General features: G+C 60.9%; 53 protein-coding genes and 2 tRNA genes (2 of these 55 only partly in view). 13 read left to right on the top strand and 42 right to left on the bottom strand.

The window, feature by feature from the left end:
• From lpdA to sdhC, 7 genes are all read right to left on the bottom strand, one after another.
• Positions 1-132, bottom strand: the beginning of a protein-coding gene (gene lpdA, locus KG088_RS12640; RefSeq protein WP_213825892.1) for a dihydrolipoyl dehydrogenase. Its footprint begins 1308 nt before the window's first position; 132 of the gene's 1440 nt are visible here — the first part of the coding sequence; it begins with the start codon at positions 130-132; the stop codon falls past the left edge of the window.
• Between the two features lie 48 nt (positions 133-180).
• Positions 181-1776 (bottom strand): 2-oxoglutarate dehydrogenase complex dihydrolipoyllysine-residue succinyltransferase, encoded by a 1596-nt coding sequence (gene odhB / locus KG088_RS12645; protein WP_213825893.1) that lies wholly within the window; start codon positions 1774-1776, stop codon positions 181-183.
• 39 nt (positions 1777-1815) lie between these two features.
• Positions 1816-4650, bottom strand: a complete 2835-nt coding sequence (locus KG088_RS12650) for a 2-oxoglutarate dehydrogenase E1 component (protein WP_213825894.1) — start codon at positions 4648-4650, stop codon at positions 1816-1818.
• 220 nt (positions 4651-4870) lie between these two features.
• Positions 4871-5581 carry a succinate dehydrogenase iron-sulfur subunit gene (locus tag KG088_RS12655; protein ID WP_213825895.1) on the bottom strand — a complete coding sequence of 237 codons (711 nt, stop codon included), beginning with the start codon at positions 5579-5581 and terminating at the stop codon, positions 4871-4873.
• 26 nt (positions 5582-5607) lie between these two features.
• On the bottom strand, positions 5608-7380 hold the full coding sequence (gene sdhA, locus KG088_RS12660) for a succinate dehydrogenase flavoprotein subunit (protein ID WP_213825896.1): 1773 nt from the start codon (positions 7378-7380) through the stop codon (positions 5608-5610).
• A gap of 3 nt (positions 7381-7383) precedes the next feature.
• A complete protein-coding gene (sdhD, locus tag KG088_RS12665; protein WP_213825897.1) occupies positions 7384-7731 on the bottom strand; it encodes a succinate dehydrogenase, hydrophobic membrane anchor protein in 348 nt (115 codons plus the stop codon).
• Positions 7725-8102, bottom strand: coding sequence for a succinate dehydrogenase, cytochrome b556 subunit (gene sdhC / locus KG088_RS12670; protein WP_213825898.1), 378 nt, complete (start codon positions 8100-8102; stop codon positions 7725-7727). Before sdhC ends, sdhD begins: the two co-directional genes overlap by 7 nt.
• A 435-nt stretch (positions 8103-8537) precedes the next feature.
• On the opposite strand from sdhC, the gene gltA reads away from it, so the two are divergent.
• The gene (gltA, locus tag KG088_RS12675) at positions 8538-9824 is read left to right on the top strand and encodes a citrate synthase (protein ID WP_213825899.1); all 1287 of its coding nucleotides are present in this window, start codon (positions 8538-8540) and stop codon (positions 9822-9824) included.
• A 124-nt stretch (positions 9825-9948) separates the two neighbouring features.
• A complete protein-coding gene (locus KG088_RS12680) occupies positions 9949-10839 on the top strand; it encodes an NAD(P)-dependent oxidoreductase (protein WP_213825900.1) in 891 nt (296 codons plus the stop codon).
• 511 nt (positions 10840-11350) lie between these two features.
• On the opposite strand, the gene KG088_RS12685 is transcribed toward KG088_RS12680, so the two are convergent.
• The 3 genes from KG088_RS12685 to gltX all read right to left on the bottom strand — a co-directional run bounded on the left by KG088_RS12685 (position 11351) and on the right by gltX (position 13090).
• A tRNA-Glu gene (locus KG088_RS12685) sits at positions 11351-11426 on the bottom strand.
• A gap of 23 nt (positions 11427-11449) precedes the next feature.
• Positions 11450-11525, bottom strand: a tRNA-Ala gene (locus KG088_RS12690).
• A gap of 83 nt (positions 11526-11608) precedes the next feature.
• Complete coding sequence (gltX, locus tag KG088_RS12695) at positions 11609-13090, bottom strand: glutamate--tRNA ligase (RefSeq protein WP_213825901.1); 1482 nt, start codon at positions 13088-13090, stop codon at positions 11609-11611.
• A 142-nt stretch (positions 13091-13232) separates the two neighbouring features.
• Between gltX and KG088_RS12700 the strand changes: the two genes are divergently transcribed.
• Both KG088_RS12700 and KG088_RS12705 read left to right on the top strand, forming a co-directional pair.
• Entirely contained in the window at positions 13233-13973 is a 741-nt protein-coding gene (locus KG088_RS12700; RefSeq protein ID WP_213825902.1) for an SDR family NAD(P)-dependent oxidoreductase, read from the top strand.
• Positions 13974-14117: 144 nt separating this feature from the next.
• A complete protein-coding gene (locus KG088_RS12705) occupies positions 14118-14708 on the top strand; it encodes a helix-turn-helix domain-containing protein (RefSeq protein ID WP_213825903.1) in 591 nt (196 codons plus the stop codon).
• Between the two features lie 7 nt (positions 14709-14715).
• Here KG088_RS12705 and KG088_RS12710 read toward each other — a convergent pair whose 3' ends face one another.
• Both KG088_RS12710 and KG088_RS12715 read right to left on the bottom strand, forming a co-directional pair.
• A complete protein-coding gene (locus tag KG088_RS12710; protein WP_213825904.1) occupies positions 14716-15306 on the bottom strand; it encodes a hypothetical protein in 591 nt (196 codons plus the stop codon).
• 77 nt (positions 15307-15383) lie between these two features.
• Positions 15384-15704: a TraR/DksA family transcriptional regulator gene (locus KG088_RS12715; protein ID WP_213825905.1), complete on the bottom strand. Its 321-nt coding sequence runs from the start codon at positions 15702-15704 to the stop codon at positions 15384-15386.
• A 293-nt stretch (positions 15705-15997) separates the two neighbouring features.
• Between KG088_RS12715 and dusA the strand changes: the two genes are divergently transcribed.
• Positions 15998-16999, top strand: coding sequence for a tRNA dihydrouridine(20/20a) synthase DusA (gene dusA, locus KG088_RS12720; RefSeq protein WP_213825906.1), 1002 nt, complete (start codon positions 15998-16000; stop codon positions 16997-16999).
• A gap of 13 nt (positions 17000-17012) precedes the next feature.
• Here dusA and KG088_RS12725 read toward each other — a convergent pair whose 3' ends face one another.
• Positions 17013-18044, bottom strand: coding sequence for a succinylglutamate desuccinylase/aspartoacylase family protein (locus tag KG088_RS12725; protein WP_213825907.1), 1032 nt, complete (start codon positions 18042-18044; stop codon positions 17013-17015).
• Between the two features lie 155 nt (positions 18045-18199).
• Between KG088_RS12725 and KG088_RS12730 the strand changes: the two genes are divergently transcribed.
• Positions 18200-18823: a TetR family transcriptional regulator gene (locus KG088_RS12730; RefSeq protein ID WP_213825908.1), complete on the top strand. Its 624-nt coding sequence runs from the start codon at positions 18200-18202 to the stop codon at positions 18821-18823.
• Here KG088_RS12730 and KG088_RS12735 read toward each other — a convergent pair.
• The 4 genes from KG088_RS12735 to KG088_RS12750 all read right to left on the bottom strand — a co-directional run bounded on the left by KG088_RS12735 (position 18815) and on the right by KG088_RS12750 (position 25601).
• Positions 18815-19513, bottom strand: a complete 699-nt coding sequence (locus KG088_RS12735) for a hypothetical protein (protein WP_213825909.1) — start codon at positions 19511-19513, stop codon at positions 18815-18817. The genes KG088_RS12730 and KG088_RS12735 overlap by 9 nt on opposite strands.
• A gap of 91 nt (positions 19514-19604) precedes the next feature.
• Positions 19605-22772, bottom strand: a complete 3168-nt coding sequence (locus KG088_RS12740; protein WP_213825910.1) for an efflux RND transporter permease subunit — start codon at positions 22770-22772, stop codon at positions 19605-19607.
• On the bottom strand, positions 22769-24058 hold the full coding sequence (locus KG088_RS12745; RefSeq protein ID WP_213825911.1) for an efflux RND transporter periplasmic adaptor subunit: 1290 nt from the start codon (positions 24056-24058) through the stop codon (positions 22769-22771). Before KG088_RS12745 ends, KG088_RS12740 begins: the two co-directional genes overlap by 4 nt.
• An 88-nt stretch (positions 24059-24146) precedes the next feature.
• Positions 24147-25601, bottom strand: a complete 1455-nt coding sequence (locus KG088_RS12750; protein ID WP_213825912.1) for a TolC family outer membrane protein — start codon at positions 25599-25601, stop codon at positions 24147-24149.
• Positions 25602-25765: 164 nt separating this feature from the next.
• On the opposite strand from KG088_RS12750, the gene KG088_RS12755 reads away from it, so the two are divergent.
• Together KG088_RS12755 and cynS are read left to right on the top strand one after the other, a co-directional pair.
• The gene (locus tag KG088_RS12755; protein ID WP_213825913.1) at positions 25766-26689 is read left to right on the top strand and encodes an alpha/beta fold hydrolase; all 924 of its coding nucleotides are present in this window, start codon (positions 25766-25768) and stop codon (positions 26687-26689) included.
• Positions 26690-27076: 387 nt separating this feature from the next.
• Positions 27077-27517 (top strand): cyanase, encoded by a 441-nt coding sequence (cynS, locus tag KG088_RS12760; RefSeq protein ID WP_213825914.1) that lies wholly within the window; start codon positions 27077-27079, stop codon positions 27515-27517.
• A 25-nt stretch (positions 27518-27542) separates the two neighbouring features.
• Here cynS and KG088_RS12765 read toward each other — a convergent pair whose 3' ends face one another.
• Complete coding sequence (locus tag KG088_RS12765) at positions 27543-28388, bottom strand: fructosamine kinase family protein (protein WP_213825915.1); 846 nt, start codon at positions 28386-28388, stop codon at positions 27543-27545.
• Positions 28389-28684: 296 nt separating this feature from the next.
• Between KG088_RS12765 and KG088_RS12770 the strand changes: the two genes are divergently transcribed.
• Positions 28685-28996, top strand: coding sequence for a Nif3-like dinuclear metal center hexameric protein (locus KG088_RS12770; RefSeq protein WP_213825916.1), 312 nt, complete (start codon positions 28685-28687; stop codon positions 28994-28996).
• 20 nt (positions 28997-29016) lie between these two features.
• On the opposite strand, the gene tal is transcribed toward KG088_RS12770, so the two are convergent.
• The 15 genes from tal to KG088_RS12845 form a co-directional block, all read right to left on the bottom strand.
• Positions 29017-29970, bottom strand: a complete 954-nt coding sequence (gene tal, locus KG088_RS12775) for a transaldolase (protein WP_213825917.1) — start codon at positions 29968-29970, stop codon at positions 29017-29019.
• A gap of 20 nt (positions 29971-29990) precedes the next feature.
• Entirely contained in the window at positions 29991-31493 is a 1503-nt protein-coding gene (xylB, locus tag KG088_RS12780; RefSeq protein ID WP_213826007.1) for a xylulokinase, read from the bottom strand.
• On the bottom strand, positions 31493-32980 hold the full coding sequence (locus KG088_RS12785; RefSeq protein WP_213825918.1) for a mannitol dehydrogenase family protein: 1488 nt from the start codon (positions 32978-32980) through the stop codon (positions 31493-31495). The genes xylB and KG088_RS12785 overlap by 1 nt, the downstream gene beginning before the upstream one ends.
• A gap of 50 nt (positions 32981-33030) precedes the next feature.
• Complete coding sequence (locus KG088_RS12790; protein WP_213825919.1) at positions 33031-33666, bottom strand: nucleoside/nucleotide kinase family protein; 636 nt, start codon at positions 33664-33666, stop codon at positions 33031-33033.
• Positions 33667-33715: 49 nt separating this feature from the next.
• Entirely contained in the window at positions 33716-34465 is a 750-nt protein-coding gene (locus tag KG088_RS12795; protein WP_213825920.1) for a GolD/DthD family dehydrogenase, read from the bottom strand.
• 10 nt (positions 34466-34475) lie between these two features.
• Complete coding sequence (locus KG088_RS12800) at positions 34476-35756, bottom strand: D-tagatose-bisphosphate aldolase, class II, non-catalytic subunit (RefSeq protein ID WP_213825921.1); 1281 nt, start codon at positions 35754-35756, stop codon at positions 34476-34478.
• The gene (locus KG088_RS12805; protein ID WP_213825922.1) at positions 35753-36706 is read right to left on the bottom strand and encodes a sugar kinase; all 954 of its coding nucleotides are present in this window, start codon (positions 36704-36706) and stop codon (positions 35753-35755) included. The genes KG088_RS12800 and KG088_RS12805 overlap by 4 nt, the downstream gene beginning before the upstream one ends.
• A gap of 3 nt (positions 36707-36709) precedes the next feature.
• On the bottom strand, positions 36710-37501 hold the full coding sequence (locus KG088_RS12810) for an L-iditol 2-dehydrogenase (protein ID WP_213825923.1): 792 nt from the start codon (positions 37499-37501) through the stop codon (positions 36710-36712).
• A 31-nt stretch (positions 37502-37532) separates the two neighbouring features.
• Positions 37533-38219, bottom strand: a complete 687-nt coding sequence (locus tag KG088_RS12815; RefSeq protein WP_213825924.1) for an HAD family hydrolase — start codon at positions 38217-38219, stop codon at positions 37533-37535.
• A gap of 11 nt (positions 38220-38230) precedes the next feature.
• Positions 38231-39376 carry an ABC transporter ATP-binding protein gene (locus KG088_RS12820; protein WP_213825925.1) on the bottom strand — a complete coding sequence of 382 codons (1146 nt, stop codon included), beginning with the start codon at positions 39374-39376 and terminating at the stop codon, positions 38231-38233.
• Between the two features lie 11 nt (positions 39377-39387).
• The gene (locus tag KG088_RS12825) at positions 39388-40272 is read right to left on the bottom strand and encodes a carbohydrate ABC transporter permease (RefSeq protein WP_250148246.1); all 885 of its coding nucleotides are present in this window, start codon (positions 40270-40272) and stop codon (positions 39388-39390) included.
• 18 nt (positions 40273-40290) lie between these two features.
• Positions 40291-41181: a carbohydrate ABC transporter permease gene (locus KG088_RS12830; protein WP_213825926.1), complete on the bottom strand. Its 891-nt coding sequence runs from the start codon at positions 41179-41181 to the stop codon at positions 40291-40293.
• A gap of 74 nt (positions 41182-41255) precedes the next feature.
• Positions 41256-42575, bottom strand: a complete 1320-nt coding sequence (locus tag KG088_RS12835; RefSeq protein ID WP_213825927.1) for an ABC transporter substrate-binding protein — start codon at positions 42573-42575, stop codon at positions 41256-41258.
• A 229-nt stretch (positions 42576-42804) separates the two neighbouring features.
• The gene (locus KG088_RS12840; RefSeq protein ID WP_213825928.1) at positions 42805-43755 is read right to left on the bottom strand and encodes a sugar-binding transcriptional regulator; all 951 of its coding nucleotides are present in this window, start codon (positions 43753-43755) and stop codon (positions 42805-42807) included.
• Positions 43756-43838: 83 nt separating this feature from the next.
• Positions 43839-44396, bottom strand: a complete 558-nt coding sequence (locus KG088_RS12845) for an NUDIX hydrolase (protein ID WP_213825929.1) — start codon at positions 44394-44396, stop codon at positions 43839-43841.
• A gap of 95 nt (positions 44397-44491) precedes the next feature.
• Here KG088_RS12845 and KG088_RS12850 point away from each other — a divergent pair, with 95 nt between their 5' ends.
• Together KG088_RS12850 and KG088_RS12855 are read left to right on the top strand one after the other, a co-directional pair.
• Positions 44492-45127: a CoA pyrophosphatase gene (locus KG088_RS12850; RefSeq protein WP_213825930.1), complete on the top strand. Its 636-nt coding sequence runs from the start codon at positions 44492-44494 to the stop codon at positions 45125-45127.
• A complete protein-coding gene (locus tag KG088_RS12855) occupies positions 45124-45792 on the top strand; it encodes a 2OG-Fe(II) oxygenase (protein WP_213825931.1) in 669 nt (222 codons plus the stop codon). The genes KG088_RS12850 and KG088_RS12855 overlap by 4 nt, the downstream gene beginning before the upstream one ends.
• 26 nt (positions 45793-45818) lie before the next feature.
• Here the strand turns inward: KG088_RS12855 and KG088_RS12860 are convergent, their stop codons facing one another.
• The 5 genes from KG088_RS12860 to KG088_RS12880 all read right to left on the bottom strand — a co-directional run bounded on the left by KG088_RS12860 (position 45819) and on the right by KG088_RS12880 (position 50877).
• Positions 45819-46814: a L,D-transpeptidase family protein gene (locus tag KG088_RS12860; RefSeq protein WP_250148247.1), complete on the bottom strand. Its 996-nt coding sequence runs from the start codon at positions 46812-46814 to the stop codon at positions 45819-45821.
• A gap of 188 nt (positions 46815-47002) precedes the next feature.
• Entirely contained in the window at positions 47003-47965 is a 963-nt protein-coding gene (locus KG088_RS12865) for an arsenic resistance protein (RefSeq protein ID WP_213825933.1), read from the bottom strand.
• Positions 47965-48816, bottom strand: a complete 852-nt coding sequence (locus KG088_RS12870) for an MOSC domain-containing protein (protein WP_213825934.1) — start codon at positions 48814-48816, stop codon at positions 47965-47967. Before KG088_RS12870 ends, KG088_RS12865 begins: the two co-directional genes overlap by 1 nt.
• Before the next feature lie 34 nt (positions 48817-48850).
• On the bottom strand, positions 48851-49162 hold the full coding sequence (locus KG088_RS12875; RefSeq protein WP_213825935.1) for a hypothetical protein: 312 nt from the start codon (positions 49160-49162) through the stop codon (positions 48851-48853).
• 635 nt (positions 49163-49797) lie between these two features.
• Complete coding sequence (locus tag KG088_RS12880) at positions 49798-50877, bottom strand: NAD(P)-dependent alcohol dehydrogenase (RefSeq protein WP_213825936.1); 1080 nt, start codon at positions 50875-50877, stop codon at positions 49798-49800.
• A gap of 142 nt (positions 50878-51019) precedes the next feature.
• On the opposite strand from KG088_RS12880, the gene KG088_RS12885 reads away from it, so the two are divergent.
• Together KG088_RS12885 and KG088_RS12890 are read left to right on the top strand one after the other, a co-directional pair.
• Entirely contained in the window at positions 51020-51901 is an 882-nt protein-coding gene (locus KG088_RS12885) for a DMT family transporter (protein ID WP_213825937.1), read from the top strand.
• A gap of 35 nt (positions 51902-51936) precedes the next feature.
• On the top strand, positions 51937-52686 hold the full coding sequence (locus KG088_RS12890) for a Mut7-C RNAse domain-containing protein (RefSeq protein WP_213825938.1): 750 nt from the start codon (positions 51937-51939) through the stop codon (positions 52684-52686).
• A 55-nt stretch (positions 52687-52741) separates the two neighbouring features.
• Here the strand turns inward: KG088_RS12890 and KG088_RS12895 are convergent, their stop codons facing one another.
• The 4 genes from KG088_RS12895 to KG088_RS12910 all read right to left on the bottom strand — a co-directional run.
• Positions 52742-53515, bottom strand: a complete 774-nt coding sequence (locus tag KG088_RS12895) for an enoyl-CoA hydratase-related protein (RefSeq protein WP_213825939.1) — start codon at positions 53513-53515, stop codon at positions 52742-52744.
• Positions 53516-53688: 173 nt separating this feature from the next.
• Positions 53689-54537, bottom strand: a complete 849-nt coding sequence (locus KG088_RS12900) for a 3-hydroxybutyryl-CoA dehydrogenase (RefSeq protein ID WP_213825940.1) — start codon at positions 54535-54537, stop codon at positions 53689-53691.
• Positions 54538-54603: 66 nt separating this feature from the next.
• Positions 54604-56412, bottom strand: coding sequence for an acyl-CoA dehydrogenase (locus KG088_RS12905; RefSeq protein ID WP_213825941.1), 1809 nt, complete (start codon positions 56410-56412; stop codon positions 54604-54606).
• A gap of 80 nt (positions 56413-56492) precedes the next feature.
• Positions 56493-56944, bottom strand: the 3' portion of a protein-coding gene (locus KG088_RS12910) for an MFS transporter (RefSeq protein WP_213825942.1). It continues 937 nt past the right edge of the window; only the last 452 of its 1389 coding nucleotides appear in the window; its start codon lies off the right edge, out of view; its stop codon occupies positions 56493-56495.

Raw genomic sequence — 56944 nt, forward strand, 5'->3', positions numbered from 1 at the left:
CACCACTTTGCCCTCCTTGCCGATCCACTTCTCGACGCAAGCGGTCTTGAGACCCAACTGGGCGGCTCGGATAGCTGCAACGTAGCCGCCGGGGCCTGCACCGATGACGATCACATCAAACTTGTCGGCCATGAGGATTTCCTTTGATCGGTTCGCGTTGAATTCCGTGGGGTGAAGCGCTTAGACGTCCAGCAGCAGGCGCGCCGGATCCTCGAGCAATTCCTTGATAGTCACCAGGAACTGCACGGCGTCCTTGCCATCGATCATGCGGTGGTCGTATGAAACGGCGAGATACATCATCGGACGAATCTCCACCTTGCCGTTCACCGCCATGGGACGTTCCTGAATCTTGTGCATACCCAGAATGGCGGTCTGCGGCGGATTGATGATCGGCGTGGACATCAACGAGCCGAAGATACCGCCATTGGTGATGGTAAAGGTGCCGCCCTGCATCTCGTCGATGCCGAGCTTGCCGTCACGGGCGCGCTTGCCGAAATCAACAATGCCCTTTTCGACGTCGGCGATCTTCATGCTGTCGGTATCGCGCAGTACCGGGACCACCAGGCCACGGTCGGTGGAAACCGCCACCCCGATATCCTGATAGCCATGGTAGACGATGTCGGTACCGTCGATGGAGGCGTTGACGTCGGGGAAGCGCTTGAGCGCCTCGGACGCCGCCTTGACGAAGAACCCCATGAAACCCAGTTTAGTGTCGTGAGTCTTGAGGAAGGTGTCCTTGTACTGGGCACGCAGGTCCATCACCGCACCCATGTCGACCTCGTTATAGGTGGTCAGCATGGCGGCGGTCTGCTGGGCCTGCACCAGGCGCTTGGCGATGGTCTGACGCAGCCGGCTCATCGGCACCCGCTTTTCGGGACGCTCGCCTTCGACAGCCGGTGTTGCCGCGGCCTGCTTGACCGCATCGCCTGGCTTGGCGCCACCGGCAGGTTTAGACGCCTTCTTGGCAGTACCCTCCTTGATGGCCTTCTGCACGTCCTCCTTGAGGATACGACCACCCTTGCCAGTGCCTTCGATCTTGCTCACGTCGAGATCATTCTCGGCCACCATCCTACGGGCGGCCGGGGCGAGGGTCTTGTCGCCGACCCGCTCGTCGCTGGCACCATCGTCAGCCGATGCTGGGGCCTTATCCCCGCCGGCATCACCTGCCGGCTCGGCCTCGCCGCCAGCACCCTCGGTGAAGGTTGCCAGCACCTGCTCGGAGGTGACCTGACTGCCTTCCTCAGCCTTGATCTCGGACAGAGAGCCATCAGCGGGTGCGACGACTTCCAGCACCACCTTGTCTGTCTCGATCTCGGCCAGAACTTCATCGCGCTTGACCGCGTCACCAACCTGCCTCTGCCAGCTGGCCACGGTGCCTTCCTGAATCGACTCGGGAAAACTAGGTGCCTTGACCTCATGCTGCTTTCCGCCACTGGCCGAGGCTGGTGCCGGCTTGTCCTGGGTAGGCGTAGACTCGTCAGTCTTTTTCTTGCTGGACTTGGCGTCGGACTTCTTGGCGTCGTCTCCCCCCTGGGCGTCCGCGTCACCGAGCCGACCCAGCACCTGCTCGGATTCTACGCTCTCGCCCTCCTCTGCAAGTACCTCGGCGAGAGTGCCAGCTTCCGGCGCCACCACCTCGAGCACCACCTTGTCGGTCTCGATCTCGACGATCAGCTCGTCTCGCTCGACGCTGTCGCCAGGCTTTTTATGCCAGGCGGCAACGGTGCCTTCGGCAACGGATTCCGGGAAGGAGGGTGCCTTGATGTCGGTAGCCATGTCGTTTCCTTGTGTATTCTCTCGTTCCGGTGAAGCGCCTCAGAGATTGAAGGCATCTTCCACCAGCTGGCGCTGCTGTTCAGTATGCACGGACATGTAGCCCGCTGCGGGTGCCGCCGAAGCGGGGCGGCCGGCGAACTTCAGGTCGCGCCCCAGTCCTTCACGCAGTTCGTCGATGACCGCCCTCATGTGATGCTGGCTGGAATACCAGGCGCCCTGATTCTGCGGTTCTTCCTGGCACCATATGACGGTGTCGACATTGGTAAAGTCCCTGATGGCCTCGAAGAGCGTTTCCTTGGGAAACGGATAAAGCTGTTCGATGCGCAGGATCGCCACATCGTCCCGGCCATTCTCCTCGCGCCAGTTCGCCAGGTCATAATAGACCTTGCCGGCACACAGGATGATGCGTTCGACCTTGGCGGCATCCCGCTCACCCTGATCGGGAAGCACCATGTCGAACTTGCCGTGAGCTAGGTCTTCCAGTGACGAGGTGGCATCCTTATGGCGCAGCAGGCTCTTGGGGGACATCACGATGAGGGGTTTTCTCAGCGGGCGGATGACCTGGCGACGCAGCAGATGGAAAATCTGTGCGGGCGTGGTCGGTACGCAAACCTGCATATTCTGTTCAGCAGACATCTGCAGGAACCGCTCCAGGCGCGCGGAAGAATGCTCAGGGCCTTGTCCTTCGTAGCCATGCGGCAACAGCATCGTCAGTCCGCACAGGCGACCCCACTTCGTCTCGCCGGAAGAAATGAACTGGTCCACCACCACCTGGGCGCCGTTGAAGAAATCCCCGAACTGGGCCTCCCAGATGATCAATGCATTGGGCATGGTGGTGGCATAGCCGTATTCGAACGCCAATACCGCCTCTTCCGAGAGAAAGGAGTCATGGATGGTAAAGCGTGGCTGTCCGTCGGCCATGTACTGGAGCGGCACGTACGCATCGCCATTCTTCTGGTTGTGAATCACCGCATGGCGATGCGAAAAGGTACCGCGGCCAACATCCTGTCCAGTAAGCCGAATGGGATGTCCCTGGTCGAGCAGCGTCGCGTAGGCCAGGGTCTCGGCAAAACCCCAGTTGAGGGATAGGCCCCCGGCCTGCATCTTGCGGCGATCTTCGTAGATCTTGGCGACTTGACGCTGAACCTCGATACCATCGGGAACGTCACACATCTTCGCTGCCAGCAACTGCAGGCGCTTCATGTCGAAGCTGGTATCGGCGTCGCCCACCCATTCATGACCCAGGTACGGCGTCCAATCGACGAACAGCGAGGTGTTGGGCTGCTGTACCAGCGCATTGGCGACGTGGTTGCCGGCCGTGAGATCGTCACGGTATTTCTCGATCAGGCCTTTGGCTGCCTCTTCGGAGAGCACACCCTGCTCTACCAGGCGCTTTGCATACAGCGTGCGGGCGGAAGGATGATCCTTGATCTTGCGATACATCATCGGCTGAGTGCCGGACGGCTCGTCCGCCTCATTGTGGCCACGACGGCGGTAGCAGACCAGATCGATAACCACATCACGCTTGAACTGATGCCGATAATCGAGCGCCACCTGGGTCGTGTGCAACACGGCGTCGGGATCGTCGCCGTTGACGTGGAAGATCGGCGCTTGAACCATCTTGGCGATGTCGGTGCAGTATTCGGTCGAACGCGTATCCTTCGGGTGCGAGGTGGTGAAACCGATCTGATTATTGATGATGATATGCACCGTGCCGCCCGTCTGGTAGGCACGGGTCTGGGACATCTGAAAGGTTTCCATCACCACGCCCTGACCGGCGAACGAGGCATCGCCGTGGACGTTGATCGGCAATACCTTGTCACCCGCGGGATCGTCGCGCCGGTCCTGGCGGGCACGCACCGAGCCCACCACGACCGGCGCCACAATCTCCAAGTGAGAAGGATTGAACGACATCGCCAGATGGACTTCGCCGCCAGGGCTCATGACGTTGGAACTGAAGCCTTGATGGTACTTGACGTCACCAGATCCCCGCTCGATGACTTTCTTGCCATCGAATTCGTCGATCAACTCGGATGGGTTCTTGCCTAGGATGTTGACCAGCAGGTTGAGACGACCGCGGTGGGCCATACCGATGACAACTTCCTTCGTTCCGTAGCCGCCACTGCGCTGAATCAGTTCGTCCATCATCGGAATGAAGCTTTCTCCACCCTCGAGACCGAACCGCTTGGTACCCGGATACTTGGACGCGAGGTAAGTTTCCAGACCTTCGGCCGCGGTCAGGCGTTCGAGCACATGCGTACGCACATCATCGCTGAACTTTGGCGCGGAACGTACCGATTCGAAACGTTGCTGCAGCCAACGCTTCTCCTCGGTATCGACGATGTGCATGATCTCGCAGCCGATCGAGCGACAGTAGGTATGCTCGAGGGCTTCGATGATCTCCTTAAGTGGCGCCTTATCCAGGCCCATGAAGAAGGAGCCGGTCTGGAATTCATTATCCAGGTCGGCTTTTGAAAGCTGATGAAAGGAAAGATCGAGGTCGGGTACGGGGGTCGGGCTTCGCAGGCCGAGTGGGTCGATGTCGGCCTTCTGGTGTCCGCGAAAGCGATACGCATTGATCAGCTGGAGAACCTTGACCTGCTTCTTGTTCTCTCCACTGTCGACGGAGGCTGTTGCCTGGGCAGTGCGCCGCTGGCGCCCCAACTGATAGAACTCGTCGCGGATCGGGGCAAGCGGAACGTCGCGGGAAGGGCTGCCCTCGGGGCGTGGCAACTGATCGAAATAATGTCGCCACTCATCGGGGACAGTGTCGGGGTCTTCGAGGTACTGATCAAAGAGCGCTTCTACATAGTGAGCGTTGCCACCACTTACGTGAGAGGTACGCCACATCAACTCCATTATGCCTTGTTCCATGTCTCGGTCACCCTGCACTGATGGGGTGGTATCGCCGTCACCACCATTCGGCAGCGGCGACATCAGTGATGCCCTACCGGTGGGCGGACACCTTAAATCCTATGGTCGAAAGCCGGTGCCTTGGGCACCGGCTCTCTTTCGCTATTCTGCCGGGTCATTGCTGCGACGCAATGTCGCAGCACGATGCCGATCACCATGATAACAAGCTGCGCGCTGCTATTTAAGTGGCATCGGCCAGCAACATCTCGCGAATCTTGCCGATGGCGCGTGTCGGATTGAGCCCCTTGGGACATACCGCCACGCAGTTCATGATGCCACGACAGCGAAACACGGAGAACGGATCTTCAAGCGCTGCCAGGCGCTCGGCGGTGGCAGTGTCGCGTGAGTCCGCCAGGAAACGATAAGACTGAAGGAGCCCAGCCGGACCCACGAACTTTTCCGGGTTCCACCAGAACGACGGGCATGCCGTAGAGCAACAGGCACATAGAATGCATTCATAGAGGCCATCCAGCTTGTCGCGATCTTCCGGCGACTGCAGTCGCTCTATTGCTGGCTCGGGGTCGCTGTTCAGCAGATAAGGTTGAATGCGTTCGTACTGCTTGTAGAACAGCCCCATGTCGACCACCAGATCGCGAATCACCGGCAGGCCCGGCAGCGGACGCAGCACCAGCTTGTTGCCCTTGACCACCTCGGAGAGCGGCGTAATGCATCCCAGGCCGTTCTTGCCGTTCATGTTCATGCCGTCGGAACCGCAGACGCCTTCGCGGCAACTGCGACGAAACGCCAGGCCGCTATCCTGCTCCTTCATCAGATGCAGGACATCGAGCACCATGAGGTCACGCCCGTGGGTGTCGACTTGGAATTCCTGCATGTAGGGCGCAGAGTCGGTTTCCGGATTGTAGCGGTAAATGGATACCTGAAGTGTGGACATCGTGACTCCTTCTCGTCTCTACGGCGTTAGTAGGTGCGGATTTTCGGCTCGAAGGTATCGACCGTCTTGGGCGCGAAGTTGACATCACGCTTGCCAACCCGTTTCTCGAGTGGGAAGTAGAGAGAATGCTTGAGCCAGTTGACGTCGTCACGATCCGGATAATCGTAGCGGGAATGCGCGCCACGGCTCTCCTTGCGATCGAGTGCCGCAATGGCAGTGGCTTCGGCGACTTCCATCAGGTTGTCGAGTTCCAGCGCCTCGACCCGTGCGGTGTTGAAGGCATTGGACTTGTCCGGGAGGTAGGCATTACCAATGCGAGCACGTAGCTCTTCCAGCTGCCTGACGCCCTTCTGCATATTTTCTTCCTCACGGAAGACACCGAAGGAGTTCTGCATGATGGCCTGCAGTTCGCGCTTGAGCGCGGGCACCGACTCGCCATCGCCGGACTCGTTCCAGCGGCTCATGCGCTTCATCGCAGTGGCGATATCGGATTCGCTGGCGTCGAGATAGTCGACGCCCTCGTTGAGCGCGCCCTCAATGAACATGCCGGCGGCACGCCCGAAGACCACCAGGTCGAGCAGCGAGTTGCCGCCCAGACGGTTGGCACCATGCACCGATACGCAGGCTGCTTCCCCGCAGGCGAAGAGACCATTGACGATCCGGTCCTTGCCATCGCCGTCCTGCATGATCGCCTGACCATGCACGTTGGTAGGGATACCGCCCATCATGTAGTGACAGGTCGGGACGACCGGGATCGGCTCGCTGGCAGGATCAACATGCGCGAAGGTCTTGGACAGCTCGACGATGCCCGGAAGGCGCTTGCCCAGCACGTCATCGCCCAAGTGATCGAGCTTGAGGAAGACGTGATCGCCATGTTCCCCGCAGCCACGACCTTCGAGGATCTCCATGACCATGGAGCGCGCTACCACATCGCGGCCGGCGAGATCCTTGGCATTGGGCGCATAGCGCTCCATGAAGCGCTCGCCGTCCTTGTTGATCAGATAACCGCCCTCTCCACGACAACCTTCGGTCACCAGTGTGCCGGCGCCATAGATGCCGGTCGGGTGGAACTGCCACATCTCCATGTCCTGCATGGGGAAGCCAGCACGCAACGCCATACCGATTCCATCGCCGGTATTGATCAGGGCATTGGTGGTGGAGGCATAGATACGCCCGGCCCCGCCGGTCGCCAACACCGTGGCCTTGGACTTCACGTGCACCACTTCACCGGTCTCGATGTCCATGGCGATGCAGCCGACCACGTCACCGTTGGCGTTCTTCACCAGATCAACGGCGTACCACTCGTTGAGGAAGGTCGTGTTATTTTTCAGGTTGTTCTGATAGAGCGTATGCAGCAGGGCATGGCCGGTTCGGTCGGCAGCCGCGCAGGTCCGCGCCGCCTGGCCACCCTCGCCGAAATTCTTGGACTGCCCACCGAAGGGACGCTGGTAGATCCGGCCGTTGTCGAAGCGGGAGAACGGCAGCCCCATGTGCTCGAGCTCGAAGACCGCCTTGGGCCCTTCGGAACACATGTACTCGGCCGCATCCTGGTCGGCGATATAGTCGCCGCCCTTGACGGTGTCGTACATGTGCCAGCGCCAATCATCGTCTGGGTCGGACGAGGCAATGGCACAGGTGATACCCCCCTGGGCAGACACGGTGTGCGAGCGGGTCGGGAAAACCTTTGACAACACGGCGGTCTTCTTGCCGGACTTGGCGAGTTCGAGAGCGGCACGCATGCCGGCGCCTCCACCACCGATGATGATGGCATCGAAGGATAGGCTACGCAGATTGGACATGAATCAGGCTCCCCAGAGAACTTGGATGCCCCAGACCAGGAACACGAAGATGGCCAGGATAATGAAAGTCTGGACGCCAACACGAATGGCCGTCCCCTTGAGATAGTCGGTGGTCACGGTCCACAATCCGATCCAGGCGTGAGCCGCCAACGACACGAAGGCCAGCAGCGAGAAAATGCGCATCCATGTCTGGGCAAAGAGTCCGTGCCAGGTCATGTAGTCTAGATTGGGATTCAGCAGCAGGTAGGCAACAATGAAAAACGTGTAGAGCGCCAGAACGATGGCCGAGGCACGTTGAATTAGCCAGTCGGACAGGCCGCTGCGTCCGAAGCTTGTGATATTGGTTACCATACCCAGACTCCCGCCAGAATGATCAGTACGGCACTTACGATCACGGTGATCTGTGCCTTCTTTACGCCGCCTTCAAGCGTCACCCCGATATTGACATCCATCAATAGATGCTTGATCCCTGCCACGAGATGGAATGACAAGGCCGAGAGCAGCCCCCAGGCAACCAATTTGGCGAGAATATTGTGAGCCAAGGCATCACTCACTGCCTCGAAGCCCGCTGGCGAAGACAGGGACTTGTCGAGTGCCCAGAAGGCAAAGATGAGACCGACGAAAAGAATGACACCGGTGATTCGGTGAGCAATCGAGGTCAGGGCGGGAAGGGGAAACTGTATCGTGGAGAGATCGAGGTTTACGGGTCGTTTGCTATTCACGGCTCTATACACACTCTCTTGACCCGCTCCTGGTCTATTTGGAGATCGCCCGAGCGGGTGGTGGTTTCGGGAAGGGGATCGGCCTACCGACTGCTGCGAGGCCGCCATTTCCTGCCAGTCACGCGGTAAAAGATTATAGGGACATGACCGCCTCCTGACAAATGAGCTGCAGAAAAACTAGACCTTCGTGTAGTGGCAAGGAGCGGCCTGAGGCGGCTTGCCATCGACGATGCGCCCTCAAACCGCACCCCCATGGTGCATAGCACCATTTTCTCATCAAAACCTTTACACAAAAAAATACCATGTACAATAGACGGCTGGCGATGGGCTAATTGACAATCGCTGGGACGCTTCTATAGTGGGCAAATCTTTTCCCGGCTTGTGTAGCAATGAAACTATTCCTCGCCCCATCTTAAACTCGACAGGAGGCCACTCATGGCTGACAGGAAAGCGACGCTGACGGTAGACGGTCTGGATAAGCCGATCGAGCTGCCGGTCTACTCCGGCGCCCTGGGCCCCGACGTCATTGACGTACGCAGCTTGGGGGCAGAAGGCCTCTTCACCTACGACCCAGGCTTCATGGCCACCTCCTCTTGCCAATCCGCCATCACCTATATTGACGGTGGCAAGGGCGTGCTGTTGCACCGCGGCTACCCCATCGACCAGCTCGCCAAGGAATCCAACTTCGTCGAGCTGTGCTACCTGCTGATGTTCGGCGAGCTACCAGACGATGCCCAGTATGCAGATTTCGAGAGCCGCATCAGCAACCACACCATGGTCCACGACCAGATCAACAACTTCTTCAAGGGCTTCCGCCGCGACGCTCATCCGATGTCGATCCTTTGCGGCGTGGTCGGTGGCCTGGCGGCTTTCTACCATGACCACCTGGACATTACCGTGCAGGAGGATCGCGAGATCAGCGCGATCCGCCTGATCGCCAAGATGCCCACCATCGCGGCGATGTCCTACAAGTACAACATCGGCCAGCCGTTCAACTACCCGCGCAACAATCTGAACTATGCGGAGAATTTTCTCTACATGATGTTCAGCAACCCCTGCGAGGAGTACAAGATCAATCCGGTCTACGCCAAGGCCATGGACCGCATCTTCATGCTTCACGCCGACCACGAGCAGAACGCCTCCACCTCCACGGTGCGACTGGCCGGCTCTACCGGCGCCAATCCTTTCGCCTGCATCAGTGCCGGCATCGCGGCGCTGTGGGGTCCGGCTCATGGCGGCGCCAACGAAGCGGTGCTGAACATGCTCGACGAGATCGGCGACGATTCGGAAGAGAACATCCAGCGCTACATCGACAAGGCCAAGGACAAGGACGACAACTTCAAGCTGATGGGCTTCGGCCACCGCGTCTATCGAAATTTCGACCCGCGCGCCAAGGTGATGAAAGAAACCTGCGACGAAGTACTGGCCGAGCTGGGCATGGCCGATGATCCGCAGCTCAAGATCGCCAAGCGCCTAGAGCAGATCGCCCTGGAGGACAACTACTTCATCGAGCGCAAACTCTACCCGAACGTGGACTTCTACTCCGGCATCATCCTCAAGGCCATGGGTATCCCGAAGAACATGTTTACGGTGATCTTCGCGGTATCGCGTACCATCGGCTGGATTTCCCACTGGCATGAAATGATAAGCGACAGCTACAAGATTGGTCGCCCACGCCAGCTGTACATCGGGCATGATCAGCGCGACTATCCTACCCGTTAAGATGGCAGTGCATGCCAGGCCCGAGGGGCCGTTATGAAAGGCCGCCCACGGGCGGCCTTTTGGTCTCTGTCATGAAAACCAAACGACGATATCCCTTATCACCCTGCAATTCAGGAGCATTACGATGAGCCACACGATCTCGACAGTAGCCTTTATCGGCCTTGGCGTCATGGGGTATCCGATAGCCGGTCACCTTGCCAGGCAAGGGCTGAACGTACGCGTCTATAACCGCACGGCTGCCAAGGCGCAGGCATGGAGCCAGGAGCATGGCGGCAGCCATCATCCCACCCCCCGCGAGGCCGCCGAGAGTGCCAATCTGGTGTTGGTCTGCGTGGGCAACGACGACGATGTCCGCGAGGTCACCACTGGACCGGAAGGCGCACTGGCCGGCATGGCAGCAGGCAGCCTACTGGTCGACCATACCACCGCGTCTGCTGAACTCGCCGAGTCACTTGACGTGGCGTGTCGTGAACGAGACATCGGGTTTGTCGACGCCCCCGTGTCCGGCGGCCAGCAGGGTGCCGAGAACGGCGCTCTGACCATCATGTGTGGTGGTAGCGACCCCGACTTCGCCCGCGTGAAGCCGCTGCTCAGCCATTATGGCAAGGCCGTAACATTGATGGGCGCTGCCGGTAGCGGTCAACTGACCAAGATGGTCAACCAGATTTGCATCGCCGGACTGGTGCAGGGATTGGCCGAAGGCCTGCATTTTGCCGAGCAGGCGGGACTCGATCAGAAGCGAGTGATCGAGGTGATTTCAAAGGGTGCGGCCGGCTCATGGCAAATGGAAAATCGCCACCAGACCATGATCGGCGACGAGTATGAACATGGTTTTGCCGTCAACTGGATGCGCAAGGATCTGGGCATTTGCCTGGACCAGGCCCGCCAACTTCAGGCCAGGCTGCCGGTTACCGCATTGGTTGACCAGTTCTATGCCGACGTGCAAGCCATGGAAGGCGGTCGCTGGGACACCTCCTCATTGCTGCGCCGCCTGCGTGCTTTCGGAAAGGCGTGATGACTTCTTGCATCGCCGCTTGCCGTGACGACCTCGGGTGTCGCCAACACAGCCTGGCTAATGATTTCATTGCTCACATTTTTGACTTATTCGCAAGAACGAATTTAGTCATTACGCAGAAGGATATGACTCATTATCAAGGACATCAGGCGTTTTCCACACATTCTGTGGATAACCCTGTTCACAACCACTCGAAAACGTCCTTGAATCGCCATGAACAGCGGGGAGCGCTTAGATTGGTCAAAATTTGATCTAATGTAAGCGACTGATTTAACTTAACTTTTTTCAAAACCCAGCAACCGCGCAGAGTTGCGCACGAAAGGTCCGTAGCGCAGATAAGAAAGCGGGACACGTGGACAAGTCAGAGGATGTCAAGCCAAAAATGGCCAAAAACCAGACAGAAAATGCAAATCAACCGCTAGCGATACGAGACGTTAACAAAGCATACAAACGCGAAAAAAAGCGCCAGATCGGCGCCATTGCGGAGGCTAGCGATAGATTGAAGCGAGAATGGCGTCCCATAGGGGGTTCGAACCCCTGTTACCGCCGTGAAAGGGCGGTGTCCTGGACCACTAGACGAATGGGACGCTGTCGCAGCGGAAACTTGGATTGGTGGAGCCTAGCGGGATCGAACCGCTGACCTCAACACTGCCAGTGTTGCGCTCTCCCAGCTGAGCTAAGGCCCCAAAAATCATGCGTTTCCTGAAGACGAGGCGCATGTTACCGACGACCCCCGACTTCGTCAACAGGAAAGCACCCTTTTCCTATCCTATTTGAGTTCTCGAAACTCTTTCTCGAAGCGCTTGGCCTGCTTCTTGGAGATGCCTCCCAGCACCTCAATGGCGTGACGTAGACGCGCACGAGTCATGTCAGAACCCAGGATGGCCATGGCGTCCATTACCGAGGTACTTGAAGAGGAACCGGTAATTGCGACGAAGACCGGTGCCAGGAATGCCTTCATCTTGAGGTCGAAGTGAGCCGCCAGCAACTTGACCTCCGCCAGTAGCACCTCCTTGTGCCAGGTCGGCAGGGTTTCGAAGCGCCACACCAGAAACTGCAGCAATTTAAGCAATGTGTCGTGATCCAACTGGATATCCGCAAAGCTGTCTTCGTCGATGCCCGGCAGTCCGACAAAGAAGTGCCCGGCCAGCGGCAGCACGTCTGACAGCGTTTCGACTCGGGGGCGTACCTCGGGAAGAATCTTGTTCACGTAGGCTTCATTGAAGGCCCACTCGATCAAGGCCTTTAGCAAGCCGCGGTCATCGAGATCCTCGCGAATATACACACCGTTGAGCCAGGTAAGCTTTTCCAGATCGAATACCGGACCACCAAGCGATACCCGCTGAATGTCGAAATCGGCCATCATCTCGTCGAGACTGAATTTCTCACGCTCATCGGGCATCGACCACCCCATGCGCCCCAAGTAGTTGGTCACCGCCTGGGGCAAGTAACCCATACGCCGATAGTAGTTGATGGACGTGGGATTCTTGCGCTTCGAGAGCTTCGACTTGTCGGGATTGCGAAGCAACGGCATATGGCAAAGCATCGGCATCTGCCAGCCAAAATAGTCGTAGAGCAATTGGTGCTTCGGTGCAGAGTTGATCCATTCCTCTCCGCGCAGTACGTGGGTGATACCCATGAGGTGATCGTCGATTACGTTCGCCAAGTGATAGGTCGGCATGCCATCCGATTTGAGCAATATCTGGGCGTCAACCTGACCCCATTCCATTTCGATCGGACCGCGTAACATGTCATCGATGACGCAAGTCCCGTCGCTTGGCACTTTCATGCGTACCACGCAAGGCCAGCCCTGCCTCTCGCGGCGTGCGGCTTCATCGGCAGACAATGCCAGGTCAGCAGGCTTGAGTGCCTGATGCACGCCGGCCGATTTGCGCGCCTCGCGCAGTTCATCGAGCTCTTCTGCGGTCCGATAACACTTGAAAGCATTCCCCGAGTCGATCAACTGCTGGGCATATTCAGCATATATCTCGCCCCGCTCGCTTTGGCGATAAGGGCCGTGAGGACCGCCCACATCAGGCCCTTCGTCCCACTCCAGGCCTAGCCAACGCAGCGAATCGAAGATCATCTGCTCGGACTCGTGGGTCGAACGCACGCGGTCAGTATCCTCGATTCGCAGGATGAACTGACCGCCAAACTGGCGAGCGAAGCACAGATTGAACAAGGCAATATAGGCAGTCCCCACATGGGGATCGCCGGTAGGTGACGGCGCGATTCGCGTGCGTACTGTCATGTCGTCCTAGTCCTGTCAGCAAAAAGAGTTTGGCGACGATTATACGCCCCTGAGGGAGGCCAAGCAGCCGTACCGGCAGGGAATCATTCTGCAAGCCCGTGGTCGATGCTTCCTGAAGGTAAAAATTTCCACAAGGAATCTCATGCTGAATCAGCTTCCCGATGGTTTTTCCGCCCTGGTCATTGGTGCATCAGGCGGTATTGGCCGAGCCGTGACTGATGCCGTACTGGCGAGCGAGCGGCCTGGCAGCGTCGTGGGTGTCAGCCGTCAGAAAACGTCACACCCCGATCCCCGCTTCGAGTCGCTGGTGCTTGACGTTGGTCAAACCGATGGGCTAGCAGCACTCGAAAGCCACCTCGAAGGTCGACCCTTGCATTTTGTATTCAACGCTATCGGTATACTCCACGACGTCGATTCCGGCATTGCCCCTGAAAAGAAACTCGCCGACCTCGACGCCGAGGCCATGACAAGACTGTTCCACATCAACGCGATTACCCCTGCCTTGCTTCTCAAGGCACTAGAAGGCAACTTCAAGGGTCGGCATACAGCCCTTTTCGCCAGTCTTTCCGCGCGAGTCGGGTCCATCGGCGACAACCATCTCGGAGGCTGGTACGCCTATCGCGCCAGCAAGGCTGCTCACAACATGCTGATGAAGACCGCCGCTGTGGAACTGCGCCGCCTCAATCCAGAGATGACGGTGGTCTGTTTGCACCCGGGCACCACCGATACTGCTCTATCACTGCCCTTCCAGGAGCGGGTCCCGGAGGGAAAGCTGTTCACGCCTAGCTTCGTTGCTGAACGACTACTGGCAGTACTGGATAAACTCCCCAAGCAGGAGAGCGGCCTCTTTCTAGATTGGGCAGGGAAACCAGTGCCGTGGTGAAGAAGACAAAAGTGTCCCCCAGAAAATCCAAAAGAAGGGGGGCCATGGGAGTGTCTCGAGAAACTACGTTTATGCGCGATATTGCACCGTTAGTGCTAATCGCTGATCATCATCAACCGCATTAATTATTGACAGGATGAAGCAATGGATTCGTTAGGCCCTCGTATCAAGGCGCTACGATTAGAGGCTAAGCTCAACAAGGCGGCTCTGGCACGGAGGGTTGGCGTATCCGATGTCACTATCTCTTATTGGGAGTCAGGCGCCATCAAACAGATTGGTCACGAGCGTCTGGTTGCGCTGGCAAAGGCATTGGAATGCCCCCTGTCAAGTCTGATAGAAGGTAGTCAGAAGCACGTTGCGGCTCCGCTATACTTGCACCGGCGTCCGCCAGCCCCTTGGCAGGACCCGACCGCCAAACCGATCGAGCTGCCATTCGAACTCGTACCGGCGCAGCAATGGGAGGGAAGCTGTTACCTGATGACTCCGGCGCCGGGAGAGAGCTTCGAATTTTTGCGAGAAGGCGATCTTGTCGCCATCGCCCCTACCGAGGAGTTTCGTCGCGCTGGCCTCTATCTGATAGAAATGGGCGGCAGCCACCTGGTTCGTCAGGTCAGCCAGAATAATAGCGGGGAACTCCAATTCGAAGGTGAGCATGATGCTGAGGTCACCGCCTTTTCGCAGGATTGTCGCCTGCTGGGTAAGCTAGTAGCTCGCTGGCAAGCGCACCCATTATGATCCGGGGTCACTCCTCCATCTCAACCACGTTCACCTGATCATGGGTTCGTCTCGGCTCGTCGCCCACCATGAAACGCTGCGCATGGCCTGCCACCTTGCCCAGACCATGTCGCGAGGTACGGACCAACGGCCCACTCAAATGCTGGCCCTGCTCGCCAATTTGTTCACGCACCGCCTTGGGTTGCACGGCAGACTCGGTTAGCTGCACGCTGATAAGATAACCTCCATCGGCCAGGCCACTGCCCGGGCCAAAGGGTCCGGCAGAAAAACTCCCTTCGCCCATATCGGTGCGGGAGCGCCAGCGCACTCCGCTGCGTTCGCGTTCCACGATGACCTCGAGCTGGGCACCGGGGGGAAGATTGCTCTCGCCCTCCACCATCAGACGGCGATCCTCGAGAAGCAGTGCCGTGAAGTCGATCTCCACTGGGGTCTGCATTGGCTCTAGCGGGGGATTTTCAGGCACTGTCTCGCTGCGGCTGGATACTTGCGATGCCTCGTCCGACTCGAGTGTGCTGGTCTCGCCATCATCACCTCCGCTGCAGGCGGTAACCAGGGTGACCAGCAGCAGGATACCCACTCGTCGATACCAGGCGGTCATACGGACCCTCGCGTCGGATAGATGAAGTGCTACAGCCTATCATCGCTCGCGGCACGGCGTCTTACGCTGGCCAAGGCTCAGCCTTCAGCACATTCTCGGCAGAGTGTTGTATAGGGCAAGGCATCCAGACGTGCCGGCGCTATCGGCTCCTCGCACACCGCGCAGATATCGCCCTCACCCGCGTCGATACGCTCAAGCGCATGCAACACTTGGCGCAACTCGTCTTCCGCCTCTTTTTCCAGCGAATCGACCACATCGTCGTTCTGGGTTTCGACGGCCTGCTCCTCCATATCCTTGTCCAGAGGGCCATCCTTGCGTTGCTTATGTGCCCGGTAACGATCGAGCCTTTCCATCAAGTCAAATCGCATGTTGTCCAGTAGCAACTTTCTTTCCTGCATGACACCTCCTCGTTTAACTCCTCATATTGTAGACAAGGCAGTCACAGTTGGCTTATTCCTGTTGGCTCATGAAAAACGTTTTTTTACCCATAAAAGTCCATGCTCCCTAACCATGAAGGCGTAGCTTATCAGTCGGGCTTTTGAATCGTCCCCATGGCTAGCACTCATGCGTGGCGCCAGTCAGCTACGAATCAGCCGTGCCAGGCCGCTGCGTGAATCCACCTCAGTGGCGATGGGCAGCGATAGCCTCCGGCTGCTAGAATGCTGGCCTTTCGCATAACCCTGTGATGCCCATGCTTGAGCTCGACCGCACCTTTTCCGTGGCGCCGATGATGGACTGGACGACACGCGACTACCGCGTATTCGCCAGGACCCTGACCCGTCGTGCGTTGCTGTACACCGAAATGGTCACGACAGGAGCCATCCTGCATGGACGCCCTCGCGAGCGTTTTCTGGGGTATAGCGATGAGGAGCACCCCTTGGCATTGCAGCTCGGCGGCAGTGACGCTGGCGAGCTTGCCGAGTGCGCCGCCATCGCCGAAGAGTGGGGCTACGACGAGATCAACCTCAACGTGGGCTGCCCTAGTGACCGTGTGCAGAACAATCTGATCGGCGCCTGTCTGATGGCTCATCCTGGCAAGGTTGCCGCCGCAGTTAGCGCCATGCGTGAGGCGGTCTCGATTCCGGTGACCGTAAAATGTCGCATCGGTATCGACGACCAGGACGAAGACAGGGATCTGGAACGCTTCATCGCCACAGTGGCGGATGCCGGCTGCCAGGTCTTTATCCTGCATGCCCGCAAGGCCTGGCTCGAAGGATTGTCACCCAAGCAGAATCGTGACGTACCCCCGCTCAATCGCGAACGCGTTCATCGCTTGAAAGCGAGCCGACCCGAGCTGCACATCGGCATCAACGGCGGCATCAGCTCCTTGGGAGCATGCCGCGAACAGCTCGATCACGTTGACAGCGTGATGATCGGCCGAGAGGCTTACCAGAACCCATGGCTACTGGCCGGGGTGGATGAGGCATTCTTCGGCATACCCGGGCCGGCAAGCAATCGACACGCCGCAGCTGCCGCTTTTCGCCCCTACATCGCGCGCCGCCTCGAGCAAGGGGCCAAGCTCAACCACGTCACGCGTCACCTGATGGGCCTGTTTCAGGGCCAGCCGGGCGGGCGCCGCTTTCGCCGGCACCTCTCGGAGAATGCCCATCTCAACGGAGCCGGTCTCGCGGTTTTCGATGATGCCCTGGCATTGGTCCCGCAGCATGAGCACGAACCCGAGCCGGTCGGCTAAGTCGGATTCGTCATCAGTAGAGCGAACCAGACGGTGGCTCAAGGCTCGACTGGAAGCTCTCCACCGCATTCTCCGCCTCCTCGATGGCATCGAAGCGAGCGATGTGAAACAACGCTTCCCCTTCGTTGGCCAATGGCAATCGGCTCATGCCAATGACGATACCATCGGCCATGGATCTGACTTCCCCCTCGGCATTGCCGAACGGATCGGCCACACGGCCCAGCAGCTCATGCTTGGCGACACGAGCCCCAAGGCGCACCTGAGGCCGCATGATGCCGTCGATAGGGGCACGAGCCCAGCTTGAGCCATTGGCGATCTCCGCCGGCGACGGGGGGCGGCGACGCTGCTCCCCCGAAAGCATGCCAAGCCGGCGCATCACCCGCAGGACACCGCGCACGCCCGGCGTAATCGCCCACTCATCGAAGCGCAATGCCTCGCCGGCCTCGTAAGTGAGGACGGGAATGCCACGGTTCTGTGCGTAGTGGCGTAAGCTGCCCTCACGAAGCTCGGCATTGAGAATCACCGGCGCGCCAAAGGCGTTGGCCATGCGCTCGGTTTCGCCACCAGGGCTCAGCTGGGCGCGTATCTGCGGCAGGTTGGTGCGGTGTATCGCCCCCGTATGCAGGTCGATGATATGACTGGCCTGATCGACGATCTGCTCGCGAAACAACGCCGCCACACGACCACCCAGGGACCCCGACTCGCTGCCGGGAAAGCAGCGATTGAGATCGCGTCTGTCGGGCAGATAACGACTGTGCTGTACGAAGCCGAATACATTGACGATCGGTGAGGCGATAAGCGTGCCGCGCAGACCCTGCAATTGGCGTGAGCGAAGCAGACGACGCACGATCTCGACACTATTGATTTCATCACCATGGATGCCCCCGCAAACCAGCAGCAGCGGCCCGGCCTGACGACCGTGAACCACCTCAACGGGTATATGGAGCGGTGCATGCGTATAAAGGCGTGCGACGGGTACATCGATCTGGATGCGGCTACCGGGCGCCACTCGGACACCGGCGAGTTCAAACGAGGATCGAGCCATGCAGGAGCTTCCTGTAACAAAACGGCGTTTTCAATTCGTTTTTATACGCGTAATACCCCTGTATGACGACCCTAACAACCATACATTCATGAATGTAAATTGCCGACTGTTAAGGTAGAATTGCCTAAACCCCCCTATCTGGAGGCTGTGCCTGGATGGCCAGACGCACCAAGGCCGAAGCCGCTGCGACCCGTGAAGCCTTGCTCGATGCAGCCGAAGACGTCTTCTTCGACAAGGGCGTGGCACGAACCTCGCTGGAACAGATCGCCCGCCACGCCGGTATGACGCGTGGTGCGATTTATTGGCATTTTCGTAACAAGGCGGATCTTTTTCACGCGCTGCTCGAGCGAGTTCGCATGCCCTTCCAGGAGCTCATCGATGAGATAGAGGACCCAGTAGTGCTGGACTCTCCCCTGGACGCCATCCGCCTGGCCTGCCTGCACGGTTTCACTCGGCTGGAACAGCCTCGTTACCGGCGTGTCCACTCGATCCTCATTCATCGTTGCGAGTTCTTCAGCGATATCGACCCCATCGCCATGCAGAACGAGCTGACGCAAGAGTGTCGTGAATCGCTGTTCGAGCGCTTTTCCAAGGCACACGAGATGGGTTTGATGCAAACGAGCATATCGCCGGCTATTGCCACTGAACTGCTCCAGGCAACGCTCGGAGGACTTTTCCACGACTGGCTGCGTAACCCCGACCAGTTCTCGATTCGAGAGCGCGGTGAAATGCTGATCAATAGCCTGCTGCTGCTGATGCGCCACCAGGAATCAATGTGACGCCGCCGGCCCACCATTGAGCGAATGGGGCCCCTGATGCTTCTGGACCAGGCGAAGTCGACTGAGCCGTGTGCGGGCATCCAGATAATCCGCCTCCGCCACGCTTCGATAGGCGCGCTCTCCCGGTAGATACTTGACCAGCACACGCCGCTCCCCCTCAACCGGCATCGCGCCTTGCTTGCCGTGCAGGCGGACCTCGCAGCCCACATCGTCGGCCAGTACTGCCGAGGCAAACCCTTGAGAATCCGCCTCACAGGTAACGACCACCCTTTCACCCAGCAGGCAACGCCGAGACAACTGCGGGCGTCGATGAAAGCGACCGTGCAAGCTGTGGCAGAGTGCTGCAGACAAGGGTGAGGCCAGCGCAAACGCGCCCCATAGCACCACGATGCCCACGGGTATCCGAAACAACCCAAGCGGTAACCAGCGGAGTATCAGCAACTCCAAGGCGAGGGTAATGCTCCCCGCCACCAGAAACAGCACCGTCAGCGCAAAAGATGCTGGCACCCCGGCAAATCCCAGCGTCACCAGAGTGCTTGCCATGTGGTCATGCTTGAGACTGTCATGCTCGAAGAGCTCCACCGAGGCCAGATGCAAGGCCACCAGCAACCAGTAGACCAGCGCCAAGGCGAGCAGCGCGGTAAACACGACGAGCGGGAAACTCAGGGAAATCTGACGGATAATGTCCATGGCGGGCTCCTCCTGTCGGCTAGGGCCCTAAGGACAAGGGCCGACAATTGGTTTATTTCATTCAGCCTAGACCACCCGGCGTTGCAGAGCATTATCCCGGTGTACGGGCCTTTTCATGGCGTCCCATCTTGCGCCACAACCAATCGGAAACGTGCGCGATCATGGCATAGAAGGTCGGGATGAACAGACTGCCCAGCACTGCCACCGATGCCATGCCAACCGCCACCGTAGTGCCGATATGGTGACTGCTAGTGGCGCTCGCCCCGGTAGCCAGAGCCAAGGGTAGAGTACCGAAGATGAACGCCAGCGAGGTCATGACGATGGGCCGGAAGCGCAGCTCCGCGGCGGTAATGGCCGCCTCGCGGATCGACTTGCCCTGCTCCTTGCGCTGCAGCTCGGCGAATTCGACGATCAGGATGGCGTTCTTGGCCGCCAGCCCCACCACCACGAGCATGCCAATCTGCACGTAGACGCTGGTATCCAGGCCGCGCATGACGATGCCGCTGATGCCACCCAGAAAAGCGAAGGGGGTGGCAGTAAGCACCGCCAAGGGCAATGACCAGCTCTCGTACTGCGCCGCCAGGATAAGAAAGACCATGATCAACCCGAAGACGATGGCCAGGGTCGCCGTGCTGCCCATCTGGCTCTCCTGATAGGCAGTGCCGGTCCAGCCCATTCCCCAGCCGTCTCCCAGGGTGTCCTGGACAACGCTATCCATGGCCTCGATGGCCTGGCCGGAACTGTAGCCTGGCGCCGGATTGCCCTGGAACTGAGCCCCCAGATAGACACCGAAACGCGAGACGACCGAGGGCTTGGCCTGGCGCTCGAGCTCGACGAATTCGGAGAGCGGAATGCGTCCCCCATCGCCACCGCGCACATGGATATTGCGCAAGTCATCCGGTGTCTTGCGATACTCGTCCTCATTCTGCAGGTAGACCTGGAAATTACGGTTCTGGTAGCTGAAGTAATTGACGAAACCCGCGCCCAGGGTGTTCGACAGGGTGCCGTTCAATGCTTCCAGGGAAACGCCATAGCTCAAGGCCTTCTGCTGATCGATCTCGGCCCGATAGCCCGGTACATTGACATTGAACGTGGTAAATACCCCGGCCAGGGCCGGATGCTCACCTGCCGCCTGCATGATTTGCAGCGAGGCCTCATAGAGCTCCTGTGACGATGCCCCCTCGAACGACTGTAGATAGCCGGTAAAGCCACCAGTTGTTGAGAGCCCGATGATGGGTGGCACATTAAAGGCCATCGCTGACCCCCCCTCAATCTCGGCGCCCAACTGCGAGATGCGCCCCACCAGTTCGTCGGCGGTCAGGTCGCGCTCCGCCCAGGTCTCCATATTGACGAACATGATGCCCCGTGCGGTGTTGACCGCACTCGAGAGGATGTCGTACCCGGCGATGGCCGATGAATAGCGCACCCCGTCGATATCTTCCACGGCATCGCTGAGCTTGCTCATGTACTTGCTGGTTCGGTCCAGCGAGGCGGCGTCCGGCAACGATACGCTCACCAGCACGATGCCCTGATCGGTCGAGGGAACCAGGGTCGAGGGGGTGGACTGGTAAAGCCACCACGACCCCGCCCCCACCATTACGGTCAGCAATAGTGCCAACGCCCAGAACCGCACCAGCAGCTTCACGACCCACATGTAAGCGGCCGTGATCCCGCCAAAGAGTCGGTCGAACAGGCGCAGCGGTGTATTGATCGCCCGCCGAAATTTCGTTTCACTGCCGCTTGCCGGTTTGTGCTTGATGAAAATTGCCGACAGCGCCGGCGTGAAGGTCAGGGCCATCAGCGCCGAGAAGGCCACAGAGATCGCCACAGTCAAGGCGAACTGCTGATAGATCTGACCGGTAAAGCCCCCAAGGAAGGCGACGGGCACGAATACTGCAGCCATGATCAGCGACGTGGCGATGACCGGCCCGCCGACCTCCTTCATGGCGCGAATCGTCGCCTGGAGTACCGTGATCTCCTCGTCCTCGCTGAGGACGCGTTCGACGTTTTCCACCACCAGAATGGCGTCGTCCACCACGATGCCGATCGACAGCACCAGCGCAAACAGCGTCAACAGGTTGATCGAGAAACCGAACACGAAGAACCCGGCGAAGGTCGCCAGTACTGACACGGGCACCACCGACATGGCGATGACCGTGAAGCGCCAGTTCTGCAGGAAGATGAACAGGATGACGCCAACGATCAGGAAGGCCTCGATGAATACCTTGACCACGGTCTCCACCGAGGCATTGATGAATAGCGTGGTGTCGTAAGGCACGACGTATTCAAGCCCCGGCGGAAAGCGACCTTCCAGATCATCCATCGTGGCCTCGACCGCCGCCGCGGTCTCGAGGGCATTGGCCCCGGGCTGCTGGTTGATGATGATCGGCGTCATCGTGGCGCCGTTCAAACGCGCTTCGACCCCGTAATAGGATGCCCCCAGCTCGATACGCGCCACGTCACTAAGCCTTAGCGACGAGCCGTCGGGATTGGTACGCAGGTAGATGTCACGGAAGTCGTCGACATCGTTGAGCCGCCCCCCCGCGGTGATGGTATAGGTATAGCTGCGCGGCTCACTCTGCGGCGTTGCCGCCAGGCTGCCCGCCGGTACCTCGGTGTTCTGTTGGCGTATGGCGCTGGCGACCTCGGCGGGCGTCAGGTCGAACTCGGACAGCTTGCCGGGATCCATCCAGATACGCATGGCGAATTCGCCACCACCCAGCACCTCGGCGTTACCCACCCCAGGTACCTGACGCAATTCATCGAGGATATTGAGGGTGGCATAGTTTTGCATGAAGACGTTGTTATAGTCACCATCCGGTGCGATCAACGCCACCAGCATCAGGATGGAACTCGAACTCAACTCCACCGTGACGCCCTGGTCCTGGACCTCCTGTGGCAGCTGTGACAGTGCCCCCTGCACGCGATTATTGACATTGATGGTGTTGATATCACCATTGGTGCCGATGCCGAAGGCCACGCTAAGGCTGACGCTGCCATTATCGGCACTGGTCGAGGTCATGTAGAGCATGTCCTCGACGCCATTGATCGACTCGGCCAGGGGGGCGGCGACGGCCTGAGCGACCGTCTCGGCATCGGCACCCGGATACTGGGCACTCACCGATACCGTGGGCGGTACCACGCTGGGATACTGCTCGATCGGCAGCACGCGCATGCTCATCACACCGACCAGCGTCAGGATGATGGCCAGTACCGTGGCGAATATCGGCCGCTTGATGAAGAAGTTGGAAAAGTTCATTCGTCCTCTTCCCCTTCCTCACTCCCTGATGCTTCATCGCCAGGCGCTCCATCCTGCATGGCGGCCTGGGCCTCTGCCTGCTCTTCCGCCTGCTCTTCCGCTTGCTCCTGTTCAGCCTGTTCGACGATTTCCCCGGCATCACCCTGGAACTCACGCGGATCGATGGGCGTACCGGGCTCGATACCAGCCGGATCCCCTACGATGACGCGATCTCCAGTTTCCAGACCCTCACGGATGATCTGCCACGGCCCGGCCAATTCCCCTAGGCTGACGGTGCGTGAACGTGCCTTGTTGTCTTCATCAAGCACAAACACCTGGGGGCCCATCAACGCCTGGGTCACGGCAAGTTCCGGTACGGCGAGCACATCGAAGCGCTTCAGCCCTTCTAGACTCACCCGCACAAACTGGCCAGGAAGGACAGAGGCTTGTGGATTTGGGAAGGTAGCCGAGGCCTGAACGGTACTGGTGGCCTCATCGACACGCGAGCCAAGAAAGGTAAGCTTGCCTTCCAGCTGCGCTTGCTCGCTGTCACTCAGCGATGGCACATCAAGAGTGGCGCGGATATCCTCTACCGAATCGCCATCGCCGACCTGGCGGCGCAGCTCGAACGCGTCACGCTGGGGCAACTGAAAGCGCACTTCCAGCGGATCCAGCGGCGTGATGGTGGCAAGCTCGGTACCCGAGCTCACCAGGTTCCCCACATTGATCCGGCTAAGGCCAATCATTCCCGACACCGGTGCCTTGACCTCGGCATATCCCAGATCGATGTTGGCGCTCGCCAAGGCCGCCTCGGCTTGTGCGACACGGGCTTGAGCGACACGCAGCTCGGCCTGCGCCTCGTCAACCTGCTGCTGGCTCACCGAGTTCTGGCTCAGCAAGCGCTGGAAACGCTGAGCATCGCGTTGCGCGCGCGACATCTCGGCGCGAGCGCTTTGCAAGTCCGCCTCGCGCTCGTTGACCAGCGCTTGGTAGAGATCCGGCTCGATGTTATAAAGCGTTTGTCCCTCTTCCACCAGCTCGCCGGGGTCGAACAAACGCGCTTCGAGAAAGCCCGTGACCCGCGCGACCAGGGTGACCTCATCGTCGCTGCGCAGCAGAGACGGATACGCTTTATCCAGCGGGATATCCTGGCGAGCCATCTCGGTCACTTCCACCGCCTGGGGAGGAGGCTCTTGCTCGCCCTGGTTCTGCTGTGCTGCTTGCTCCTGTTCGCCACAAGCGGACAGCAGGAAGCCTATGGCCAGCGTCAACAAGGCAGCTCGGCCGGATCGGATCTGGATTTTCATGACGGTTGACAATCCCGGTGTACATGTCGAAAAGTGGCTCGATTTTACATTCATACATGAATGAATGTAAATGATAGACTGCTAACCATCACCGTGGGCTGGGCGGCTCGCCGATCTCCATGGCCTCGTCGTATCCTGCTCCGCCAGGCAACGTAAAGGAGACACTCTCACCCTCCAACAGCTCGTTGATTTCCTCAATGGCGGGCACGTCAAGGGTCCCCGCCTGCTGTTGCAGCGACAATAGATTGACGACATAGTCGTAGCGGGCCTCGGCATGGTCGGCAATCGCCGAGAAGAGGTTCTGCTCGGCATTGAGCACATCGACGATGTTACGTGTCCCCACCTCGTAGCCGGCCCGCGTCGCATCCAGAGCGCTCTGGTTGGAGACGATGGCCTGGGCGCGCGCTTCAACCGTGGAGACGTCATTGCTGACCTGGGTAAATAGCGAGCGCACCTGCTGGACGGTGTCGCGACGCTGGGCCTCAAATTCGTATTGGCTCGATTCGAGCTGAAAGGTGCTTTGACGTATCTCGGCGCTGGTACTCCCACCGGTATAGAGGGGCAGATTGACGCCCAAACCTACCTGGCTGGAAGAGTCATGACCCGCCAATACATCACTGTCAGAATCGCTGTACTGGTAGTTGGCGAACGCCTCGAGAGTCGGCAATCTGCCGGCCTGTGAGATATTCACCCCGCTGCGCGAGACCTCGACCCCAGCCTGCTGCGCCAGCACCAGAGGATTGTTCTCCATCGCCATCGCCACCCATTGATCCCGGCTGTTGGGCGCGGGTGGTTCGACAGGCAACTCCTCCTGCAGCGATTCAATGCTCTGGTAACGCTGGCTGGTCAACCGCTCCAATGCCTCGAAATTGACCTGCAGACTGCTTTCAGCGGCGATACGTTCGGCACGCGACTGGTCGAAGCTGGCCTGGGCCTCCTCGACTTCGGTGATCGCGATCAGCCCGACCTCGAACTGCTCACGCGCCTGCTCGAGCTGGCGCCCAATAGCGCGCTCCTGGGCACGTCGTGCCTCAAGAATTTCGTAGGCACGCAGGATCTCGAAGTAGGCTTCAGCGACATCGATCAGAACCTGCTGTTCGGTCGCCGCCAGGCGGTAGGTCTCCTGGTCGATCTGTCGCTCTGATCGCTCAACCTCACGACGATTTCGGGCATCGAACAGGGCCTGGGAAGCCTCGAGCGTCAAGCTAGCACTATTGTAGCGATCATCTCCGGCGCCGGGCCCTCCACTAGCGAAGCTTCCCGCACCGTTCGACTGTGACTCATACTGGCGGTTATGCGTCACGTTGCCGGAAGCCCCGATCTGCGGCAGCAGGTCGGCCTGCTCGATATCATGCCCCGCTCGCACAACGCCGAACGTCGAACGCGCCGCTGCCAACTCGGCATTGTTCTGTAACGCATCCCGGGTGATGGTGAGCAGATCGGCTGCCTGCAGCGGCATCGCACACGCCGAGGCTACCAGGGTCGGCAGCAAGGCCCGGTGGGCGAAGCGACGAACGGTTGGCTTAGTACGGGGAGAGCGCATCAGGATGTCCTCGATCACAGCGTATGGTTATTTACATACATTGTCGCATGTTCATGCGTTGAAGCCACCGCCTGGCTTGCTCATTGATGAATTCTTCACCCACGACGGCAACTAGGCTACGCTGCTATGCAGCATAGCCGGGTCGGCAATCAAGGAGGGCGTCAATGGATGCATTGGAAATGGTCAAGTTTCGTGAGCTGGAAATTGCGGTGCGTATCTGGCATCCACAGGCCCCACGCACCGTGATCGCCTGGCACGGCTTGGCGCGTCACGGCGGCGACTTCGCCGACTTCGCTCGTGCCCTTGGGCCTGAATGGCGGGTCTTGGCGCCGGATACCCCCGGACGCGGCCTGTCGAGCTGGTCGCTGCATCCGGCCCACGACTATCTCTATGAGCATTATATGCAAGTGGCCGTAGCGGTCATGGATCACTTCAAGCTAGCGCAAGTGCCTTGGGTTGGCACTTCCATGGGCGGATTGCTTGGTATACTGCTGGCCGCCGAGCCTTCCACCGCCAATCGCATCGAGCGGCTGGTACTCAACGACGTGGGCCCCGAACTGGATCCCGATGGCCTCACCGAGCTGGCCACTTACTTTGGGGTACTGCACCGATTCTGGCATTTCAGTGATCTGCAAGCCGAGTTACGCCGCCATTATGCCGGCTTCGGCATCGAAGATGAGGCAGCCTGGCGGCGTCTGGCAGAGGAAAGCGCCAGGCGCCTGCCCGACGGCAGCTGGACGTACCATTTCGATCCTCGCATCAGTGAGCAATTCGTCCATGATACACCGCGCGATACCTGGGCCGACTGGTCGGCGATCCACTGCCCGCTGATGGTCGTGCGCGGAGAACACTCGCCATTGCTCAAGGCCGCGAGCGTCGAACGCATGGCCGAGGTACACCAGGGTCTGGTGACACTCGAGGTACCCGGTTGCGGTCATGCCCCGATGCTTGACCGGGCCAGCCAAGTCGACCCTATTGCCGAGTTTCTCACCTGTCCACGGGAGCGTTTGATACCAAGCGCATCGGCCTTCAGGCCACGCTGGTGGCATCGCGTCCTACGTTGGATCACCCGCACAGATAACACTTGAGCGATACTTAGCGAGCAACAACTCTCCTATCGCACGCAAGAAACACACTAGTCGCGCTATTTCGTGACTCTTCACCTCGCCTCACGGTCGATAAGTAATTCAATTAAACCACTGTTCAAAAAGGTATTTTCAAGCGATTGTGGGAAGGTGGCACAAAGCTCGCAAGTAAAGTATCGAGACTCGCCGGGCACGCTCGCCATGCACCACAACAGCGCATTTTGTCTTGCCTCTACTCCCGTGAGTTGGACAAACCAGCGACAAGCACTGGCCGGGGTGTCAGCGAGACTCCTCTCAACCACGAGGCGATGATGAATCGTGTGGTGGAGAGCGACCCCCATTGTCGTCAGCCCATGAAGCTGTTTAACCCGACTCCAGAGGAAACTCATCATGGATAAGCTTGAGATGCGCCATACCCTGCTTGCCGCCAAGGCCCGTAAGCAGATGACCTGGGAGGATATCGGCCGTGCCGTGGACATGTCGCCGGTCTGGGTAGCTTCGGCCTGCTACGGAATGAACAGCGCAAGCCCAGAGGTAGCCCACAAGATCGCTGACGTACTAGGTGTCGATGGCGAGGCTGCCGACGCACTAACCACCTTTCCCACCAAGACTTGGGACGAGGCCATCCCGCAGGACCCGCTGATCTACCGTCTTTATGAAGTGGTCGGCGTCTACGGTGAAACGCTCAAGGATGTGATCCAGGAAAAATTCGGCGACGGCATCATGAGTGCCATCGATTTTTCCATGGAAGTCGACAAGATCGAAGATCCCAAGGGTGACCGCGTGTTGCTGACACTGAACGGCAAATTCCTGCCCTACAAGGCCTGGTAAGCGCCAACCAGCGGGCCTGATAGCCTCAGGCCCGATGCGCTTCCAGCCTGGCGACCGTGCGCTCTACCCCGCTGCGATACGCCCCGCCGAACAGCAGCAGATGGTTGAGCAGCGGATACAACTGGAACAATGCTTCACGCCTCGGCCAGTCAGCTGGGGCATCGCCCTTCCAGTAGGCCTCGAAGAAGGCCGCCCCCGGTGCGCCGAAAAGCGTCAGCATCGCTAGATCGACGTCCGGATAATGTTGATAGACTGCCGGGTCAATAACCGCCGGTCCCTGGGGAGTGAAAAGCACATTCCCCGACCATAGATCACCGTGCACGAGGCTTGCGCGGATATCCGGCAACCACCCTTCCAACGACCACGCAATGGCCTCGATGCGCCCGTGAAGGGCCTCGTCCAGCCGCTTTTTCTGCCGGCAAGCCGCGGCGAGTGGCAACAGACGCCGCTCCCGCTGGAATGCCCGACCATCATTGAGCGGCGCATTGGGCTGTGGGGTGAGGCCGCAGGCGTTGTCTCTCGGCCATCCATGGCGGTCGCCGTTAGTACCATGCAATTCACGCAGGCCCTCCCCCAGGCAAGTCTCACTCCTGGCATTACGTGGCGCTGCCTCCAAAGCTTCCATCACCAACCAGTTGTCGCGCTGCCCGATCACCTCGGGCACGATCAGGCGCGAACTTGCCTCGCGAAGCGTGCGCAGCCCATCTGCTTCTCCCGCCAAGCGCTCGGCATCGTCATGCTTGATGATGACCGTTCCCTGGCGGGTTTCCAGACGATAGACGGCGGCGATATCGCCGCCACTAAGCGGCTTGAGCGCGCCGCATGGCACTAGGTCGAGTTCCTGCAGAAGGTTGCTGAGTTCATTCTCCATCCTCATTCCTCTCCTGCATTTGCGATGTCAGGCGGTTTCTCTGGCTAGTCATGCCGATGGTCATAGTATGGCGCAAAAAAACCGCCCACTAAGGGCGGCAAAACGGGGTACAACAACAGTATCAATCAGGCGCTAGACTCATTCGGTAGACAAGGTAACGTATAAGCATCGGGTCGCAACTGACAGTATGTACATGCTAGTTCATTTGTAGATGATCTGAATAACTTTTTTCCAGCGCCTTTTCCGGGGCATGCTCCATTTCGTCACGCCGATTGTCGCCTATCAAGGAGATCTCCATGTACAAGCTCGCCTTCTTTGTCCCCAACGAGGATGCCGAACGCGTCAAGGAGGCCGTCTTCGCCAGTGGTGCCGGACGCATCGGCGACTACGAAGCCTGCTGCTTTCAATCAGTCGGCACCGGCCAATTTCGTCCACTGGGCGGTGCCGACCCGCACATCGGCCGGGTCGGGGAACTGGAATTCGTCGATGAGCTCAAGGTGGAGCTGGTCTGCGAGGACGACCTTATCCACCGGGCGGTGTCTGCGCTTAAACTCGCGCATCCTTATGAGGAGCCCGCGTTTGATGTCTGGAAGCTGGAGAGCCCCTAGACCGATGCAAGGCGGAAGCATCAGCCCAAGCGTTCGGCGATTCGCGCCTCGAGTGTTCGTTGGTCCTCATCGAAGCGCCGTATGCCCTCGGCCAGCTTGTCGTTGGCCATAGCATCGCCATTGTGCCCCCAACGGAATTCGGCCTCGGTGAGCGGCGTCGACCGGGACCCGCTGGAAGTATCCAGAGTCACCTGGCGCTCCACCTCGCCCTGCATGCCATCGAGTTCCTCGAGCAGCACCGGAGAGATCGTCAGCCGAGGGCAACCCGCCAGCGCCAGCACCTGACCGATGGTGCGGAAACTCGCCCCCATCACCACGGTGTCGTAGCCTCCCCGGCTCACGCGCTCGCAGACGCCACGCACAAACTGCACGCCGGGGTCCTCCTCGGGCATGTAGTCACGACCGGTTTCCTTCTTGTACCAGTCGGTGACCCGGCCGACGAAGGGCGATACCAGAAAGACCCCGGCATCGAAGCAGGCCTGTGCCTGGGCATCGCTGAACAGCAACGTAAGGTTGCAGTTGATGTCCTCCTTCTCGAGCTGCTCGGCGGCACGAATACCCTCCCAGGTCGAGGCCAGCTTGATCAGCACCCGATCGCGGCCCACGCCGTGCTTGTCGTAGAGCTCGATCAGCTCATGGGCCTTGGCGATACTGGCGGGTGTGTCGAAGGAAAGCCGAGCGGCGACTTCGGTGGAAACCCGGCCGGGTACCAGTTTGCTGATTTCGGCACCCATGGCCACCGCGAGGCGGTCCACGGCATGTTCGACACGCGCCTGGCGGTCGCCGTCCGTGGCGGGTATCTCGCTCAGGGTGTTGTCGATCAGGGTCTGATAGCCGGGAAGGTCAAAGGCCTTGAGCAGCAGGGAGGGATTGGTAGTGGCATCCTGGGGGCGGTAACGCTCGATAGCATCGAGATCACCGGTATCGGCGACCACCAGGGAATGGGATTTCAGGGCATCCAGTTGTGTCGTCATGGTAAAGCTCCTTATCAATGTCAATTTTGGTTGACGAGCGGGTACCGCCCGGCGAGTTCACGGCAATAGCGAGCATAGACATCACGATAGGTGGCCACCCTGGCGGGATCGGGATCGGCTCGCGATCCCTCATCGAGATGCACCACCCGATCGCAGAGTGCCGACAGGCTGGCCTCGGCATCTCCCTGGCGCTGGTGGCACCATGCCGCCTGGAGGGCCGCGCCCAGGGCGGCGGCATCAGTGATCTCTGGGCAAATCACCTGGGCATCGGTGATGTCGGCGACCATCTGGCGCCATACCGGGCTTTTTGCTCCGCCACCGATTAGGCGAATCTGGTCGACTCCCTCGGACAGCCCCCCGAAAAGCTCCAGCCCATAGTGCAGACCAAAGGTCGCGCCCTCTATCACCGCCCGGCAGAGGTTGGCCTGGGACGTATTGACACTGGTCAGTCCGGCTAGGCTTGCCGACGCCTCGGGTAGCATCGGCACCCGCTCGCCATTGAAGAAGGGCAGCATTGTCACCCCCTCTGCACCCGGCGGTGCCTCGGCGACCCGTGCCCCGAAGGTCGCCAGATCCAGGCCGAGGAGTTCTCGCATCCGGGTCGTGGCGGAAGTCACGTTCATGGTACAGACCAGCGGCAGCCAGCCGCAGTTACTCGAACAGAAATTGGCGACCATGGCGCTGTCGAGCACCACCGGTTCGGGGGAGAAGGCGCACACCGTACCGGAAGTCCCCAGGCTCATGGTCACGAGTCCCGGACGAATATTACCCGTGCCGATGGCACCCAGCATATTGTCGCCGCCCCCGCTGGATACCAGGACATCGTCGGCGAGGCCCAGCTGGCGGGCTACCTCCCGGCGTATCCTGCCGGCGGGCTCGTGGGAGTCGATCAAGCGCGGCAATACCCTCTCTGGGTCCAGCTCAGGGGCGATCTCGGCAAGCACATCATGGCGCCACCGCCGCGAACGGGTATCGAAATAGCCCGTACCCGAGGCATCCCCGGCCTCGGCCACCCGCTCACCGGTAAGCCAGAAATTCAGGTAATCGTGGGGCAGCAGCAAGGCATCGATCCGTCGATAGGCCTCGGGGTGGGTCTCGCGCAGCCAGGCCACCTTGGAAGCTGTGTAGCCGGTCTGCAGCACCAGGCCCAATTTCTCCAGGCAACCCGCTTCGCCCCCCAGCCGCGTGATCAGGTCGGTATTCTGGGGCGCCGTCTCGGTGTCGCACCACAACTTGGCCGGGTGCACCGGCTCACCGGCATCGTCCAGCGCCACCATGCCATGCTGCTGCCCGGAGACCCCGATGGCGCGAATTGCGCGACGATCGATGCCGGCCTCGCTCACGGCCTCCTCGAAGGCGCCGCGTAGCGCCTCGAGCCACTCGCTAGGCTGCTGTTCGCGGCGACCGCCCTCGCCCTCGATCAAGTGGTGAGGACGGCTCGCCTCGCCGAGCACCCTCGCCTTGTCGATGTCCAGTACCACCACTTTGGTGCTCTGGGTCCCGCAGTCCACACCGATGAACATCATGCCTTTCCTCTCGCCGGAACCAAGGACTCCAGTGTGACACGCGCACCACCTTGGTGGAGAGAGGCCAGCGCATCCAGATAGGCCTCTTGAAAGCGCAAGTTATCGGCCAGATCACCGAAAAGCTCGCGATTTCCGATAAAGGCAGCCGGATTCTTGCGATTGTCTGCCGCAATGGCCATCAGCGAATCCTTGAGGCGATCGACGACTTCGATGGGCTCGCCCTGTTCATCGACCCCCTCGACATAGCGAGCCCAGCTGGCCACCACTGCCGCGCTGCGATGGATCTCGCCGCCCCGCGCGAGCTGCTCGCGTATTACCGGTACCAGCCACTTGGGGATGCGGTCCGAACTCTCGGCACACAGCCTCGCCAAGGTATCCCTGATCTGCGGGTTGGCGAAGCGTTCGATCAGGGTCAGGCGATACTGCTCGAGGTCCACGCCCGGCACCGGCGCCAGGGTCGGCGAGCCCTCGCGACGCATGTAATCAAGCAGGAAGTCGACGAAGAGCTGATCCTGGCACACCTCGTGGGCGTAGCGGTAGCCGGCCAGGTAACCGAAATAACACAGGGCCTGGTGACTGGCGTTGAGCAGGCGCAGCTTCATCAGCTCGTAGGGCTCTACGTCCTCGACCACTTGCACGCCGACGTCCTCGAAGGCCGGCCGCCCGGCGACGAAGCGGTCCTCCAGCACCCACTGGGTGAAGGGCTCGCAGACCACCGGCCAGGTGTCGTCGACGCCGAAACGGCGGGAAAGCTCCTCGATGTCGGTGGCAGCGGTGACCGGCGTGATGCGATCGACCATGGAGTTGGGGAAGGCAACCTCGGCCTCGATCCAGTCGGCAAGCTCGCCATCGCGGGCGAGCGCAAAGGCCGTGAACATGCGGTGCGCCACTTCGCCGTTGCCCTGGATATTGTCGCAGGACATCACCGTGAAGGGGGCTAGGCCTCGCTCACGACGGCGCGACAAGGCCTCGGTGATCAGCCCGAAGGTCGTCTTCGGTGCAGCCGGGTGCGCCAGGTCGTGGCGCACATCGGGGTTGTCGAGGTCAAACTCGCCGGTCACGGGGTGAAAATTGTAACCGCCCTCTGTCACGGTCAGTGAGACGATGCGAATGGCCGGACCGGCCAGGGTCTCGATCACCGCCTCGGGGTCTTCCGGTGCGAAGCGGTAGTCGACCATCGAGCCGATCACCCGTGGCTCGTAGCGGCCGTCGGGGTGCTTGACCACCAGGGTGTAGAGGTGATCCTGGGCGGCCAGGGCCTCCTGCATGCGGTGGTCCCCCGGCATCACGCCGATACCAACGATGCCCCAGTCCAGTGCCTCGCCGCGGTTCATCAAGTCATCCAGATACATGGCCTGGTGGGCGCGGTGGAACCCCCCCACGCCGAAATGCACGATGCCCGGCGTGACGGCGGCGCGGTCATAGTCGGGAACCGCGACCTCGGACCCCAGCCGGCCCAGATTGGCGTTGTTGAGTTGAGTCATGAAGAGTCTCCTGCCGAGCCACGCTCGGCGTCTCGGCCCGTGGCACGGCGTCAGCGCCATGCCAGGTCGGGCATGATGGATGTGGTCTTGACGAGGTGGGCGTTGGGCATGTCCTTGTCCAGTGCCTTGCGTCGAGCGAACTCGTCGTCGTGTCCCATGGACCACCAGCGCTCGATCAGGCGCCGCTCCAGCACCTCGTCATCCACCTCGAGCATCACGCGCAGGTCGAAGAGGTCGTGCAGGGCACGCCAAGGTTCCTGGTCGAGCAGCAGGTAGTTGCCCTCGACGATGACGATACGGTGCTCACGGGTAACCAGCCGGCCCCCGGCTCGGGCCAGGTCCAGGGGGCGGTCGAACACCGGCACCGCCACCGTGGCACCCGCACGGCGAATGCGTTTCAGGTCGACCCTCAAGCCGTCGGCGTCGAAGGTGTGGGGCGCGCCCTTAACCGGCAGCTGCGCGTCGCCAAGCACGGCGTTGTCGAAGTGGTAGCCATCCATGGGGACCACCACCACTTGCCCCGGCAGAGCCTCGTCGATGGCCTGGAAGAGCTGCTGCGAGCGGTAGGACTTGCCAGCGCCGGGCGGCCCAGCTAGCGCCACCAGGAAGCGGTCCTGGCCAGTGGCGGCGTCAAGGACCCTTCGGGTCAACTCGGACAGTGAATCGATAGAGGGAACAGAACTCATGACACCTCTCCGGGCATGAACTGGATGCGTGTGGGTTTTCATTCTCGCGTCAGATGGCGGTGTAACCGCCATCGATTCGCAGGTCGGCACCATTGACCATGGCAGCCTCCCGGGAGGCGAGATAGAGGATGGCGGCGACGATCTCTTCCGGTTGAGCGAAGCGCCGGGTAGGAATCAGTGCCTTCATGCGCTCACCCTTATCCCCGGCCCAGCCGTAGCGGCCCAGTTCGGTCTCCACCACCGTGGGCGACACCGCGTTGACGGTAATACCCCGTGGCCCCCACTCCAGTGCCAGGGTACGCGTCAGCCCCAGCACCCCGGCCTTGCTGGTGCAGTAGGCCAGGTGACCAGCGAGCCCCACGCTGGCCGCCTGGGAGGCGAGGTTGACGATGCGCCCCTCACCGCGTTCCAGCATCGTCTTGCCCGCCTCGCGACAGAACAAAAAGACCCCACGCAGATTGACCGCCTGGGTCTGGTCCCAGAGTTCGCTGGACATCGTCTCGGCGGCATCCAGCGGTCCGATGCCGGCGTTGTTGACCAGAATATCGAGCCCGCCGAAACGCTGACGGGTCGCCTGCAGTGTTGCGATCACCGCCGCCTCGTCGGTCACGTCCTGGACCCGTGACAGAACCTGGGTGGGCAAAGACTCGGCGAGTTCGTGCACCGCCTCGCTGCGGTCAACCAGCACCAGGCGTGCCCCGGCTGCGGCGAGATATTCGGCCACGACCTTGCCGATCCCGTTGGCGGCGCCGGTGACCAGCGCCACACGGCCAGTGAAGTCGAAACTCAGGTTACCCATCAACGTCTCCTCAATGACTCGGTCGGCAGGCCGCGGCATAGTCTGCCAGTGTCTCGACGATGCGGTGGCGTACCAGCGCCCGTGGCTCGACGGCGAGTTCGCCACGACGGACGGCGGCGTACTGCGCCGGCAGGTACTGGCTGATCAGGGTCGGCGGAATGGGCGACGCCGACAGGGCAGAAAAAAGTGCCTCGACCGCCTCGGCTACCTTGGGCCGTGCCCAGTAGTAGCGGCTGCGGTCGCTCAGGCTATAGGCCCGGGCGAAGCGTTGCTGGGCTTCGTCACCTTCGTAGTAGGCGGCCCAATAGCGCGGCTCGGCGAGCATCTCCGCCTCCAGAGTCTCGCGCAGCGGTACTGGCCAGCGCACGTCCGGCGCCTCCTCGGCGATCCGATCCAGGGCGAACAGCGCCTCGCGCGTGGCGAAGGTCAGCGCAGGGCCAACCTTTAGAATGGCGAAATGGCAGGCGACCAGTTCCCGGTAGGCCTGAGGAATCTGGTAGTCGGTAGAGTGGGCCTCGAACACCAGGTCGGGCCAGGCGTCAATGGCGCGGCTCAGCTCAGCGGCTGCCTCGGGAACGAAATCCACCACCTCGGTATGGCCGAATTCCACGCCGGGCTGGACCACTACCGCCCTCACTCGACGCCAGGCGGCCTCCAAGTCTTCCTCGGCGAACACGTTACGGTGGGTCTCCAGTGTCGCCTGCAGATCGCGAGTATCCGTGACGGCGAGGATATCCAGGTGCTCCTGGGCACCACCGGGTACCGGCACCTCCGTACCCACCACATAGCGCAGCCGGTCGCGGCCTTCGCCGGCGGCATCCTCGGCCACCCTGGCCAGGCGAGCGGCCCGATACGCCACCGTGGCATCGTCCAGCATTCCGGGATCGTCGGCGCAGGGCATGCTGGCGTCCAGGTGCAGCTTCTCGAAATCCGCCGCCGCATAGGCCGCCACCATGGCCTCAGCGCGGGCCATGGCCTGCTCGGCCGGCAATGCTTGCCAGGGCGAGGGTCCCAGGTGGTCGCCCCCCAGGATCAGCCGCTCGACAGGCAACCCGACCCGAACGGCGATGGCTTCCACGGCATCGCGGAAGTCCGCCGGCGTCATACCGGTGTAGCCGCCCTCCTGGTTGACCTGGTTGCAAGTGGCCTCCACCAGAAGCGGCATGTCGTCGGCCAGAGCGCGCTCGCAGGCCGCTTCAAGCACCAACGGATGAGCCGAGCAGATGGAGGTGATGCCTTGTTGCTTACCGCGCCGGTTGGCGACGACGATGGCATCGAGGGTATGGCTCATGAGATATCTCCTGCGGCGGCCAGCCGCCGTTCCAGGGTGGTCGGGTCGCTGCAGCCTTCCATAGGTCCCAGCACGCTCACGGCGTGGGCCCCGGCGGCGTTGGCCAGACGCAACGCCTCGGGCAGAGTGCGTTCGGCCGCAAGCGCCGCCACCAGGGCGCCACCGAAGCAGTCGCCAGCCCCAGTGGGATCGACTTCATCCACCACCAGGCCTGCTGCCTCGATAACCTCGTCGCCGGTATAGGCCCGGCAGCCCGCCGCGGCGCGCTTGAGCACCACCAGCGACATGGGATGTTCGGCCATCAGCCGCGCCACGGTGGCGTCGGTATCCTCGCCATCATTGGCCAACCATTCGAGGTCGGCGTCACTGGGCAGAAAGAGGTCACAGCATCTCAGCACCTCCAGCAGGGCCTCACGCGCACCATCACTTACCATCAGCTCAGGGCGAACGTTGGGATCGAAGCTGATCTTGCCACCCTTCTCCTTAACCCGCGCCACTAGGCGCAGCAAGATCTCGATGGCCCCCCTCGAGGCGAGCGAGGAACCCATCACATGGAAGTACCGGCAGGCCGAGAGGTGTTCCAGCGCGTTCTCATCCAAGGTCTGCTGGCCGCTGGCACTGTGGGCCAAGTTGAAGATGAAGTGCCGGCTGCCGTCCGCCTGATAGCTGACGAAGGCCGTGCCGGTGGGGCGCTCGGGGTCGCGCTGCACTGCGGTCACATCGATGCCATCGCGACGCAGCCGCTCGACCACCAGGTCACCGAAGCCGTCGCGGCCCACCCGCCCGGCATAGGCGACTCGCGCCCCCAGGCGTGCCGCCTGCGAGGCGAAAATCGCCGGTGCCCCGCTGGGGAAGGGTCCGGTAAATCGGCCGGGTGAGTCGAAACGCTGGCCCTTTTCCGCGGCCATGAACTCGGCGAGCAACTCGCCGCTGGTTGCGATATCGAACATGACTCAGCTCATCCAGTTGCCGCCGTCGACGTTAAGCGTCTGCGCCACCACGTATTCGCTGTCCTCGCTGGCCAAGAAGACAGCGGCACCGCCGTAGTCGTCGGGGCGGCCCATGCGTCCAAAGGGCACCGCCTCCCCCACCAGGCGCTTCTTCTCGCCGAGGGGGCGGTTCTCGTAGCGGGCGAAGAGGGCGTCGACCTCGGCCCACATGGGCGTGTCCACCACCCCCGGGGCGATACCGTTGACGCGAATGCCGTGCTCGATGAGCCCCAGGGCACAGGACTGGGTCAGGCTGATCACCGCCGCCTTGGTGGCGCAGTACATGCTCACCAGCTCCTCGCCGCGCCGCCCTGCCTGGGAGGCCATGTTGATGATCGCCCCGCCCTTGCCGCGGTCGACCATGGATTGAGCCACCGCCTGGAGGGTGAAGAAGAGCCCCTTGACGTTGACGCCGAATTGCTTGTCGTAGCTGGCCTCGGTCACCTCCAGTACCGGGGCCATGTCGAAGACGGCGGCGTTGTTGACCAGGATATCGATACCGCCGAAATGGTCGCTAACGCTGTCGATCATGGCGTCGACCGAGGCACGGTCAGAGACGTCCAGGCGCACGCCCATCACCCGCGCCGACTCGCCTCCGGCCTTGGCTGTCAGGACCTCAACGGCCTCATCGATGGCGGCCGGATCGATATCGGCGACGACGACATTCGCGCCTTCCGCCAGGTAGCGTTTGGCGATGGCCAGGCCGATGCCACGGGCACCACCGGTGATCACGCTCGTCTTGTTCTCGAGTTTCATCCTGTCTTCCTTGTCTATGTAGGGTGGGGGTTCAGTGGGTCGTTACCCTCCGACGCTCACGCTGCCAGTCAGCTATCAGGGCCTCGAGTCCATGCATGTGGTCGAGAATCCGCCAGGCACCGGCCTCGCGGAGACGCTGCGACTGGCCCGGGTCGACATGACTGGCGCCGACGAAACCGATGACGGTCATGCCAGCGGCATGTGCAGCGGTCGTTCCCGAGACGCTGTCCTCCACCACCAGGCAATCCGAAGGAGCGCAGCCCAGCTCTCGCGCCGCCAGCAGGTAGAGGTCGGGAGCCGGCTTGGGGCGCTCGACCTGGTCCGCCGTATAGACGGGAGATTCACCGATCCGGGCATCCAGACCCGTGGTGGCAAGCGACGCCAGGACACGCCGGCGGCGACTGTTGGAGACCACTGCCATAGGGAGGCCCAGCGAGGCGATTACCTGGGCCACACCCTCTATGGCCTCGAGGTCCGTTGCCAGCCGGGCCTCGATGGTCAGATCCACCCGCTCGGCGGCATCGACCGGAAGTGGATAGCGGCTCAGCGGTTCTAGGTGACGGAGAATGTGCCCAGTGGTCATGCCCAGCGCCTGACGCAACACCGTTTCGGCGGCCAGATCGGGCAGCCATTCTCCGAGAAGCTCAACCAGCGTCGCCTCGGCGATGGTCTCACTGTCCACCAGCACGCCATCGCAGTCGAAAATCAGAGTTTCCATGGTCGCTCCCGTCACTGGTTACTGCCTTCGGCCGCCTGGCGGTGGTCGCGGCGGGTCAGGCCGGCAAGGGGATGCTGGTGGAGGCTGGGCAGTGCCGTGCCTTCGCTGTTGAAGAGATGGGCGCGCATGGGGTCGAAACCGAAACGCACCATGTCATGCACGCGATGCGCTACATCACCATCGGCCATGATGGTGACCACCAACTCGCCCATCTGCACGTACAGCGATGTCTGGCCGCCCAGGCGCTCGAGTACCTGGATCTCGCCCGAGAGCGGGCCCTGATCGTCGAGTTGCAGATGCTCAGGGCGAATGCCGAGCTCAAGCGGCGAATCGACTGCCAGCTCGCTACCGTCCACCGGTACCGTACAGTCCCTGCCGCTGGGCAAGCGGATACGAACGCCCTCCGGTCCCGCCTCTTCTAGCGAGACGTCCAGGAAGTTCATCTTCGGCGAACCGATGAAGCCCGCCACGAAGCGGTTCCGGGGATGGTGGTAGAGCTCCATGGGCGAGCCCATCTGTTCGACCACACCGTCATGCAGCACCACGATCTTGTCGGCCATGGTCATGGCCTCGATCTGGTCGTGGGTAACATAGATCATGGTGGCATCGAGCTCCTCGTGGAGACGCGCCAGCTCGATGCGCATCTGCACGCGCAGCGCCGCATCCAGGTTGGACAGCGGCTCGTCGAAGAGAAAGATGCTGGGATTTCGCACGATGGCTCGTCCGATCGCCACACGCTGGCGCTGGCCACCGGAGAGCGCCTTGGGCTTGCGGTCCAGCAGCGGCTCGAGCTGGAGGATCTTCGCCGCCTCGAGGACCTTCTGACGCCGTTGCTCCTTGGGCACCTTGGCCAGGCGCATGCTGAACCCCATGTTGTCCTCGACCGTCATGTGCGGATAGAGCGCATAACTCTGGAACACCATGGCCAGGCCACGGTGAGCGGGACCCACTTCGTTAATGCGCTCTCCGTTGATAAGGATATCGCCCGAGGTGGCACTTTCCAGCCCGGCGATCATGCGCATCAGCGTCGACTTGCCACAGCCGGAGGGTCCGACGAAGACCACGAATTCACGGTCATTAACCTCGAGGTCGATGCCCTTGATGACATCGGTATCGTCGAAGCGCTTGGTGATCTGTTTGAGTTCTAGTGTTGCCATGAGAAATTCCTTTACTTGACGGCACCGAAGGTCAGGCCACGTACCATTTGCTTTTGTGTCATCCAGCCGAAGATGAGGATTGGCGCAATGGCCATGGTCGAGGCCGCGGAGAGCTTGGCCCAGAACAGTCCCTCGGGACTCGAGAAGGAGGCGATATAGGCCGTCAAGGGTGCCGCCTTGGATGAGGTGAGATTGAGACTCCAGAAGGCCTCGTTCCAGCTCAGAATCACCGACAGCAGACCGGTGGAGGCGATACCCGGAAGGGTCAAGGGCAGCAGCAGGAACAACACTTCCTGGAAGGTGGTAGCCCCGTCCATGCGCCCCGCCTCGAGGATGTCCCTGGGCATGTCCTTGAAGAAGGTGTAGAGCATCCACACCACGATCGGCAGGTTCATCAGCGTATAGACGATGATCAGGCCGGTACGGGTATCGAGCAGCCCGACGTCGCGAAAGATCAGGTAGATCGGCATCAGCACACCGACCGGTGGCAGCATCTTGGTGGAAAGCATCCACAGCAGAGTGCCCTTGGTACGCTTGGTAGGCAGAAAGGCCATGGAATAGGCGCAGGGTATCGCGATCAATAATGCCAGCAGGGTCGAACCGAAGGCCACGGCAACGCTGTTCAGTGCGAAACGGGCGTAGCCCGAGCGGGCTTGAACCTCCTGGTAGCTCTCCAGGGTCGGCGAGAAGATCAGGCTGGGATCCGCAATGGCGGCTGCCTCGGTCTTGAAGCCGGTGATGACCATCCAGAAGATCGGAAAGAAGATCAGGCAGGCCACCGTCCAGCCCAGCAGGGTGAAGCCTAGTCTGCGGGTGTCAATGGAACCCAGTGGAGATCCTTTCGGCAAGGATTGCGGGGGGGCCGCCCGGTCTTGTTTGGTACTTGCAATCGTCATGTCAGTGCTCCCGAGACGCTAGTCTTCCAGGTTCTTGGCCACCATACGAACCAGGAAGATGGCGACAATGTTGGCAAGAATGATGGCGATGACCCCACCCGCCGAAGCGGTGCCGACGTCGAAGTCGAGCAGCGCCCGAATATAGATCAGGTACGCCAGATTGGTGGTGGCCAGGCCCGGTCCACCCGAGGTGGTAACGAAGATCTCGGCGAAGATGGTCAGGAGGAAGATCATCTCGATCATGATCACCACACTGATCGCGCGCTTGAGGTGCGGAAGGGTGATGAAGAAGAAGATCGCCACCGGCCCGGCACCGTCCATGCGAGCGGCTTCCACCTGATCCTCGTCCAGGGACTGCATGGCGGTGAGCAGGATCAACAGGGCAAAGGGCAGCCACTGCCAGGCGACGATGATGATGATCGAGGTCAGCGGCAGCGAAGAGAACCAGTCGACGGCCTGGAAGCCGAAGGTCTCGGCAACCCAGGAAAAAACCCCGTTGGAGGGATGCATCATCATGTTCTTCCATACCAGGGCACTGACGGTAGGCATGACGAAAAAGGGAGAGATGGCCAGTACCCGGGCGATACCGCGACCGGCAAAGTCCTGCTGGAAGAGCACCGCGAGCAGGGTCCCGCCCACCACGGTAATCGCCAGCACCCAGCCGACCAGCAGTAGCGTCGTGCCCATGGCCGACCAGAGAGCGGGATCGGAGAAGAGATATTGGTAGTTTTCCAGACCGGCAAAGCCTGTCATGCCCGGCATCAGGAGATTGTATCGCTGGAAGGAGAACCAGATCGTTAACCCGAGGGGAATCAACATCCATAGCAATAACAGGGTGACGGCCGGGGCTTGCAGCGACAGGGTCCTCAGACCCCCGACGGTACGGCCGGAAGCGCGTGTTTTATTCATGGGGAAAGTCCCGAATATAGCCTAGGAGGGTAACCACCTGGCCGGGGAAGCCCCGGCCAGGTGTCGGTTTAGCCTCAGTCGATGTAGCCGGCGCGTTGCATGGCACGTTCCGTCGCACGCTGAGCGGTCTGCAGGGCTTCCTCCACCGAGGCGTCACCGGTCAACGCCGATGCGATGCTCTGGCCCACTTGGGTACCGATAGACTGGAACTCCGGAATACCCACAAACTGCACGCCCGTATAGGGGCTCGGCTCCAGCGTCGAGTCGGTGGGATCGGCGCCCTTCATAGCGTCGAGCACGAAGTCGGCGAAGGGTGCAGCCTCCTGGTAGTTCTCGTTGGCATAGGTGGACTCGCGGGTCCCCGGCGGTACGCTGGTCCAGCCCTCGGTCTCGCCGACCAGTTCGATATATTCCTGAGACGTCGCCCACAGGATGAAGGTCCTTGCCTCATCCTGTTTCTCGGATGAAGCGGGAATGGCCAGCGCCCAGGACCACAACCAGTGAGATCCCTTGGGCGTCTCGGCCACCGGCGCCGGGGCGAAGCCCAGCTTGTCGGCGACCTGGGACTCATCAGGGTTATAGATGCGACCCGCCGCTGAGGTGGCATCTACCCACATGGCGCAGTTACCGCGTGAGAACAGCGCTTGATTTTCGTTGAAGCCATTGGAGCTCGCCCCGGGCGGACCATAGTTGCCTAGTAGGTCGACGTAGAAACCAATCGCCTCCTGCCACTCGGGGGAATCGATCTCGGGGTTCCAGTCCATATCAAACCAGCGCCCGCCGAAGGTATTCACCAGGGTCGACACGAAGGCCATGTTCTCGCCCCACCCCGGCTTGCCGCGCAGGCAGATGCCGGCCACCTCGTTATCCGGATCGTGGAGCGTCTCGGCCCAGTCACGCACTTCTTCCCAACTCGGCTGCTCGGGCATCTCGATACCGGCCTCCTCGAAGAGATCCGTGCGGTAAAACATCATCGAGCTCTCACCGTAGAACGGCAGGGCGTAGAGGCTACCATCATGAGAGAGGCCATCGCGTACCGGCTTGAGAAGATCGTCTACCTGGTAGTCATCGGGAAGGTCCTCGAAGGGAACCAGCCAACCCCGCTCCCCCCACATGGGCACCTCGTAGGTACCGATAGTCATAACGTCGAACTGGCCACCTTGGGTGGCAATATCAGTGGTCATGCGCTGACGCAGGACATTTTCCTCCAGTACCACCCAGTCCAGGGTGATATCCGGATGTGCCTGTTCGAAGGCATCGGTGAGGCTCTGCATGATCACCATGTCATTGTTGTTGACCGTGGCGACGGTGATCTCTGTCTGTGCCTGAGTCTGGCCAGCAACGGCCATGGCGGCGGCTAGGGTCGTCAGAGGCAAATGACGTGAGAGTTTCATGTTGGACTCCTCAAGAGATTTCTTGGCATTGTTGTCAAACATCGAGATGGCGTTTCGAAGCTAACGAGCGGGTTGGCTTAACGATGAATCATGTCTTTTTGATCACAATGATCAACTAACGATCAAATGATCGTTCACGATGCTAAAAAAAGCAAAGCCTATCGCATTAGACTTTGGCCAAAAAAATAAGCGCCAACACATAATGCACCGCACCAAACCGTTGCCCCTATCACGCCGATTCGGTGATATAACGCGCTGCCGTCTCGTCGGTGACCAGGCCCTTGAGCCAACCTCCCCGTAATGCCGCCAGCAAGGCAGGGCCCTTTTCCAGGCCGCCGGCGATGGCGACGATCGGCTGATGCTGCAGCATCTCCAATGGCAAGCTAGTGACGCGACGGGTGATGGAACAATCGATGATCTCGCCATCACGGTTCATTGGCCAGCCCAGCAATTCGCCGACCGCCTCGAGCCTCAACAGCTCGTCAAGATCGCTCTCGTCGATGAAGTGGTCCTGGTAGAGGGTCGCCTGGCGGTCGATGCGGCCCACACCGATGAAGGCCGTTTCCGCCTGTTTCACGACTTCCATGATGGCCTGGAAGAGCCGCTGGCGGTGCATCGCGTTCTTTTCGTCGATGGTATCGGCGACCACGGGTGTCGGCAACAGGAAGCGCTCGCCACCGGTCTTGTCGGCCAGCACCATCACCCCATCGTAACGGTTTGAAGAGCCATCTCGGGCGACGTTGCCGACCAGAGAAACGAAACGATGCTGGGGACGATCGTGGCGGCTCATGGCCTCGACAGTAGCCCTCACCGCCCGCCCGGTTCCCAACGACAGCGTCAGAGGTTCGCTGCGCATCACTAGCCGCGAGACACGCTCGGCGCCCGCCACGGCGATATAATAAGCTGTCGCATCCGGTGCGTCGGTATCGGCAGGCACCACATCGCAATAGTCGAGTCCGTAACATTCACGAATGGCAGACGCCAGGGCCATGCAGGACGATACCGGATGGTCGACACGTACCTTGACCAGGCCTTCCTGGCGAGCCAACGCCAGCAGACGCTGGACCCCGGGGCGAGAGACACCCAGTTGCTGGGCGATTTCATCCTGGGTGATGCCACCCACGTAGGACATCCAGGCGGCCCGTGCTGCCTGGTCCAGCTTGCGTTCGAACTTGTCCACGACTCGTCGATCCTCGTTGTATCCCAAGCCAAGACACATGAGCGCCCATCTCTAGCGTCTCGACCGCTTTTACCACCCCGGGTCTATGCAGACCCGAAATAGCGCTCGCGATCCTTGGCGGTAATATCGCTGATGTGCAGCGGGAATTGTGCCTGGCCGCGATCGGCATAGAAATGTCGCAAGGTCCGCTCGATGGTGGGAAAGGCGAGCTCATCCCAGGGAATCTCGTGCTCCTCGAAAAGCGCCACTTCCAGGCTTTCGGGGCCAGCGGCGTAGTCACCGGAAAGCTCGGCGCGAAAGATCATATAGACCTGATTGATATGCGGCAGGCTGATCATGGTGTAGAGCCCATGAATATCCACTTCGGCGCACGCCTCCTCGCGGGTTTCACGGGCCGCCGCCTCCAGGGTGGTTTCGGCATTTTCCATGTAGCCCGCCGGCAAGGTCCAGAAACCATGGCGTGGTGGAATGGCGCGGCGGCACAGCAACACCTGGCTACCCCTGACCGGCAGGGTCCCGGCAACGATACGCGGATTCTGGTAATGGATGGTGCCGCACTCATTGCAGAGATAACGTGGGCGGTCATCACCCGACGGAATCTCGAAGCGAACGGTATGGCCACAGTGGCTGCAGAAATTCATGGGGCTCCCTGGCATGGATCGCGGTTGACCATCGCCAGACGCTTGACGCCGGGGACGACGGCCGGGTAGAAGAGATCAAACCCGACGGATACCCCATGTTAGAGAAACTTCGTGAACGCCTGCAAGCACACCGGCCCCGCCGCAATACGCTTCGCCTTCGCGAAGCCGCGGTGCTGTTACCCGTGGTCGACCGCCCCGAGCCGACCCTGCTGTTTACCCGCCGCGCCAATCATCTCAACACACATCAAGGTCAGGTCGCGTTCCCCGGCGGCAAGCGCGAGCCCGAGGATGCCGATCTGCTGGCCACTGCGTTGCGCGAATCGCGAGAAGAGATAAATCTGGCACCCGACGAGGTGGAGCTGCTGGGACAACTGTCCGACGTGATTTCGCTGCACGGTCTGCGTGTCACACCTTATGTGGGTCTGATTCCCCCCGACCTGCCACTGACCCCTGACTTCGACGAGCTCGACACCATCTTCGAGGTGCCGCTGGCACACTTCCTCGAGGACCAGCGCACCCACACCGACGTGATACACGTCGATGGCCGAGACTACTATGTGCCCAGTTACCGGTTCCCGGATACCGACGGGGAGGAGCACATCATCTGGGGGCTCTCGGCGATGATGCTGGTGGAACTGCTGGCCGAGGGTTTCGCCATGCCCATCAGCCTCTATGAGCGTCCCGCCGGCAAGCTCCTCTACCATCCCGCACGTCGTATCCCCACCTCATGACCCAGAGCTCTACACTGCCGCCATGCCTTCTGCCACAGGCGCGCTTGAGCGAACTGGTCGACGCATTGGTGGAACAGGGCTGGTTTGTCGGCGAAGACTTCATCGATATGCCACTGTGCGCCGAGCTTCATCAGGAACTTACCGCCATGGCCGCGCGGGATGAGCTGGACGCCGCCGGTATTGGCCGTGGTCAGGCACACACGCTGCGACGCGACATCCGTGGCGATGCCATCCGCTGGCTGGACCGTAAAAGCCAGGCCCAGCGGCGCTATCTCGACGCCATGGCAGCGTTGCAGAAAGAACTCAACTTGGCGCTGTTTCTGGGCTTGTTCGAATACGAGGCTCACTTTGCCCGCTATCCGCCCCAGGCCTTCTACCAGCGGCACCTGGACAGTTTTCACGGTCGCGCCAACCGGGTGATTTCCACCGTCAGCTATCTCAACCCCGACTGGCCGAGCGATGCCGGCGGCGAGATGGTGATCTTCGCGGCCGACGACCCTCAGCGCGAAATGGTCCGCGTTCGCCCTACGGCGGGCACCTTTGCCTGCTTTCTCTCCGAGACCATTCCTCACGAGGTGCTGCCGACCCGCCTGCCACGGGCGAGTATTGCCGGCTGGTTTCGCCGCAACGCCTCGCTCGGCGGCCTGATCGACCCGGCTCACTGAGGCGACATCTCGCTGCCGCCCGTGGCTCAGACGTCGACACCCTCCAGGAAACCGTTCTTGAGGCCGATCATGTCATAGAGTCCCCGGTCTTCTTCGACGACCTCGGGCTCCGGTTCGGGCTCTGGCGCCGGCTGAATTGCCACGACCCACCCTTGCGGTGACTCGATCACCTCGCGCAGCTGCCCATAATTGAGCGAGACGGACGCTTCGGCGCCGGACTGGCCCAGCAGCGTCAATGCCTCCATCAATACCGCCATCCCCTCCTCCTGCTCCTCCAGCGAAGTGTAGGCCTGGACGTAGGGCGTGCCATCCTGCCAGCCGGCCTTGATCGGCTGGTTGATGATATTGACGCGCGTCCCTTCGGACACACGGTCGAATACCGAGGCGATGTCCTCGGGAAACATGCGAATGCACCCGCGGCTGGCACGCATGCCGATACCGTCGGGCTGGTTGGTGCCATGAATCAGGTAGCCGGGAATATCGAGCAGGATGGCGTGCTCACCCAGAGGGTTTTCCGGGCCGGGCGGCACGACCTCGGGAGGCGGGTCGCCACGTTCGGCGGCCTCCCGGCGGATCGACTCGGGGGGATACCAGGCAGGATCCTTCAAGCGCATGGTGGTCTCGGTCACCCCGAGCGGCGTGTTGTAGCCTTCGCGACCGATACCGATCGGGTAGGTTTCTACCCGTGGGGTTTCGTTGGCTGCCACATCGGGATAATAGTAGAGACGCAACTCGGCAATATTGATGACAATGCCTTCGCGCGCTACCGGCGGCAGGATGCGCTGGGCGGGAATCACGACCTCGGTGCCTTCGCCGGGCACCCAGAGGCTGACATCGGGATTGGCACGCCGGATTTCTTCATAGCCCACATTATGCCGGCGCGCGACATCCAGCAGTGTCTCCTTGCCTTGTGTCTCGACGGTATAGACCTCACCGATCACATCGCCTTCGGGCAAGGGATAGTGCCCCTTGGGCAACTCCTTCGCCTCTTCGGCCCATGCCGGCAAGGTCGAAAAGCTCATCGCGATAATCGTCAAGCACTGCAGTTTGGATCGAAAGGAAACGGGCATGAGGGTTGGGTATCGTTGCGGAGGAAGAGAGGTCATGAAAAGGCGAGCAGTGTTTCATGACCTCCCGGGGCCTGCAAGCACTCGGCGCCCCGGCAATCTCTCCAACGACGTGGGCGCCTGGCCAATGGCCGGGCAGGTCGTCATAAGACCTTGTCGGGAAACAGCCGGTTCGGTATCAGCCACAGGAAAATAAGCATGCCGAAAAGTTCGACCAACGACTGAAAGACCACCGCCATGACCGCCACCTCAAAGCCTGCGGGTAACGCCAATGCCAGCGGCAGCACCACGAAGGAGTTGCGCGAACCAAAGCTGAAAGCCAACACCCGACCTTGAACGGTGGGCAGCCGAAACACCCACGCAATCAACCGCGATAGCAACGCCGCCGCCGCCAGGAAGGCTACGAACACGGGCAGCAGCCAGATGAGCAGTCCCAGGGAACCGGCCACTTCATTCACCTGTCCCGCTGCGACCACGAACAGCACCAGCGCCAGCAATGGAATTGGCAGGTCGCCCAACCGAGCGATCAGGACTTTCCGATGTGGCGCTCGACGAACCCATGAGCCGGTGATCAACGCGGCGGTGAGAGGCAGCAGGATCAGACCGCCGAATGCCAGCAGCAATTCGCGCTGGAACAGGCCAGCCAACTCGGCATGACCCAGAAACACAACGAGATAGGCCGGCAGCAACGCCATCTGCAACAACAGGCTGAGAGGTGTGAAAGCGACCGCCAGGGCCGCATCACCCCGGCCGAGATGCGTGAACGAAATGAACCAGTCGGTGCAGGGCAACAGCAGCACCAGCATGACGCCAAAGCGCAGCCCGGGATTCTCCGGCAGGGCCTGCACCAGTCCCCAGACGATCAGCGGGATGACCACGAAATTGCCCAGCACCGCGGCTGCAAGAAAGCGCGGACTCACTTGTCGGGCGCGCAGCCTGGTCAGGGGAATCTGGGTAAAGGTCACATAGAGCAAGGCACCCAGCAGCGGCCAGAGCCAAGGCTCGAGCCTATCGGCAAGGCCGGGTGTGTGTGCCCCAACCATTAGCCCGGCGATAATCACGGCGAGATAGCTTACGCCCTGATATTGCTCGAGCCGTTCACGCATCAAGCAAGGTCGTGATGATCTTTTTTTCCGGCCATCACGGCATCACCGACGCGCAGCACACTGCCCTCGCCGGCCAATAGCGTTGCATTCTGGCCGAAAAAACCGCCTTGAAGGTCGCGGCGGGTGTTCATCTCCACCAGGGTACGCAGCGGCTCACCCGGCACAACGATCTGGCCGGTCTGCTGATCGATGGTCGTGATCTTGCAACGCTTGCAGGGCTTGCGAAGCCCCAGGCGTGTCGTTTCATCCAAGGAGGCCAACGTCGCCCAAGTGTCTTCGGCGAAAGGGGCCTCGCCATCGACCACGATGCTAGGTCGGAAGCGGCTCATCGGCACGGCGTCCAGCCCCTTACTCGCAAGCACCCGGTTCAACTCAGCCAACGACGACTCGGACACCACAAGAAAGGGGTAACCATCAGCAAATGCGGTATGGGCGGATTCACCACGCAGGAAGTCCGTCTCGACATCTCGACGTTCCGTCGACGGGAAGCGCACCAATCGATACGCGCCCCCAAGCACACGGGAAAGCCAGTGGGCGGCCAGTTGGCCCTCATCCAGGGCCTGGCAGCGATCCTTCCAGACGGTCACTTCGAGCATGGGCTGGTCACCACCCGCCAGGCTCACCGTCAAGGGTTTGGCCGAGGGATGCTCCAGCACCAGCGAATCGTCGTAAAGGTTGACGGTGACACGGGCCATTTCGGCGACCTGGCGCTGTGTCACGAAACCGCCGTCGGCATCTACGACCATCCAGTGGCGGTCGAAGGCAAGTCCTCGGGTGTGCAACTTGGCCTGGTCGAGCGTGACGCCCCGCAACGATTTTACCGGGTAGATAGTGAGTTGCGTGATATTCAAGAGAGCGTCCCCAAGGTGTCGAAAGCTCTCTAGCTTACAGGCGCTGCGTGTCGATCACATATCCGATAATGGGATACCCCGCCTTCTTGGCTGCTCTTTCCGCTTCCATCCGTGCCTCGAGCTTGGAAATACTGGACGACACGTACTCGAACACCGTATCCATCTCGAGTTGCTTGGTCCTTACTGCCAGTTTCACGATGTGGCCCGTCTTATAAGCAGCAGAAGAATCGGGTTTAGCGGTTGGCTTTATCTCTGGCGCCGGATTTTCAGACGTCTTGGTGGGTTTCATGAAGGCGTCGAGCTCACGACGCATATTCTGTTCAAAATCGCTCAGTTGCGTTTCCATTTCCTCTCCGTGAATGAAGTGACGAGACAAAGTGTAACAAAGCTTTATCGTCGCTTTCAGGTTGTTAAATACTTATCGGCTAATGCGGCCCGGTATGATATCGGATTTTACTTAATGTCAAACGCCATAGCTGACGAGACATCGTGTTTAAAGGGTCGAGGCGGCATTGAACACCCTCGAGTAACGGACAATAACGCTAATTAAGCTTAGTCGCTGAATTGCCGTGCAATGGCTGACTTGCCTAAGCGGAACAAAAACCTTGTGTTGCTCTCTCGCGCCGTCGAGTCAAAAGACCACCACCATGACTGCTGGTCGACTCCGACAAATAGCTATCCCAGAGTGCGCAGCCAAGCGTGACAACTGTTGGGCTAGCCACTGTGACACCGAACTTCACATATCGATCCGGCAATAACTCTTTTCTTTTTCCTGATCGAGTCAGCAAGTCTATCGACAACAAGGCTCGAACGACAGCGTTAGCTGCGCCAGCCCCAGCAATGTCTACAGACGAGTTCCTGAATTCAAGGCTTAAAGGATAGATCGCGAGTTAGGCGATCTTCAAGGATACCACCCGCAGCAAGCGGCAAGACGCTTTACGCCTCACCCCCGTTAAGCGGCACCTTCCCTTGGCTTATCTGTCATGCGGTCTGGATAGCGACCTTGAGCACGCCATCGCGCTGATGAGAAAAGAGCTCGTAGGCTTCGGTTATATCATCCAGCGCATAGCGGTGAGTCACCAGCGGCCCAAGGTCGAGCCGGCCCGAGGCGATGACCTGCATCAGTCGGCGCATGCGTTCCTTGCCGCCGGGACATAGCGACGTGATGATCTTATGATCACCCAGGCCGGCAGAAAAGGCGTCAAGCGGGATGGTAAGGTTCTCGGAATAGACACCCAGGCTCGACAGGGTTCCACCGGGCTTGAGTACTCGCAGCGCCGACTCGAAGGTCGACTGAAGGCCCAGCGCCTCGATTGACGCATCGACGCCACGCCCCCCGGTGAGCTTGAGAATTTCCGCCACTACGTCGACCTTGCGAAAATCCAGGGTAACGTCGGCACCGAGTGTCTTCGCCATGGCCAGGCGCTCATCGACCCCATCGACGACGATGATCATGCCAGCCCCTCGCAGCCGCGCACCGGCAGTAGCACACAGGCCGATGGGTCCCTGTGCGAACACCGCCACAGTGTCGCCGATCCTGATTTTCGCTGCCTCGGCACCGGCGAACCCGGTCGACATGATGTCGGGGCACATCAATACTTGCTCATCCGTCAGGCCATCGGGCACCGGCGACAGATTGGCCTGGGCATCGGGTACCAGCAGGTATTCGGCCTGAGCCCCGTCAATGGTGTTGCCAAAGCGCCAGCCGCCCATCGGCTTATAGCCGTGACCATGGTGCCCCCCATCCTGAGCGGAGCAGCCATCCTGACAGGCATAGGAGGTAAAGCTTGGACAGATCGCCCCGGCAATGACTCGCTGACCTTCCTGGTAGCCCTGCACGTTAGCCCCAAGTTTCTCAATCACTCCCACCGGTTCGTGCCCAATCGTCAGGCCCTGGGCGACGGGATACTCGCCCTTGAGGATGTGCACATCAGTTCCGCAGATGGTGGTCGTGGTGACACGAAGCAGAGCGTCATCGGGACCGATATCGGGAATCGGCTTGTCGTCGATCTCGATACGGCCGGGTTCAATGAAGATTGCGGCTTTCATCATGGCAGGCATGCTCATCTCCTCAAGGGTGTGCAAGGCTGGCTTTACGCCATCACATCACAGCCATCTCGGGAAGCACTTGCGCCAGGTCAAGAACCCCGCAAGAAGCCGAGGTGGTAAGCTTCCGCCTTCGACTTAACGACAAGGACGCTGCATGTCACCGGCCGACACCCTTCGCTTGATCCTGCTGTCATCCCTGTGGGGCATGTCGTTCATCTTCATGCGCGTCGCCGTTCCTGAGTTTGGCCCGGTACCGCTGGTGTTGGTGAGAATGGGCGTAGGTGCCTTGCTGCTGGTGCCCTTGCTGCTGAGCCTGCGCTACCTTCAGCTGGTGTGGGAGAACAAGGGCAAGCTGTTGATGCTGGGGCTGATTAATCACGTGTTGCCCTTCTCGCTACTGGCGCTCGCCACCACACGCCTGGAGGCCGGGTTCACTTCGTTGATCAATGCCACCACGCCGATCTTCACCGCCCTGCTGGGCGCGCTGTTCTTCGCCACACCGGTGCATCGTCAGCAGTATCTCGGCCTGGCGATGGCATTCATCGGGGTCTATGTGCTCTCGGCTAACCGTCTGAACTTCGACCTCGGCGGCGACGGCTGGTTTATTCTCGCTGTGCTGGGTGCCACCTTCTGTTACGGCGTGGCCACCAACTACTCCAAGACCTACCTGGCACACCTGCCGGTGCGAGTGCTGGCCGCGGGCAGCACCGCCATGTCGGCGATGATACTGCTGGTACCGGGTCTACTGCTGTGGCCTGCCGACCCCATCAGTGGCCTAGCATGGCTCAATGGCCTGGCGCTAGCGATACTCAGCACCACAGTGGCCTTTCTGCTCTACTTTGGCCTGATTGCCAGCGCCGGAGCCACCGCCACTTCAACGGTGACCTTCCTGGTACCGGTGAGCGCGCTGCTGTGGGGATACCTTCTGCTGGACGAAGTGCTCAGCCTGCAGATACTGGTCGGTATGATCATCACGCTGGCCGGCACCGCCATCGCCACGCGGATGATCCGGTTACGCCGTGGCGAGGTAGCCTAGACTGACCGAGGAAATGCCCTTACGCGGGACACGCCATGGCCGATGCCAACGTCCGTTTCCATGACCGCTTGAATGACTTCCTGCCACCGGCACAGCACGGCGGAAACATCGTCCACGACGTATCGCGCCGCGCCGCCATCAAGGACGTCATCGAGTCATTGGGGGTACCCCACACCGAGGTGGACGTCATCCTGGTCGACGGCGCCTCGTCGGGCTTCGAGCACATCCTCGCCGGCGGTGAGCGGGTGGAGGTCTATCCCTGGACAGTGGCCCCGCCGGTGGCACGGCACCTGCGTCCCCGCCCGCCGGCCAGACCATGTTTCTTGCTGGATGCCCAACTGGGCCGACTCGCCCGCTATCTGCGCCTGCTCGGCTTCGACTGCCATTACCTCAACGACATTGGCGACGCCGAACTCGCCGCCCAGGCCGAGGCGGAGATGCGCGTGGTACTGACCCGCGACCGCCAACTGCTCAAGCGCAAGCGTATCCGGCTCGCCCACTTCGTGCGCCATGAGGATCCCTGGCGACAGGTCGAGGAATTGTGCAGGGAGTTCGATCTGGTTCCGACTTTCGCCCCCTTCACCCGCTGCACGCGTTGTAATGGTCGCCTCGTCACAGTGGCCAAGGAGGATGTGAACGACCGGCTCGAGCCCTTGACGGAGCAATATGTGGAGCATTTCCTGCAGTGCGAGGCCTGTGGTCAGGTCTATTGGCACGGGAGCCATGTTTCACGCATGGAGGCATTGGTGGAAAGGCTGCGCCAAGGCTGGCGAGACGGACAGTGACGTCGCCGTCACTGCTGTTCAAGGTCCAAGCGATCTGCCCTACCAGTCCTTCGTATCAGAAGTTCGGCTTGCGCTTCTCGACGAAGGCGGCCATGCCCTCGGTCTGCTCTTCGCCGGCAAAACACAGTGCGAACAGGCTGGTCTCCAGAGCCAGGGCACTATCCAGATCCTGATCCAGGCCATCGTGCACCGCCTGCTTGGCGCCTCGCACCGCCTCGGGGCCATTGCCGGAGAGCTGCTTGGTGAGTTCCTCGGCGTAGGCTTCCAACTCGGCCTGGGGCATCACGCGATTGACCAGCCCGATTCGCAAGGCTTCGGCTGCGTCGATCTTGCGACCGGTGGTCACCAGGTCGATGGCCATGGCGGGTCCAACACGGCGCGGCAGACGCTGAGTGCCGCCAAAACCGGGAATCACCCCGAGACCGACCTCCGGCTGACCGAAGATGGCATTGTCACTGGCCACGGCCCAGTCGCAGGCCAGCGCGAGTTCACAGCCGCCGCCAAGGCAGAAGCCATTGACCAGCGCCACCACCGGCACGGGCAGGGTTTCCAGCCGCTTGATAGTGCGCAACGCCTGGCCGGCGAAGGCGCGAGCCTGTTCCGGTGTCTTGTCGCGCATCTCGGCGATATCGGCACCGGCAACGAAGGCCTTCTCACCGTCCCCGGTCATCAATACCGCGCGCAAATCATCGCGGCGCTCCAATTCGTCGAGTACCGTGCCCAGCTCGGCGAGGACTGCACTATTGAGGGCGTTAAGCGCCTTCGGGCGGGTAATGGTGAGTCGGACGACGCCAGCGTTGTCGACCACGTCTATCAGCTTTTCGCTCATGGAGACTCCTTGCATTGCGTGTGGGAGGAAGAGGGGGCGAACTACCGCTTAACCCTAGATAACGCCGCCCCGGCCGGCAATCCCCTCTTTGTCGCGAATGGCTTAATTTGTCGCGAACGGCTTAACACCTTGCAACGGGCCGACTCAGGCGTAGCGCAACGAGCCAGGCATCACTAGGCATAGTGATGAAAGCCGCGGCCGCTTTTTCTTCCCAGGTACCCGGCAGATACCATGCGCTTGAGCAGCGGGCACGGGCGATATTTCGGGTCGCCGAAGCCCTCCTGCAGCACCTCCATGATTGCCAGGCAGACATCCAGGCCGATCAGGTCCGCCAACGCCAGCGGTCCCATCGGATGGGCAGCGCCGAGCTTCATGGCTTCATCGACCGCCTCAGGCGTGGCCGTTCCTTCCTGAACCAGGAAAGCGGCCTCGTTGATCATCGGCACCAGCAAGCGATTGACGGCGAAACCCGGAGAGTCACCCACCGGGACGGCGGTCTTGCCGAGATCCTTCGCCAGCGCCTCGACACGCGTCACCGTGGCATCACTGGTCTGCTCGGCGCGAATCACTTCGACCAGCTTGAGCACCGGCACCGGATTGAAGAAGTGCATGCCCACCACTCGTTCGGGATGCTCACTAACGGCGGCCAGGCGAGTCAGTGAAAGCGATGAGGTATTGGAAGCCAGAATCGTCTCCGAGTTCAGGGCCGACAGATCCCGAAACAGCTGCTCCTTGAGTTCGGGCTCTTCCGGAGCGGCCTCGATGATGACCTCACAGCCTTTGAGGTCATCCAGCGACGCGCTGGTGGCGAGTCGGGCCAGTGCCGCCTGCTTGTCGTCGTCGGTGAGCTTTTCCTTGGCGACCAGCTTGCTCAACCCTTTGTCGATGGCAGCACGGGCACGCGTCAATTGCTCGTCGGCCACATCAAAGAGCTTCACGTCGAAGCCGCTCGTGGCCAGCACCTGGGCGATGCCCTGCCCCATGGTTCCGGCGCCGACCACGCCGATCGGTTGTTGGCTCATAATGGGTCTCTCCTTTCAGATGAATGCCTGGCAGCTAAATGCCTGTCAGATAAATGCCTGGGGCGACTACCCTACGTCAAAATTGGCCAGGGTCATCATACCCGCCTCGATCACCGCGCGCTGGGCACGTCCCACGGGGAGCCAGTGGCGAATGGCATAGTCGGCACTCGCCAGTTTGGTGCGATAGAACGCCTCGTCGCCGCGTCCTTCCTTGAGGGCGGCGGTGGCCACCAATGCCGCTCGGCCCATCTGCCAGGCGCAGAGCACGTGACCGACGAGGCTCAGGAAGGGGGTGGCATAGGCCTGGACGACATCGGCGCCACGCTCTGGGTCGCTACCCTGCTCCAGCAGCGTAGCCAGGGCGGCGGTGAGATCGGCGGCACCAGCGGCGAGCCCCTCGCCGAGGGACGCCAGCTCGGTGGTTGCCAAGAGGGCCCGGGCGGTACCCTCGGCCTCATCGATCAGTGCTGCCAGGGCTGTCCCACCGTCACGCTGCAGCTTGCGACCGGCCAGATCCAGCGCCTGGATACCGTTGGTACCCTCGTAGATAGGGGCGATTCGTGAGTCACGCAGCAACTGGGCGGCACCGGTCTCCCCGATGTAGCCCATCCCACCGTGGACTTGAATGCCCAGCGAGGCGATCTCCACGGCCTGGTCGGTGGAGAAGGCCTTGACCACCGGGATCAGCACATCGACCCTCGCCTGTGCCGTCTTGCGGTCGTCCTCGCTGACCCCATGTCGTGCCACATCGAGTTGGGCGGCGCAGTAGAGCGCCAGGGCACGCAGGGCGTCGGTGCGAGCGCGCATGGAGAGCAGCATGCGTCGCACGTCCAGGTGGTCGCTAATGCTGCAATCGTTGCGGCCAGAGCGCGGGCTGCGGCCCTGCACCCGATCCAGCGCGTAGGCGAAGGCATGCTGGCAGGCCCGCTCGGCCACGCCGATGCCCTGGACCCCGACCTTGTGACGCGCCTCGTTCATCATGGTGAACATGTGATTGAGCCCTCGGCCCTCCTCGCCCACGAGGTAGCCGATGGCGCCTTCATGCTCGCCGAAGTTCAAGGTGCAGGTGGGCGAGCCGTGAATGCCCAGCTTATGTTCGATGGAAGCGCAGGTGACGTCATTGCGCTCGCCGAGCGAAACGTCGCCGTTGACCAGGTGCTCCGTTACCAAGTACTTCGGCACCAGAAAGAGTGAGATGCCTCGGTTGCCTGCCGGGGCATCCGGGGTGCGTGCCAACACCAGATGAATGATATTCTCGGCAACGTCGTGCTCGCCCCAGGTGATGTAGATCTTCTGACCAAACAGACGATAACGGCCCGCTTCGGCATCGGGGACGGCACGGGTGCGAACCTTCGACAAGTCGGAACCGGCTTGGGGCTCGGTGAGGTTCATGGTGCCCGTCCAAGAGCCTTCCACCAGCTTGGGCAGGTAGATAGCCTTCTGTTCGTCGCTGCCGTGGTGGGCCAGGGCCTCGATGGCACTGGCCGTCAGCATGGGGCACAGGCCCAGCGCCATGTTGGCACCGTGCAGCATCTCCTGCACCGCGCTGGCCACTACCTCGGGCAGCCCTTGGCCGCCCAGCGCCCCAGAGACACCAATGCCGTTCCAGCCGCCCTCGGCGTAAGCCCGGTAGGCGTCGGTAAAACCATCAGGAACGGCCACGCTGCCGTCACCAAGACGGGTGCAGCCCTGGCGGTCGCCACTGGCGTTGAGCGGCGCCCAGACATCTCCCGCCAGCTTGGCGGCCTCCTCCAGCACCGCTGCCACCAATTCCGGGCCGAGCGCCTCGAAACCCGGCAACGCAAGCGAGCCGTTCTCGAGCAACTCCTCCAGCACGAAGCGATACTCACGGACGGGGGCGGCAAAAGAGGTCATGGCTTACCTCGACAAGAATGGTCACGGCAAAGAAGGATCACGACAATGGTAGGGCCACGACAGTCTGGCCACCATTACGCCTAAGTCGACGCTCGAGCGGCTTCATCTCCTACATCTGGCACGTCAGGAAAATAGCTGACATGCGACTCCTCGGCGCGGGGCGGGCCCACCAGCGGTTCGGCGACGGCGACTTCCGGCACGGCCCCGGAAAGATCCTCCATGTGCTCGTGTTCGCTCGCCCCCTGCATCAGCGCTTCGGTCACGACGAGTTCGGCACCCGCCGAAGACATCGGCGTGGACGACGCGAAAGGCGCCACCGGAACCGGCGCTGGGCGCACGCTTCGGCGCCAGATGAAGAAAACCACGAGCGCGAAACCCAGCACACCGAAGGCCCAGAGCAACCCGGTATCGCCGACGATCGCCATCACCGGCGAGATCAGCAGTGGGCTCACCGTAGACCCGATAGCGTTGATCAGCAGCAGGCCCTGGCTCATCCGCACCAGCGCTCCTGCCGGGGCGCGGTCTGCCGAGT

The sequence above is a fragment of the Halomonas jincaotanensis genome, assembly GCF_018448785.1.
Classification (GTDB): domain Bacteria; phylum Pseudomonadota; class Gammaproteobacteria; order Pseudomonadales; family Halomonadaceae; genus Halomonas; species Halomonas jincaotanensis.

What these genes read in the sequence shown, in the direction of transcription:
- odhB (WP_213825893.1), bottom strand. Translation starts at nt 1,776, where the DNA reads ATGGCTACCGACATCAAGGCACCCTCCTTCCCGGAATCCGTTGCCGAA.
- KG088_RS12650 (WP_213825894.1), bottom strand. Translation starts at nt 4,650, where the DNA reads ATGGAACAAGGCATAATGGAGTTGATGTGGCGTACCTCTCACGTAAGT.
- KG088_RS12655 (WP_213825895.1), bottom strand. Translation starts at nt 5,581, where the DNA reads ATGTCCACACTTCAGGTATCCATTTACCGCTACAATCCGGAAACCGAC.
- sdhA (WP_213825896.1), bottom strand. Translation starts at nt 7,380, where the DNA reads ATGTCCAATCTGCGTAGCCTATCCTTCGATGCCATCATCATCGGTGGT.
- sdhD (WP_213825897.1), bottom strand. Translation starts at nt 7,731, where the DNA reads ATGGTAACCAATATCACAAGCTTCGGACGCAGCGGCCTGTCCGACTGG.
- gltA (WP_213825899.1), top strand. Translation starts at nt 8,538, where the DNA reads ATGGCTGACAGGAAAGCGACGCTGACGGTAGACGGTCTGGATAAGCCG.
- KG088_RS12680 (WP_213825900.1), top strand. Translation starts at nt 9,949, where the DNA reads ATGAGCCACACGATCTCGACAGTAGCCTTTATCGGCCTTGGCGTCATG.
- gltX (WP_213825901.1), bottom strand. Translation starts at nt 13,090, where the DNA reads ATGACAGTACGCACGCGAATCGCGCCGTCACCTACCGGCGATCCCCAT.
- KG088_RS12700 (WP_213825902.1), top strand. Translation starts at nt 13,233, where the DNA reads ATGCTGAATCAGCTTCCCGATGGTTTTTCCGCCCTGGTCATTGGTGCA.
- KG088_RS12705 (WP_213825903.1), top strand. Translation starts at nt 14,118, where the DNA reads ATGGATTCGTTAGGCCCTCGTATCAAGGCGCTACGATTAGAGGCTAAG.
- KG088_RS12710 (WP_213825904.1), bottom strand. Translation starts at nt 15,306, where the DNA reads ATGACCGCCTGGTATCGACGAGTGGGTATCCTGCTGCTGGTCACCCTG.
- KG088_RS12715 (WP_213825905.1), bottom strand. Translation starts at nt 15,704, where the DNA reads ATGCAGGAAAGAAAGTTGCTACTGGACAACATGCGATTTGACTTGATG.
- dusA (WP_213825906.1), top strand. Translation starts at nt 15,998, where the DNA reads ATGCTTGAGCTCGACCGCACCTTTTCCGTGGCGCCGATGATGGACTGG.
- KG088_RS12725 (WP_213825907.1), bottom strand. Translation starts at nt 18,044, where the DNA reads ATGGCTCGATCCTCGTTTGAACTCGCCGGTGTCCGAGTGGCGCCCGGT.
- KG088_RS12730 (WP_213825908.1), top strand. Translation starts at nt 18,200, where the DNA reads ATGGCCAGACGCACCAAGGCCGAAGCCGCTGCGACCCGTGAAGCCTTG.
- KG088_RS12735 (WP_213825909.1), bottom strand. Translation starts at nt 19,513, where the DNA reads ATGGACATTATCCGTCAGATTTCCCTGAGTTTCCCGCTCGTCGTGTTT.
- KG088_RS12740 (WP_213825910.1), bottom strand. Translation starts at nt 22,772, where the DNA reads ATGAACTTTTCCAACTTCTTCATCAAGCGGCCGATATTCGCCACGGTA.
- KG088_RS12745 (WP_213825911.1), bottom strand. Translation starts at nt 24,058, where the DNA reads ATGAAAATCCAGATCCGATCCGGCCGAGCTGCCTTGTTGACGCTGGCC.
- KG088_RS12750 (WP_213825912.1), bottom strand. Translation starts at nt 25,601, where the DNA reads ATGCGCTCTCCCCGTACTAAGCCAACCGTTCGTCGCTTCGCCCACCGG.
- KG088_RS12755 (WP_213825913.1), top strand. Translation starts at nt 25,766, where the DNA reads ATGGATGCATTGGAAATGGTCAAGTTTCGTGAGCTGGAAATTGCGGTG.
- cynS (WP_213825914.1), top strand. Translation starts at nt 27,077, where the DNA reads ATGGATAAGCTTGAGATGCGCCATACCCTGCTTGCCGCCAAGGCCCGT.
- KG088_RS12765 (WP_213825915.1), bottom strand. Translation starts at nt 28,388, where the DNA reads ATGGAGAATGAACTCAGCAACCTTCTGCAGGAACTCGACCTAGTGCCA.
- KG088_RS12770 (WP_213825916.1), top strand. Translation starts at nt 28,685, where the DNA reads ATGTACAAGCTCGCCTTCTTTGTCCCCAACGAGGATGCCGAACGCGTC.
- tal (WP_213825917.1), bottom strand. Translation starts at nt 29,970, where the DNA reads ATGACGACACAACTGGATGCCCTGAAATCCCATTCCCTGGTGGTCGCC.
- xylB (WP_213826007.1), bottom strand. Translation starts at nt 31,493, where the DNA reads ATGTTCATCGGTGTGGACTGCGGGACCCAGAGCACCAAAGTGGTGGTA.
- KG088_RS12785 (WP_213825918.1), bottom strand. Translation starts at nt 32,980, where the DNA reads ATGACTCAACTCAACAACGCCAATCTGGGCCGGCTGGGGTCCGAGGTC.
- KG088_RS12790 (WP_213825919.1), bottom strand. Translation starts at nt 33,666, where the DNA reads ATGAGTTCTGTTCCCTCTATCGATTCACTGTCCGAGTTGACCCGAAGG.
- KG088_RS12795 (WP_213825920.1), bottom strand. Translation starts at nt 34,465, where the DNA reads ATGGGTAACCTGAGTTTCGACTTCACTGGCCGTGTGGCGCTGGTCACC.
- KG088_RS12800 (WP_213825921.1), bottom strand. Translation starts at nt 35,756, where the DNA reads ATGAGCCATACCCTCGATGCCATCGTCGTCGCCAACCGGCGCGGTAAG.
- KG088_RS12805 (WP_213825922.1), bottom strand. Translation starts at nt 36,706, where the DNA reads ATGTTCGATATCGCAACCAGCGGCGAGTTGCTCGCCGAGTTCATGGCC.
- KG088_RS12810 (WP_213825923.1), bottom strand. Translation starts at nt 37,501, where the DNA reads ATGAAACTCGAGAACAAGACGAGCGTGATCACCGGTGGTGCCCGTGGC.
- KG088_RS12815 (WP_213825924.1), bottom strand. Translation starts at nt 38,219, where the DNA reads ATGGAAACTCTGATTTTCGACTGCGATGGCGTGCTGGTGGACAGTGAG.
- KG088_RS12820 (WP_213825925.1), bottom strand. Translation starts at nt 39,376, where the DNA reads ATGGCAACACTAGAACTCAAACAGATCACCAAGCGCTTCGACGATACC.
- KG088_RS12825 (WP_250148246.1), bottom strand. Translation starts at nt 40,272, where the DNA reads ATGACGATTGCAAGTACCAAACAAGACCGGGCGGCCCCCCCGCAATCC.
- KG088_RS12830 (WP_213825926.1), bottom strand. Translation starts at nt 41,181, where the DNA reads ATGAATAAAACACGCGCTTCCGGCCGTACCGTCGGGGGTCTGAGGACC.
- KG088_RS12835 (WP_213825927.1), bottom strand. Translation starts at nt 42,575, where the DNA reads ATGAAACTCTCACGTCATTTGCCTCTGACGACCCTAGCCGCCGCCATG.
- KG088_RS12845 (WP_213825929.1), bottom strand. Translation starts at nt 44,396, where the DNA reads ATGAATTTCTGCAGCCACTGTGGCCATACCGTTCGCTTCGAGATTCCG.
- KG088_RS12850 (WP_213825930.1), top strand. Translation starts at nt 44,492, where the DNA reads ATGTTAGAGAAACTTCGTGAACGCCTGCAAGCACACCGGCCCCGCCGC.
- KG088_RS12855 (WP_213825931.1), top strand. Translation starts at nt 45,124, where the DNA reads ATGACCCAGAGCTCTACACTGCCGCCATGCCTTCTGCCACAGGCGCGC.
- KG088_RS12860 (WP_250148247.1), bottom strand. Translation starts at nt 46,814, where the DNA reads ATGAGCTTTTCGACCTTGCCGGCATGGGCCGAAGAGGCGAAGGAGTTG.
- KG088_RS12865 (WP_213825933.1), bottom strand. Translation starts at nt 47,965, where the DNA reads ATGCGTGAACGGCTCGAGCAATATCAGGGCGTAAGCTATCTCGCCGTG.
- KG088_RS12875 (WP_213825935.1), bottom strand. Translation starts at nt 49,162, where the DNA reads ATGGAAACGCAACTGAGCGATTTTGAACAGAATATGCGTCGTGAGCTC.
- KG088_RS12880 (WP_213825936.1), bottom strand. Translation starts at nt 50,877, where the DNA reads ATGCCTGCCATGATGAAAGCCGCAATCTTCATTGAACCCGGCCGTATC.
- KG088_RS12885 (WP_213825937.1), top strand. Translation starts at nt 51,020, where the DNA reads ATGTCACCGGCCGACACCCTTCGCTTGATCCTGCTGTCATCCCTGTGG.
- KG088_RS12890 (WP_213825938.1), top strand. Translation starts at nt 51,937, where the DNA reads ATGGCCGATGCCAACGTCCGTTTCCATGACCGCTTGAATGACTTCCTG.
- KG088_RS12895 (WP_213825939.1), bottom strand. Translation starts at nt 53,515, where the DNA reads ATGAGCGAAAAGCTGATAGACGTGGTCGACAACGCTGGCGTCGTCCGA.
- KG088_RS12900 (WP_213825940.1), bottom strand. Translation starts at nt 54,537, where the DNA reads ATGAGCCAACAACCGATCGGCGTGGTCGGCGCCGGAACCATGGGGCAG.
- KG088_RS12905 (WP_213825941.1), bottom strand. Translation starts at nt 56,412, where the DNA reads ATGACCTCTTTTGCCGCCCCCGTCCGTGAGTATCGCTTCGTGCTGGAG.